Annotated in this window: 54 protein-coding genes, 3 tRNA genes and 3 rRNA genes (2 of these 60 running past the window's edge); 53 read left to right on the top strand and 7 right to left on the bottom strand. The window is 32.3% G+C overall.

The window, feature by feature from the left end:
* The 9 genes from ribD to FVE72_RS09705 all read left to right on the top strand — a co-directional run.
* A protein-coding gene (gene ribD / locus FVE72_RS09745) for a bifunctional diaminohydroxyphosphoribosylaminopyrimidine deaminase/5-amino-6-(5-phosphoribosylamino)uracil reductase RibD (RefSeq protein WP_232049448.1) crosses the window boundary here: on the top strand, positions 1-892 show its 3' portion. Its footprint begins 251 nt before the window's first position; the window shows 892 of its 1,143 coding nt (coding positions 252-1,143); its start codon lies off the left edge, out of view; the stop codon is at positions 890-892.
* A gap of 8 nt (positions 893-900) precedes the next feature.
* Positions 901-1,572 carry a riboflavin synthase gene (gene ribE / locus FVE72_RS09740; RefSeq protein WP_026738179.1) on the top strand — a complete coding sequence of 224 codons (672 nt, stop codon included), beginning with the start codon at positions 901-903 and terminating at the stop codon, positions 1,570-1,572.
* A 23-nt stretch (positions 1,573-1,595) separates the two neighbouring features.
* On the top strand, positions 1,596-2,807 hold the full coding sequence (locus FVE72_RS09735; protein ID WP_026738178.1) for a bifunctional 3,4-dihydroxy-2-butanone-4-phosphate synthase/GTP cyclohydrolase II: 1,212 nt from the start codon (positions 1,596-1,598) through the stop codon (positions 2,805-2,807).
* 303 nt (positions 2,808-3,110) lie between these two features.
* Positions 3,111-5,057, top strand: coding sequence for a DNA mismatch repair endonuclease MutL (gene mutL, locus FVE72_RS09730; protein ID WP_026738177.1), 1,947 nt, complete (start codon positions 3,111-3,113; stop codon positions 5,055-5,057).
* Between the two features lie 112 nt (positions 5,058-5,169).
* Positions 5,170-5,640 (top strand): 23S rRNA (pseudouridine(1915)-N(3))-methyltransferase RlmH, encoded by a 471-nt coding sequence (locus tag FVE72_RS09725; RefSeq protein ID WP_036056211.1) that lies wholly within the window; start codon positions 5,170-5,172, stop codon positions 5,638-5,640.
* A 15-nt stretch (positions 5,641-5,655) separates the two neighbouring features.
* On the top strand, positions 5,656-6,066 hold the full coding sequence (locus FVE72_RS09720) for a hypothetical protein (RefSeq protein WP_006807683.1): 411 nt from the start codon (positions 5,656-5,658) through the stop codon (positions 6,064-6,066).
* A gap of 11 nt (positions 6,067-6,077) precedes the next feature.
* Positions 6,078-6,446 (top strand): DUF1934 family protein, encoded by a 369-nt coding sequence (locus tag FVE72_RS09715; protein ID WP_026738175.1) that lies wholly within the window; start codon positions 6,078-6,080, stop codon positions 6,444-6,446.
* 16 nt (positions 6,447-6,462) lie between these two features.
* Positions 6,463-7,944, top strand: a complete 1,482-nt coding sequence (gene lysS, locus FVE72_RS09710) for a lysine--tRNA ligase (protein ID WP_026738174.1) — start codon at positions 6,463-6,465, stop codon at positions 7,942-7,944.
* Between the two features lie 203 nt (positions 7,945-8,147).
* Positions 8,148-9,113: an aldo/keto reductase gene (locus FVE72_RS09705; protein ID WP_026738173.1), complete on the top strand. Its 966-nt coding sequence runs from the start codon at positions 8,148-8,150 to the stop codon at positions 9,111-9,113.
* Between the two features lie 67 nt (positions 9,114-9,180).
* On the opposite strand, the gene FVE72_RS09700 is transcribed toward FVE72_RS09705, so the two are convergent.
* Positions 9,181-9,615, bottom strand: a complete 435-nt coding sequence (locus FVE72_RS09700; protein WP_026738172.1) for a MarR family winged helix-turn-helix transcriptional regulator — start codon at positions 9,613-9,615, stop codon at positions 9,181-9,183.
* Between the two features lie 134 nt (positions 9,616-9,749).
* Here FVE72_RS09700 and FVE72_RS09695 point away from each other — a divergent pair, with 134 nt between their 5' ends.
* Together FVE72_RS09695 and FVE72_RS09690 are read left to right on the top strand one after the other, a co-directional pair.
* Complete coding sequence (locus tag FVE72_RS09695) at positions 9,750-10,163, top strand: SRPBCC family protein (RefSeq protein ID WP_006807693.1); 414 nt, start codon at positions 9,750-9,752, stop codon at positions 10,161-10,163.
* A 16-nt stretch (positions 10,164-10,179) separates the two neighbouring features.
* The gene (locus tag FVE72_RS09690; protein WP_146966572.1) at positions 10,180-10,605 is read left to right on the top strand and encodes an EVE domain-containing protein; all 426 of its coding nucleotides are present in this window, start codon (positions 10,180-10,182) and stop codon (positions 10,603-10,605) included.
* 48 nt (positions 10,606-10,653) lie between these two features.
* On the opposite strand, the gene FVE72_RS09685 is transcribed toward FVE72_RS09690, so the two are convergent.
* Complete coding sequence (locus tag FVE72_RS09685; protein WP_051411813.1) at positions 10,654-11,337, bottom strand: N-acetylmuramoyl-L-alanine amidase; 684 nt, start codon at positions 11,335-11,337, stop codon at positions 10,654-10,656.
* A gap of 227 nt (positions 11,338-11,564) precedes the next feature.
* Here FVE72_RS09685 and FVE72_RS09680 point away from each other — a divergent pair, with 227 nt between their 5' ends.
* The 10 genes from FVE72_RS09680 to FVE72_RS09635 all read left to right on the top strand — a co-directional run bounded on the left by FVE72_RS09680 (position 11,565) and on the right by FVE72_RS09635 (position 23,473).
* Positions 11,565-15,158, top strand: a complete 3,594-nt coding sequence (locus FVE72_RS09680; RefSeq protein WP_232049447.1) for an LPS-assembly protein LptD — start codon at positions 11,565-11,567, stop codon at positions 15,156-15,158.
* 42 nt (positions 15,159-15,200) lie between these two features.
* Complete coding sequence (thrS, locus tag FVE72_RS09675) at positions 15,201-17,111, top strand: threonine--tRNA ligase (RefSeq protein WP_026738169.1); 1,911 nt, start codon at positions 15,201-15,203, stop codon at positions 17,109-17,111.
* 30 nt (positions 17,112-17,141) lie between these two features.
* A complete protein-coding gene (locus tag FVE72_RS09670) occupies positions 17,142-17,882 on the top strand; it encodes a Bax inhibitor-1/YccA family protein (protein WP_026738168.1) in 741 nt (246 codons plus the stop codon).
* Positions 17,883-17,900: 18 nt separating this feature from the next.
* The gene (locus tag FVE72_RS09665) at positions 17,901-18,290 is read left to right on the top strand and encodes a pyrophosphohydrolase domain-containing protein (protein ID WP_026738167.1); all 390 of its coding nucleotides are present in this window, start codon (positions 17,901-17,903) and stop codon (positions 18,288-18,290) included.
* Between the two features lie 218 nt (positions 18,291-18,508).
* Positions 18,509-20,020 (top strand): 16S ribosomal RNA (locus tag FVE72_RS09660).
* Positions 20,021-20,078: 58 nt separating this feature from the next.
* Positions 20,079-20,155, top strand: a tRNA-Ile gene (locus FVE72_RS09655).
* Between the two features lie 23 nt (positions 20,156-20,178).
* A tRNA-OTHER gene (locus FVE72_RS09650) sits at positions 20,179-20,253 on the top strand.
* 49 nt (positions 20,254-20,302) lie between these two features.
* Positions 20,303-23,219: ribosomal RNA gene (locus tag FVE72_RS09645) — 23S ribosomal RNA — on the top strand.
* Positions 23,220-23,267: 48 nt separating this feature from the next.
* Positions 23,268-23,382: ribosomal RNA gene (rrf, locus tag FVE72_RS09640) — 5S ribosomal RNA — on the top strand.
* The 16S, 23S and 5S rRNA genes sit together here with 3 tRNA genes alongside, the layout of an rRNA operon.
* Positions 23,383-23,396: 14 nt before the next feature.
* Positions 23,397-23,473 (top strand) — tRNA-Asn (locus FVE72_RS09635).
* Positions 23,474-23,591: 118 nt separating this feature from the next.
* Here the strand turns inward: FVE72_RS09635 and FVE72_RS09630 are convergent.
* The 5 genes from FVE72_RS09630 to FVE72_RS09610 all read right to left on the bottom strand — a co-directional run bounded on the left by FVE72_RS09630 (position 23,592) and on the right by FVE72_RS09610 (position 25,486).
* The gene (locus FVE72_RS09630; RefSeq protein WP_146966343.1) at positions 23,592-23,828 is read right to left on the bottom strand and encodes a hypothetical protein; all 237 of its coding nucleotides are present in this window, start codon (positions 23,826-23,828) and stop codon (positions 23,592-23,594) included.
* A gap of 269 nt (positions 23,829-24,097) precedes the next feature.
* Positions 24,098-24,364 (bottom strand): hypothetical protein, encoded by a 267-nt coding sequence (locus FVE72_RS09625; RefSeq protein ID WP_146966569.1) that lies wholly within the window; start codon positions 24,362-24,364, stop codon positions 24,098-24,100.
* Between the two features lie 8 nt (positions 24,365-24,372).
* Positions 24,373-24,720: a transposase gene (locus FVE72_RS09620; protein ID WP_146966324.1), complete on the bottom strand. Its 348-nt coding sequence runs from the start codon at positions 24,718-24,720 to the stop codon at positions 24,373-24,375.
* A gap of 20 nt (positions 24,721-24,740) precedes the next feature.
* Positions 24,741-25,142, bottom strand: a complete 402-nt coding sequence (locus tag FVE72_RS09615; protein ID WP_146966567.1) for a hypothetical protein — start codon at positions 25,140-25,142, stop codon at positions 24,741-24,743.
* Positions 25,143-25,231: 89 nt separating this feature from the next.
* Entirely contained in the window at positions 25,232-25,486 is a 255-nt protein-coding gene (locus FVE72_RS09610) for a cyclase family protein (RefSeq protein ID WP_232049446.1), read from the bottom strand.
* Between the two features lie 171 nt (positions 25,487-25,657).
* On the opposite strand from FVE72_RS09610, the gene kdsB reads away from it, so the two are divergent.
* The 32 genes from kdsB to FVE72_RS09455 all read left to right on the top strand — a co-directional run.
* Positions 25,658-26,401: a 3-deoxy-manno-octulosonate cytidylyltransferase gene (gene kdsB / locus FVE72_RS09605; RefSeq protein WP_026738165.1), complete on the top strand. Its 744-nt coding sequence runs from the start codon at positions 25,658-25,660 to the stop codon at positions 26,399-26,401.
* Positions 26,402-26,446: 45 nt separating this feature from the next.
* Entirely contained in the window at positions 26,447-27,898 is a 1,452-nt protein-coding gene (locus FVE72_RS09600; protein ID WP_026738164.1) for an alpha-amylase, read from the top strand.
* A gap of 36 nt (positions 27,899-27,934) precedes the next feature.
* Positions 27,935-29,083, top strand: coding sequence for a glutamate 5-kinase (proB, locus tag FVE72_RS09595; RefSeq protein WP_026738163.1), 1,149 nt, complete (start codon positions 27,935-27,937; stop codon positions 29,081-29,083).
* A 41-nt stretch (positions 29,084-29,124) separates the two neighbouring features.
* Positions 29,125-29,922 (top strand): hypothetical protein, encoded by a 798-nt coding sequence (locus FVE72_RS09590; RefSeq protein ID WP_026738162.1) that lies wholly within the window; start codon positions 29,125-29,127, stop codon positions 29,920-29,922.
* A 121-nt stretch (positions 29,923-30,043) separates the two neighbouring features.
* Positions 30,044-30,634, top strand: coding sequence for a hypothetical protein (locus FVE72_RS09585; RefSeq protein WP_036056207.1), 591 nt, complete (start codon positions 30,044-30,046; stop codon positions 30,632-30,634).
* Positions 30,635-30,675: 41 nt separating this feature from the next.
* Positions 30,676-31,932, top strand: coding sequence for a glutamate-5-semialdehyde dehydrogenase (locus FVE72_RS09580; RefSeq protein WP_026738160.1), 1,257 nt, complete (start codon positions 30,676-30,678; stop codon positions 31,930-31,932).
* A gap of 61 nt (positions 31,933-31,993) precedes the next feature.
* Complete coding sequence (proC, locus tag FVE72_RS09575) at positions 31,994-32,800, top strand: pyrroline-5-carboxylate reductase (RefSeq protein ID WP_036056205.1); 807 nt, start codon at positions 31,994-31,996, stop codon at positions 32,798-32,800.
* A 308-nt stretch (positions 32,801-33,108) separates the two neighbouring features.
* Positions 33,109-34,146 (top strand): D-xylose ABC transporter substrate-binding protein, encoded by a 1,038-nt coding sequence (gene xylF / locus FVE72_RS09570; protein WP_146966565.1) that lies wholly within the window; start codon positions 33,109-33,111, stop codon positions 34,144-34,146.
* 18 nt (positions 34,147-34,164) lie between these two features.
* Positions 34,165-35,715 (top strand): xylose ABC transporter ATP-binding protein, encoded by a 1,551-nt coding sequence (locus FVE72_RS09565; protein WP_026738158.1) that lies wholly within the window; start codon positions 34,165-34,167, stop codon positions 35,713-35,715.
* The gene (locus FVE72_RS09560; RefSeq protein ID WP_146966563.1) at positions 35,684-36,829 is read left to right on the top strand and encodes a sugar ABC transporter permease; all 1,146 of its coding nucleotides are present in this window, start codon (positions 35,684-35,686) and stop codon (positions 36,827-36,829) included. The genes FVE72_RS09565 and FVE72_RS09560 overlap by 32 nt, the downstream gene beginning before the upstream one ends.
* Before the next feature lie 30 nt (positions 36,830-36,859).
* Positions 36,860-38,182 (top strand): xylose isomerase, encoded by a 1,323-nt coding sequence (xylA, locus tag FVE72_RS09555; RefSeq protein WP_006808250.1) that lies wholly within the window; start codon positions 36,860-36,862, stop codon positions 38,180-38,182.
* A 218-nt stretch (positions 38,183-38,400) separates the two neighbouring features.
* Positions 38,401-39,873: a xylulokinase gene (gene xylB / locus FVE72_RS11310; protein WP_006808223.1), complete on the top strand. Its 1,473-nt coding sequence runs from the start codon at positions 38,401-38,403 to the stop codon at positions 39,871-39,873.
* Positions 39,874-39,885: 12 nt separating this feature from the next.
* Positions 39,886-41,349: a Na+/H+ antiporter NhaC gene (gene nhaC, locus FVE72_RS11305; RefSeq protein WP_006808241.1), complete on the top strand. Its 1,464-nt coding sequence runs from the start codon at positions 39,886-39,888 to the stop codon at positions 41,347-41,349.
* Positions 41,342-42,517, top strand: a complete 1,176-nt coding sequence (locus FVE72_RS09545) for a MalY/PatB family protein (protein ID WP_026738157.1) — start codon at positions 41,342-41,344, stop codon at positions 42,515-42,517. The genes nhaC and FVE72_RS09545 overlap by 8 nt, the downstream gene beginning before the upstream one ends.
* Positions 42,518-42,606: 89 nt before the next feature.
* Complete coding sequence (locus tag FVE72_RS09540; protein WP_036056203.1) at positions 42,607-44,178, top strand: type 2 periplasmic-binding domain-containing protein; 1,572 nt, start codon at positions 42,607-42,609, stop codon at positions 44,176-44,178.
* 142 nt (positions 44,179-44,320) lie between these two features.
* Complete coding sequence (locus FVE72_RS09535) at positions 44,321-45,466, top strand: ROK family transcriptional regulator (protein ID WP_006808251.1); 1,146 nt, start codon at positions 44,321-44,323, stop codon at positions 45,464-45,466.
* Positions 45,467-45,567: 101 nt separating this feature from the next.
* Positions 45,568-45,861 (top strand): hypothetical protein, encoded by a 294-nt coding sequence (locus FVE72_RS09530; protein WP_006808221.1) that lies wholly within the window; start codon positions 45,568-45,570, stop codon positions 45,859-45,861.
* Positions 45,845-46,114 (top strand): type II toxin-antitoxin system RelE family toxin, encoded by a 270-nt coding sequence (locus FVE72_RS09525; RefSeq protein WP_006808266.1) that lies wholly within the window; start codon positions 45,845-45,847, stop codon positions 46,112-46,114. The genes FVE72_RS09530 and FVE72_RS09525 overlap by 17 nt, the downstream gene beginning before the upstream one ends.
* A 125-nt stretch (positions 46,115-46,239) precedes the next feature.
* Positions 46,240-46,644: a prepilin-type N-terminal cleavage/methylation domain-containing protein gene (locus FVE72_RS09520; RefSeq protein ID WP_006808254.1), complete on the top strand. Its 405-nt coding sequence runs from the start codon at positions 46,240-46,242 to the stop codon at positions 46,642-46,644.
* 9 nt (positions 46,645-46,653) lie between these two features.
* The gene (locus FVE72_RS09515; RefSeq protein WP_006808257.1) at positions 46,654-47,106 is read left to right on the top strand and encodes a prepilin peptidase; all 453 of its coding nucleotides are present in this window, start codon (positions 46,654-46,656) and stop codon (positions 47,104-47,106) included.
* A gap of 15 nt (positions 47,107-47,121) precedes the next feature.
* Entirely contained in the window at positions 47,122-47,550 is a 429-nt protein-coding gene (locus FVE72_RS09510; RefSeq protein WP_006808258.1) for a hypothetical protein, read from the top strand.
* 8 nt (positions 47,551-47,558) lie between these two features.
* The gene (locus FVE72_RS09505; protein ID WP_006808226.1) at positions 47,559-48,029 is read left to right on the top strand and encodes a prepilin-type N-terminal cleavage/methylation domain-containing protein; all 471 of its coding nucleotides are present in this window, start codon (positions 47,559-47,561) and stop codon (positions 48,027-48,029) included.
* A gap of 15 nt (positions 48,030-48,044) precedes the next feature.
* Complete coding sequence (locus FVE72_RS09500; RefSeq protein WP_026738155.1) at positions 48,045-48,608, top strand: hypothetical protein; 564 nt, start codon at positions 48,045-48,047, stop codon at positions 48,606-48,608.
* A 22-nt stretch (positions 48,609-48,630) separates the two neighbouring features.
* Complete coding sequence (locus FVE72_RS09495) at positions 48,631-49,806, top strand: hypothetical protein (protein ID WP_146966561.1); 1,176 nt, start codon at positions 48,631-48,633, stop codon at positions 49,804-49,806.
* A gap of 14 nt (positions 49,807-49,820) precedes the next feature.
* Positions 49,821-50,354: a hypothetical protein gene (locus tag FVE72_RS09490; RefSeq protein ID WP_026738154.1), complete on the top strand. Its 534-nt coding sequence runs from the start codon at positions 49,821-49,823 to the stop codon at positions 50,352-50,354.
* Positions 50,355-50,678: 324 nt separating this feature from the next.
* Positions 50,679-51,836: a type II secretion system protein GspD gene (locus tag FVE72_RS09485; protein WP_026738153.1), complete on the top strand. Its 1,158-nt coding sequence runs from the start codon at positions 50,679-50,681 to the stop codon at positions 51,834-51,836.
* Between the two features lie 113 nt (positions 51,837-51,949).
* Positions 51,950-52,948 carry a D-glycero-beta-D-manno-heptose-7-phosphate kinase gene (gene rfaE1, locus FVE72_RS09480; RefSeq protein WP_026738152.1) on the top strand — a complete coding sequence of 333 codons (999 nt, stop codon included), beginning with the start codon at positions 51,950-51,952 and terminating at the stop codon, positions 52,946-52,948.
* Between the two features lie 31 nt (positions 52,949-52,979).
* Complete coding sequence (locus tag FVE72_RS09475) at positions 52,980-53,864, top strand: ROK family protein (protein WP_026738151.1); 885 nt, start codon at positions 52,980-52,982, stop codon at positions 53,862-53,864.
* A 46-nt stretch (positions 53,865-53,910) separates the two neighbouring features.
* Positions 53,911-55,434: an MFS transporter gene (locus FVE72_RS09470; protein ID WP_026738150.1), complete on the top strand. Its 1,524-nt coding sequence runs from the start codon at positions 53,911-53,913 to the stop codon at positions 55,432-55,434.
* 21 nt (positions 55,435-55,455) lie between these two features.
* Positions 55,456-56,502, top strand: a complete 1,047-nt coding sequence (locus FVE72_RS09465; RefSeq protein WP_026738149.1) for a type II secretion system F family protein — start codon at positions 55,456-55,458, stop codon at positions 56,500-56,502.
* Positions 56,503-56,565: 63 nt separating this feature from the next.
* Positions 56,566-57,228 (top strand): O-methyltransferase, encoded by a 663-nt coding sequence (locus tag FVE72_RS09460; protein ID WP_006806374.1) that lies wholly within the window; start codon positions 56,566-56,568, stop codon positions 57,226-57,228.
* 4 nt (positions 57,229-57,232) lie between these two features.
* A protein-coding gene (locus FVE72_RS09455; RefSeq protein ID WP_026738148.1) for an endonuclease/exonuclease/phosphatase family protein crosses the window boundary here: on the top strand, positions 57,233-57,671 show its 5' portion. It continues 311 nt past the right edge of the window; 439 of the gene's 750 nt are visible here — the first part of the coding sequence; it begins with the start codon at positions 57,233-57,235; its stop codon lies beyond the right edge, outside the window.

The following is a 57,671-nucleotide window of genomic DNA, read 5'->3' as shown; positions in this document are numbered from 1 at the left end:
TCTGGAGCCTTGTTCTCATTACGGAAAAACACCTCCCTGTGCTGAAAAGATTATAAAAGCAGGAATAAAAAGGTGTGTTATAGGTTCGGGTGACCCTAATCCAGAAGTTGCAGGAAAAGGAATTGAAATGCTTAAAAATTCAGGGATAGAAGTAACCGAAAATGTTTTGAAAAAAGAATGTGATGAGTTAAATCAAGTCTTTTTTAAGTATATAAAATCAAAAATTCCTTATTTATTTTTAAAATGCGGTATAACTCTGGACGGAAAAATAGCTCTTTCAAACGGTGAGTCTAAATGGATAACTAATGAAAAAGCAAGAGAAAAAGTTCAATATTACAGAAATAAATTTATGGGAATAATGGTAGGGATAAATACAGTTTTATATGATAATCCGAGTTTGACGGCAAGAATAGAAAACGGAGTCGATCCTTTCAGAATAATAATCGATCCGAATTTAAGAATAACTGAAGATTACAATATTATAAAAAATAACAGCGATGGGAAAACTGTAATTGTTACTTCTGTTATAAACAAGAATAGTGATAAAGTCAAAATATTTAAAGAGAGAAAAAAATTAAAATTTATTTTTTTAAAAGGAAAAAATTTTCTTATGAGGGATATTTTGGAGGAAATAGGAAAAGAAGGAATCGACTCGGTATTGCTTGAAGGAGGAGAAAAACTCATATCGAAGGCTTTTTCCGAAAAAGTTATTGATGGAGGAGAAATTTTTATTTCCAATAAAATATTTGGAGACAAAACAGCAAAATCATTCATTTCAGGATTTACAAAAATAAATACTGATGAAGCAATAACTTTGAATAATATAAAATATAATATCTATGATAATAATATAGGAGTAGAGTTTTATTTCAAAAAGTATGATGAAAGTTAGGAGAAAATATGTTTACAGGATTAATAGAAGGACCGGGAGAAGTTATTAATGTTTTGAAAAAGCCTTTAGGAATGGAGATAACGATAAAAGGAAACAATGTAGCTGAAAAAGTTGAGAGAGGCGACAGTATAGCTGTAAACGGAGTGTGTCTTACAGTAACTTCTTTCAGTAAAAATACTTTTACTGCTGACGTAATGTTTGAGACGATAAAAAGGAGCGGACTGAAAAGACTGAAAACAGGAGAAAAAGTAAATCTTGAAAAATCCGTAACATTATCCACATTTCTTGGAGGACATCTTGTTATGGGTGATGTAGACTGTGAAGCTGAAATTTTATCAATTATTTCTAAAGGGATAGCAAAAATTTATGTATTTTATTTAGAAGAAAAAGATAAAAAATACATGCAATATATTGTAGAAAAAGGGAGAATAACGATAGACGGAGCAAGTTTGACAGTAATAGATGTAAATGATGAAAAAAGAACGTTTTCGGTATCATTAATTCCTCATACAATAAAAAATATTATTTTAGGAGGAAAAAAATCAGGAGATTTTGTAAATGTCGAAACGGATTTATTTGGAAAATATGTAGAAAAAATTTTGAAATTTTCTGAATATGAAAAAGAGCAAAATAGAAAATCGAAAATAACACCTGAATTTTTAAGAGAAAACGGTTTTTAACAAAACAAAAAGAGGTGAAAAAAATGGACAGTAAATTTAACACGATAGAAGAAGCATTGGAAGATATAAAGAAAGGGAAAGTTATAGTAATTGTAGATGACGAAGACAGGGAAAATGAAGGAGATCTGTTTTTGCCTGCTCAGTCGGCTACTTATAAGATGATAAATTTTATGATAAATAAAGCAAGAGGATTGATGTGCGTTCCTTTATCCCGAAGAAGAGCGGAAGAACTGGAGCTGGGTCCTATGAACAGAGTAAACACTGATCATCATGAAACAGCTTTTACTACTTCTGTTGATGCTTATGAAGGAACAGTTACAGGAATATCCGTTGCAGACAGATTGAAAACAATTACCGATTTGGGGAATTTGGAGAAAAAAGCAAAAGATTTCAGAAAACCCGGGCATATTTTTCCTTTAATTGCTAAAGAAAAGGGAGTGTTGGAAAGAAAAGGACATACCGAAGCAGCTGTGGATTTATCAAGAATAGCTGGATTTTCAGAAGTAGGTGTAATAATGGAAATCTTAAATGAAGACGGAACTATGGCGAGAAGAGACGAGTTATTTGAATTTTGTACAAAATACAATCTGAAAATAATAACAATAGACGATTTAATATTGTATAGAAAAAATAACGAAAAATTAGTAAAAAAAGAGGCAGAAGTAAACATTTTTACAAAATTCGGAAATTTTGATTTTGTCGGATATAGTGATAAAATTGAAAATAAAGAGTATATAGCAGTTATTAAAGGAGATATAAGAAATAAGGAAAATGTAAGTGTCAGACTTCATTCTGAATGTTTAACCGGGGATGTGTTCGGTTCCAAACGTTGTGATTGTCAGGAGCAGCTTCACAGATCTTTAAAAGAAATAGAAGAAAAAGGAGAAGGATTGCTGATTTATTTAAGACAGGAAGGACGAGGTATCGGAATAATCAACAAACTGAAAGCGTACAAATTGCAAGATGAAGGATATGATACTGTAGAGGCTAATCATCAGTTGGGATTTCAGGAAGATTTAAGAGATTACGCGGTAGCAGCACAAATAATAAAGGATCTCAAGGTAAAGTCGATATCCTTAAAAACAAATAATCCTTTGAAAATAGAAGGATTGAAAAAATACGGGATAAAGGTTGTAGCAAGGGAAGCAATCGAAATAAAATTTAATGAATTTGATAAAAAATATTTGAAAACAAAAAAAGAGAAAATGGGACATATTTTTATTCAAGAATTATAAAAGATTTATCTCTTGACAAAAAATAGAGAATCCACTATACTTTAAATAAGAAAAAGATTAAATTCAGGTGTTCCGTCGCCTTTAAGTGAAGAGACTATAAATTTGAGCTGCCTAAAAGGCGGCTTTTTTAGAAGAATGAGTCGGATTAAATGAAATTATATACAGTAAATGATGATAATATAGAATATCTTAAAAAATTTTAAATTATTGAAAGAAAAAGCAAAATTATATATGAATAAAAAGATTTTTGAGGTATAATCAAAGTGAAAATAGAAAAACAAATATAAGGAGCAGTTCAATATAATGGGATATATAAAAATTTTGGATGAAAGTGTGTCGAATATAATTGCGGCAGGAGAAGTAGTGGAAAATCCGGCATCAATGATAAAAGAAATGATAGAAAATTCTCTTGATGCGAAAGCTACTATTATAAAAATAGAAGTTTTTAAAGGCGGAATGGATGTCAAAATAAATGATAACGGTATAGGAATGGACAAAGACGATACTTTACTTTCTATTGAAAGACATGCTACTTCAAAAATTTCAACAAAAGATGATGTATTTAATTTAAATACTTACGGATTTAGAGGAGAGGCACTGGCATCTATTGCGGCAGTATCCAAACTTACGATAACAACACGTTCGGAGAATAGCTCCACAGGATATAAAATAGCAAGTTATGGAGGAGTAGTCAGAAAATTTGAAGAAGTTTCAAGAAATATAGGAACTGAAATAGAAGTAAGAGACTTATTTTATAATACTCCGGCGAGAAAGAAGTTTTTGAGGAAAGAGTCTACAGAATACAACAAAATAAAGGATATTGTATTAAAAGAAGCACTTGCTAACAGTGATGTTGCTTTTACATTGGAATTTGACGGAAAACAAAGTATAAATACAAGCGGAAAAGGAATAGAAAATGCAATACTTGAGCTTTTCGGAAAATCGGTTTTAAGAAATCTGAAAAAATTTGAATACGGTTATCTCGGTAATGTCGAAATATTGAGAAGCAGTAAAGATTATATATTTACTTATGTAAATAAAAGATATGTAAAGTCCAACACAATAGAAAGAGCGGTTATAGACGGATATTATACAAAACTGATGAAAGGAAAATATCCTTTTGTAATTATATTTTTTGATATTGACCCAAAAGAAATTGATGTAAATGTTCATCCGTCAAAAAAAATTGTAAAATTTTCCAATGATAAAATAGTTTATAAACAGATAAAAGATGCAATAGACGAATATTTTTATCAGAGCGACAGAGAAGGCTGGCAGCCGAATATAGATTTATTGAAAAAAAGTATAAATGTTGAAAATAAAGAGGAAAAAATAAAAGATTTATTTTCGGATGAAGTTATAAAAGGAGAAAGTCAGAAATTTTTCAGTTTTGAAACTCATGACGGAGATTTTTCAGCCGGGAATAAAATTCAGGAAAGAACTTTAGAAGAAATTATAGGCTCGAATGCAGAAAATAACGAAATAAAAGAGAATAAAGAAATTGAAAGTTCAAGGTTATTGCATGACACAGATGATTATATAATTGAAGAAATGAACAAAAATGAAAAAGTTTTTGAAAAATCCGATAAGATAAAGGAAGAATTGGAAATAAAAGAGGAAAGTATACGTGAAACAGGAAATGATTATAAAGTCGGGACATTTGAAAAGCATACAGGGGAGCAATTTACATATGATGTTTTGGGACAAATTTTCGATACATATATTCTTGTCAGAAAAAATAATGAATTGGAAATTTACGATCAGCATATTATCCATGAGAGAATACTTTATGAAGAATTGAAAGAAAAATTTTCGAGTAAAGAGCATAAATCTCAGCATTTGTTACTTCCTCAGAAAATGGAAGTGAGTGAAGTTGAAAAAAGTCTTATTTTTGATAATATTGAAGTATTTAATGAATTCGGTTTTGATATAGACGAATTTTCCAATAACGAGATAGTGTTCAGAGCGGTTCCGGCGTTTGACTTTAGAGACAGTATACAAAATGTATTTTTGAAATTGCTTTCGGATTTGAAAAGTGAGAGCGAAATAAAAGATTTGCGAGAGAATATTATTATTTCCATGTCGTGTAAGGGTGCAGTAAAAGCAGGTCAAAAACTCAATATGAACGAAATGCAGAATATGGTGAGAAGGCTTCACGAAGTAGGAAAATACACTTGTCCTCATGGTCGTCCTATTATAGTAAAGTTGACAAAAGACGACTTGGATAAGATGTTCGGAAGGAAAAAATAAAAATTTTATAAATATTCTATTTTAATGGCAATGTAACAAGTATGTAACAAAATAAAAAATGATGTCAATAAAATAAATACTTGAAAAAGATAATTGACAATAAAGGAAAAATATGATAAAGATTAGTATAATATGTATCGGTAAAATAAAAGATGCTTATATAAAAGAGGGCATTTCGGAATTTTCCAAAAGATTATCGAAATATGTTAATTTGAATATAATTGAATTGGCTGAAGAAGATGATAATAAGGGAATAGAAAATGCAATTATGAAAGAAACTGACAGGATAATCGATACAATTAATAAAAGAAATCAGTCTTATAATATATTACTTGATTTAAAGGGGAAAGCAAAAACATCTGAAGAAATGGCAAGAAATATTGAAAAATTGTCATTGACAAATAGTGAAATAAATTTTATAATAGGCGGTTCAAACGGGGCTAATGATAAATTGAGGGAAATTGTTGATTTCAGATTGAATTTTTCGTCATTTACTTTTCCGCATCAGTTGATGAGATTAATATTGATTGAGCAGATATATAGATGGATTTCAATAAACAAAAATATAAAATATCATAAATAATGGAGGGAGAATCTTATGTACTCTGTTGGTGAAGAATTTGAGAAGTTGATAGACGACGATATAGAGTATTTTACATGTTTAGCAAATATTACAGTTAAAGAGAAGGAATATTTGATTTGCGAAAATGAAGCAGGAGTTAAAAGAGTCTTTTGGTATGATACAAATGAAGAAGATTTGGTTATTTTAGATGAAGACGAAGAAGATGAAGTTTTAGAAATTTGGGAAGAAGAATATTACGGAACCGATAAAGATTATATGTATTGGAATGAAGATTTCGGAGAATACGACAAAGTTGTAAAAGAAGATGAGGATTTATCGGATCTGGATGATGTCGGTATAGATGAAATGGATGATTTGGAAGAAATAGGAAGTTTTGAAGAAGACGAAGAAGATATTGACGAGTTTTTGGACAATTTTCTTGATTAGAGAGTTTTTGTATGAAAATAAAAATAAAAAGTTCCGATTTATACGGACAAAATTATGAACAGAACTTTGAAGTGAAAAATTTTTTAAATTCCGAAAATAAAAAAGAAATTCATTATGAAGATGAATACGGAAAATGTAAAATTTTAAAATTTGACGATTTTGTGGAAATATACCGATACGGGCAAATAAACTCAAAACAGATATTTAAACAGAATAAAAAAACTTTTTTTACTTATTTTACAAAAGAATTTAAAGGAAAATACGAAATTTTCACAAAAATTATAATTATGGAAAATGAGAAAATATATCTTGAATATGATATAATTAACAATAACGAAATCTTTAACAGTATAAAATTGGAAATAACAGAATTAAATTAATAAGAAAGGAAAAGTGATGAGTAATCAAACAAATGAAAGTAACATTATAAGCGAAAAACTTAAAAAAGTTGAAGAATTGAAAGAGGCAGGTGTTGAGCCTTATGGAAGAAAATACGAAAAAATAAACAACATAGAAGAAGTTAATCAATATGATGAAACAAGTGATAAAGCGTTTAAAACCGCAGGAAGAATAGTGGCGTTCAGAAGAATGGGTAAAAACGGATTCGGGCATATTCAGGATCCGACAGGCAAACTTCAGTATTATGTAAAAAAAGATGAAGTAGGAGAAGAACAGTACGAGATATATAAAAAGTTAGGTTTAGGAGATTTTATAGGAATAGAAGGGACTTTATTTAGAACGCAGACAGGAGAATTGACACTGCGAGCAAAATCTTTTGAAGTTTTGTCGAAAAATATAAGACCTCTTCCTGAAAAATTTCATGGGCTTACAAATGTTGAAACAAGATACAGACAAAGATATGTCGATCTTGTAATGAACAGTGAAGTTATGGATACGATGAAAAAGAGATTTCAAATTGTGAGATTTTTCAGAAAATATTTGGAAGAAAAAGGATTTACAGAAGTAGAAACTCCTATGATGCACCCGATAGCAGGAGGAGCTACGGCAAGACCTTTTACTACTCACCATAATGCTTTGGATATGGAGCTATTTTTAAGAGTTGCTCCGGAACTTTATTTAAAAAGACTTCTTGTAGGAGGCTTTGAAAAAGTATTTGAAATAAACAGAAGTTTCAGAAATGAAGGAATATCAATCAAACACAATCCGGAATTTACTATGATGGAACTGTATCAGGCTTATGCTGATTATGTGGATATGATGAATATAACTGAAGATTTAATTTCAAAATTGACTTTTGAGTTGCACGGAACTTATGAAATAGAATATGAAGGCAAAAAAATCAATATGAAAAGCCCTTGGAGAAGGGTAAAAATGAAAGATATAGTAAAAGAAGTTACAGGATTTGACTTTGATACTGTTACAAGTGATGAAGATGCCGTTGCCAAAGCAAAAGAGTTACAAATACCTTTGGAAAAAGACAGAACATATACAAAATACGGTATATTGAATCTTATTTTTGAGGAAAAAGTAGAATCCACACTTATAAATCCTACTTTTATTATAGAATATCCGAAAGAAATTTCTCCTCTTTCAAAAAATAAAAAAGGAGAAACAGACTGGGTAGACAGATTTGAATTGTTTATATCAGGAAGAGAATTTGCCAATGCTTATTCGGAATTAAATGATCCGAGAGATCAGAAAGAAAGATTTGAAGAACAGGTAAAAATGAAAGAAGCGGGAGATGACGAAGCTCAAAATATGGATTTGGATTATATTAGAGCATTGGAATACGGAATGCCGCCTGCAGGAGGTCTCGGAATAGGAATTGACAGGCTTGTAATGCTTATGACAAATTCGGCATCTATAAGAGATGTTATACTATTCCCTACATTGAGAAAAGAAGATATAGAATTATAAAAATAAAGGACAATGAGTCAAATGATTAGAAAATTAATTTTTAGTTGTTTGACTTTTTGTTTTGAAAAAGCTTTAATAAACGGCAGATTGGATGCAAAAAAAGGGTTGGAAAAGTTAAATTAATAAAAATATAAGGATGAATAAAGTAAAAAGGTATATAGTAAAAAATATGATATTTAGGCTATAGAGGAGATGGATTTAAAATGAAAAAAACGAATATTCAGGAAATGCAAGTTCCGAAAGTGGCATTAGGAACATGGTCATGGGGATTCGGAGGAATTGCAGGAGGAGATACGATTTTTGGGAATCAGCTAGGGAAAGAAGAACTGAAACCTGTATTTGACAGAGCGATGGAATTGGGGTTGACTTTATGGGATACAGCCACAGTTTATGCAAGCGGTGCTTCCGAGACTATTTTGGGAGAATTTGTAAAAGACAGAAAAGATGCTATAATCTCGACTAAATTTACTCCGCAACTTGCTGAAGGAAGAGGAAATGATGCAATTTTTGAATTTTTGAATGAAAGTCTGAAAAGATTGGGCAAAGAAGTTATTGATATTTACTGGCTTCATAATACGGTAGATATGGAGAAATGGGTTCCTAAATTAGTTGATTTACTGAAATCAGGAAAAGTAAAAAAAGTCGGAGTCTCCAATCATAATTTAGAGCAAATTAAATATGTCGATAAAATTCTGAAAGAATCGGGATATAAATTACATGCAATACAAAATCATTACAGTTTATTGTACAGAACTGTTGAGACTTCAGGAATACTGGATTATTGTAAAGAAAATGAAATTGCCGTATTTTCTTATATGGTTCTTGAACAGGGAGCACTATCTGGAAAATACACTAAAGATAATCCGTTACCTTCGGGAACGAGAAGAGGGGAAGCATTTCCGCCGGAAATATTAGGGAAATTAGAGCCGTTATTTTATGAAATGAAAATTCTCGGAGGAAAATATCAGGCTACAGTGCCTGAAATTGCAACGGCTTGGGCAATAGCGAAAGGAACTATACCTATAATAGGAGTTACGAAAGTAGCACAGGTAGATGATGCTTCGAGGGCGGCAAATGTAGAATTAAGTGCCGAAGACATAGAATTACTTGACAGGGTTGCAACAGATACGGGAGTTACGATAAAAGGAGAATGGGAAAGCTCCATGTAAAATATTAACTGTAGAAATTAAAAAGTCTGTCCTAATAAAAAATTTTTTTAAGACAGGCTTTCTAAATTTAAAGTTTTTTTAGAAAATTTTTAAAAATATTTTCTTCAGTGTTCAAAACACCGAAAAATTTTTCATCAATATTTTCAACAATCGGAACAGACTTTTCCACAGTTTTTCTCCCTTTTAAAGTTAAAAAAACCGATTTTGCTCTTGTATCTTTACAGTGAACTTTTCTTTTTATAAAATCATTTTTCTCAAGTAAATTCAGTATTTGTGAAATAGTCATGACATCTATTCCTGAAATTTTGGAAATCATAATTTGAGTAACTTCTTTCTCTTTTTCAGAAAGATAAGAAAGCGATGTTAAAACTACAAACTGCGGATGAGTTATATTCAGTTTTTTCAGCTCATTTTTTATTATTGTATGCCATTTGTTATAAGTTCTCATAAATAAAAGTCCTGTAGAATCTTCCGAATCATTTTTATACTTAGAGGGAAACAACTGTATCACTTCCTTTTTATTTTCTATTTTATAAAAAATTTCACAGAAAAGCAAGGATATAGAATAAAAAATATTGACTTTTTAAAAAAATATAAGTATACTTATAATATATAAAATATGAAAAGAGGTAAGTTATGGAATTCAGCTTTAAAATTAAAGTTAATGCAAAAAAAGAAGAAGTTTGGAAATATTATTCCGACATTGAAAAATGGTATATTTGGGAAGAAGATTTGAAAAATATTTCTTTAAACGGAAAATTTCAGACAGGAACTGAGGGAATAATGGAACTTGAAAAAATGCCACCTATGAAATATATTTTAACTTCGGTAAAAGAAAATGCGGAATTTTGGGATAAAACTGAAACTCCTTTAGGTGATATATATTTCGGGCATGAAATTTTTGAAGATAAGGGTGGATTCGTAGAAATAAAACACACGGTAAGATTGGAAAGTGAAGAAATAAATGAAGAAAATATAAAATTTTTAAAACAAATATTTTCCGATGTACCCCATTCTATGCTACTTTTGAAAAAAGCAATAGAAAAATAAAAAATAGGAGAAAATAATGAAATATTGGTTAGGTGTAGTATCAAAAGAACATGTTTTAAGAGGAGTTGAAGGAGGGTTTTGTCAAGTGTGTCACGGTAAAGCAGTTCCTTTGAAAAGAATGAAAAAAGGCGATTATCTGATCTATTACAGTCCTAAAATAAGCATGGATTCAGATATAAAATGTCAGGAAATAACTGCAATAGGAAAAATAAAAGACGAGAGAATATATAAATTTCAAATGAGTGAAAATTTTGTTCCTTACAGGAGAAATGTGAAATTTTTAAAATTAAAAGGAAAGTGCAGTATAAATGAACTTAGAGAACATCACGAATGGTTAAAATATTCAAAACAGTTAAGATATGGACATTTTCAAGTGTCAGAAGAGTTTTTCAAATTTATTTGCAGTTTTTTTATCTGTGATAGTGTTATAGAAGTCGGATAAATAAAATATAGGGGTTCACTTGAATATATCTGTGAACCCTTTATAAATTTATCTTTCTCTTAAATATTTTTCTATTCCGTTTACCATTCCTCTTACCATTTTTTCCTGATATTCTTTTGAAGCCATTTTTCTGTCCTCATCAGGATTTGACATAAATCCCATTTCTATCAATGTATTAGGCACTGTTGACCAGTTTGTTCCTGTCAAGTCGTCACGATATGCAATTCCTCTGTTTTTAGCACCTGTAGCTTTTACAAATTCCGATAAAATGTCTTTTGAAAGTTTATCGCTTGTTTTTTGAACTTTTTGAGTATAAGGATTTTTAGATGACGAAGTCAAAACTGAAACACCTGTAAGGTTTCTGTTTGAAGAGCCGTCGGCGTGAAGTCTTATATATGCTGCACATCCGGCTTTATTAGTCATAAGAGATCTTTCTTTATTGCTTATATTTACATTATGAGTTTCTCTTGTCATAAGGACTTTATAACCTTTACTTTTAAAAGCATCTCTTAACTTAAGTCCTACTTCCAACGTAAGTTCGTATTCGTTTTTTCTTGTAGCAACTCCGGCAGTTCCGTCGGCAACTTTTACTTTTTTCTTTGAAGAACCGGGAGCTATTTCTTCAAGTCCTCTATTTCCTTTTCCCTGATGTCCCGGATCAATACAGATTAAAGTCTGTCCCGGTTTAACTTCCGCTCCGAATGTAGTAAATACTACTGTAAAAACTGATATTAAAGTTGTTATTTTTAAAACATATTTAAACACAATTTTTCTCCTCTCGTAAATTTTTTAAAAAATACATTTGTTAATTAAGTTTATCACATTAGATATTGATTAGTCAATTTGTCATTATGTCAAATTTGTGGTATAATTTATTTCAAAATTAAACTTTAAAAATAAAGGTTGATAATATGAAAAACAATAAATACAAATTATTGTTTCTTTTCCTTTTCTGTCTGTTGTTTTCAGCTAATTTAAGTGCCGAAGAAACAGTGATAGAAATGGAAACTGAAAAATCAATAATAGATATAGAAAAAGAAGCTATTGAGGCTACTGACGGAGTTATATTGAAATATGGAGATATTACAATAAGGGCTGACAGTGTAAAAAAATTAGGCGGCAAAAATGTTCTTTTCGCATACGGGAATGTTGTTTTTACTCAAGGAACACAAACTGTAAAAGCAAATGAGCTTGTTTTTGATATGGATACAAAAAAAGCTAAAATTTTATCTTCTGAAAGTTATGATACGAAATTGAAATTGCGTTTCGGAGGAGAACAGACATTAAGTGAGACTAATAAAATAACTATAAAAAACGGTTGGTTTACAACGAGTCCGTATGAAGAGCCGAATTACAAAGTGAATGCCGAAGAACTTCTGATTTATCCTAACAGAAAAATTGTTGCAAAAAAAATCGGAGTGGAAGCAGGAGGAAAAACATGGTTTAAATTCCCTTACTATGTTGCTTCGTTAAAACCTGAAAGTCAAAGAGCGACTCTTTTCCCGTATATAGGTTCTGACAGTGAAAGAGGACTCTTCGGAATTTGGGGATTTGATTATGATAAAGGTAAATACGCTCAAGGATTTGTAGATTTTGAGCTGAGTGCAAAGAAAAAATTAGCATTAAAAGTTTCCAATGACTATACTTTGTGGCCCGGAAGTTCAGGGAATGTATTTGTAAGAAGATTTGTCGTTCCTATAGGAAATCACATAAGAGAGTGGGATTTTGAATGGAATCATAATATAGTCAACACTCCTAAAAAAGAAAAAAGTGAAAGAAGATTTTATGATTTAGGATACGGTTTGTGGAATTTCAATTATAAAAATATAACTACGAATCTTGTAAGAGCAGCTGACGGAGTTCTGTTAAAAGACGATTATACTTCTTACGTGGATACTTATAAAAAAATAGGATTTTATGATTTCAAGATAAATCAGGAATTGGGACAAAACGGAGAGTTTAATCTTGATTATTACTGGACACAAAATCCTGATGCATTGAGAGAACTTACAAAGATAAACGATTTTATAGTTGACAGAGATGAAATCGATCCGAGAAAAACTGATGTGGATTTGTACAAAACTTTGAAATATACAAACGGAAACAGTGATGTTGCTATAAAAATTGATAATGAAAAATTTACGGATATAAATCCAGGATATATCGGAGATTTGAATTCATTCAGAAATAAAAAGAATTATTCGATAGATTTTAAGGGGCCTAAAATAAAGTTTGAATATTTGGATTCTAACAAGGATGAATTTCAGGAAATACTTAATTTAAAAGAAAGAGACGATGCTGATAATGTTTCTCTTGAAGACTCGAAAAGATGGGTTCAGACTACAGCTTATGATCACAGAAAAGAGGCTGTTTTGACACTGGGAAATTATTACCCTTTCAGACAAAATGAATTTTTCGGCTACAAGCCGAAAACTTTATCACAATATCTGACCAATAATTTTTATTTCGGTGTAGAAACAAAACATTCGGACATTAAGAAAAAAGAATATGAGTATGATTTTACAAGAGATAATCCGGCATTTAATAATCTGTTTTTAGATTCAACAACTGATGATAACAGCAGAATTTACAAAGTGTATGAAGATACTGACAAAATAAAAAGAGCAAAAAAAATAATTTATGAAAAATACCGTTCTCAAAAAGTTAATATAGGTAATGATAAAATTGAATTACCTATAAGAAATTCTTATTTGGCATTTAATTTCGGCTTTGAGAATAGAGATTATTCGGAAGTGTATGTGCCGGAATTTTCTAAAGGCAGAAAAATAGAGGACGCAGATTCAAAAACCGGATATAAAATATTGAGAGATGCTGCAGGAAATGAAGTAAAGCAACGACCGTCGATGAATATAAGCACCCTCAATACAAAACTGTTTACAACGATTTTTGATAATACGGCAAAAATTAATAATAAATATGACATTAAAGTGACAAATGAAGCTAATTTTACTTTGCAGAAAGTAAATGCAAGCGGAGCAATGTATAACGGAAACGATATAATTGACATTCCAACTAACACACTGGGAATAAATAATAATTTCAATTTTTATCTAGGAAATATGACATTTAATTATAATTTCACAAATTTTCATAATAGACATTTTTCAGGAAATTGGTTGAAAAGTCAGTATGTCAGAAACTATTTTAAATTTGACATTGCCAACAAAAGATTTTTAAGTTTTGATTTTATAAGTGACGATGAATACGAATTTGAAGATTTTAAATCTGAAAGAAGTTTGAGCAGAGAAGTTCAATATGGTTATTTATCTGATGAGGGAAACAGTTTTCTTTATAAATACACGGACAAAAACAGACAATATTTCCCTTATAATGAAGATATGGGCTGGAACCGTAAAGATAATAAAGAATCTGTAAGGGACAGAATGTTCTCCATAAATTATAACGAATGGGGAATAGACTACACAAATATAAAAAGTAAAATCAATGATATTTTCGGTACAAGTCCGAATTTCGGAGAACCCGGTTTAAAACTGCAAAAAGAAACTCATAAAATCGGATTTGTTTACGATACATCGAAAATGAAAAATAAAAAATTTGAATCGGACCATTATTTCAGAGTGAGTTACGGCTTCGGTAAAAAAACATACAGAGATTTGAATAATACACCTCTTACGATTTCCGATGACAGATATTCTTCAGGAAGTGATTATACAACTGTCAGTTTACTTTACAGATATGAAAATAATGTGAAACCTAAATACGAAGGAAGAGATTCCGAAGGAAACATAGTTAAGGAATCCAATCAGAAAGATTTTTCTGTCGAAAATGCAAATAAAAATGTTATTGATAACGTTGAAATTAAAAGTGACGACAGATTATTTCTGAATAGTGAAGAAGAACAGGCATACAAAAGTTACGTTGAAGAGGAAACTTATAAACAGAACAAATTTAATTTGAATGATTTTAACTCGAAATTACAGGATTTGAGAAAAATGAAAAAATATTTTCAAATAGGTCTGGATATGGAAATAGACGGATCAAATTCAATGCGACAGACTGATTTAAAAGGATTTAACAGATTAAATGATCTTACTTTCAAAGTTGAGGCGGGATATTTGGAAAAATTCTTTGTCAGATATGCTTTTGTAATGGAAAAACCGGACAGAATTTACAGAAACGATCCTAACCGTTACAGCCAATACAATTTTAGAAGACATGATTTTGAAACTAAATATATGTTCGGTCCGGACCCTGACAAACCTTGGTGGATAGGAGCAAAAGTACAATATGTTCAGGACGGAGCACCTAAATCTTCGGATCCGGAAATATTTGAAAGTTCATCTGCTGCAAGAAGAGTTAATAAAATAACTCTCGGTATGGCAACTATAAGCCATAGATTTGAAAATCTTGAATGGGAAATAGGGGCAGGCATGAAGTGGGATAAACCGAATAATAAAAAACTTGGATATTACCCTGTTGTAACTTTAAAATTCGGAATTGTAACGTTCCCTGAAAAAAATGTTCAGTTAAATTATACTAAAGGATCGGCTTCTTTCGGAGCAGGGTTCTAAAACTTAAAATTGTGAATTTAATAAAATAAAGGAGTATATAAAATGTTAGAAATGTTATTACCTGACGGAAATGTCAGAAAAATCGAACAACCTATGACTGTTGCGGAATTTGCAAAAACTATAAGTCTTAGTCTGGGGAAAGAAACTGTAGGAGCAATAATAGACGGGGTACAGGTGGATCCGTCTTATCTTATCGAAAAGTCGGGGAGTATAAAAATTGTAACTTCGACAAGTGAAGAAGGAGTGGCAATAATCAGACACAGTGCAGCACATATTATGGCACAAGCTGTTCAAAGACTGTTTCCCGGAACGAAAGTTACTATAGGGCCTGTTATTGAAAACGGATTCTTTTATGACTTTGATCCTGAAAAGCCTTTCACTGAAGAAGATTTGGCAAAAATCGAAGAAGAAATGAAAAAAATTGTAAAAGAAAATTATGAATTTAAAAGAAATGAAATGAGTGCCGAAGATGCAAAAAAACTGTTTACTGAAATGGGAGAAAATTATAAAGTAGAAATAATAGAGGACTTGGGAGTAGACAAAGTCAGCATATATCAGCAGGGAGAATTTGTAGATTTATGCAGAGGAACACATATACCGTCTACAGGATATTTGAAGGCTTTTAAACTGATGTCTACTGCAGGAGCATACTGGAGAGGAAATTCCGATAATAAAATGCTCCAAAGAATTTACGGAGTGGCGTTCGGCAACAAAAAAGAACTTGAAGATTATTTGACAATGCTTGAAGAAGCTGAAAGAAGAGATCACAGAAAATTAGGTAAACAAATGGACTTATTCTTTCTTGATGAACACGGACCGGGCTTTCCGTTTTTTATGCCTAAAGGTATGGAACTTATGAACAAATTACAGGAAATATGGAGAAAAGAGCATAAAAAAAGAAAATACGAAGAAATAAGAACTCCTGTTATGCTTGATAAGGAATTATGGGAAATTTCAGGACATTGGTTTAATTATAGAGAAAATATGTATACTTCGGAAATTGATGAAAAAGTATACGCTATAAAACCTATGAACTGCCCGGGATCTATAATCGCTTATAAAAATAATCTTCACTCTTATAAAGACCTGCCTTTAAAATACGGAGAAATGGGACTTGTTCACAGACATGAGTTTAGCGGGGCTTTGCATGGTTTAATGAGAGTAAGAGCGTTTACGCAGGATGATGCACACGTATTCTGTACGAAGGAACAGATAGAAGAACAAATTATAGAAATAATAGATTTATATGACAAGTTTTATACATTATTCGGTTTCGACTATAATATAGAACTTTCCACAAAGCCTGAAAAAGCTATAGGTTCAGATGAGATATGGGCGGTAGCCGAAGCTGATTTGGCATCTGCACTTGAGAAAAAAGGAATAAAATATAAATTGAATCCCGGAGATGGAGCATTTTACGGACCTAAAATAGATTTTAAAATGAGAGATTCCATAGGAAGGATATGGCAGTGCGGAACAATACAGCTTGACTTCAATCTTCCTGCAAGATTTGAAATGAGTTATATAGGAGCTGACGGAGAGAAACATGAGCCTGTTATGATACATAGAGCAATGTACGGAAGCATGGAAAGATTCATAGGAATATTGATAGAACATTATGCAGGAGCATTTCCTACTTGGCTTGCACCGATTCAGGCAAGAATCCTGACAATCTCCAAAGAACAGGTATCTTTTGCTGAAAAATTATACGAACAACTTCAGGAGGCAGGAATCAGAGTTGATATAGATACAAGAGATGAAAAAATAGGATATAAAATAAGAGAAGCAAACGGAGATCAGAAAATACCTGTGCAGCTGATAATAGGTAAAAATGAAGTTGAAAATAATGAAGTAAATGTAAGAAAATTCGGATCTCAGGACAGTCAAAATATTTCAGTGAAAGAAATAATCAATGTATTACTTGAAGAGTCGAAAGTGCCGTTTAAAAATTAAATTAAAAATAAAAATTAAGAGGTGATTCAAATGAATTATGATGATTTTGAAAATGAAGTATACGGAAATAATAATTCTCAAATGACTTATGAAAAACTTGAGAAATTAGTTGCTTCAAAAGTATTGGGAAGTATAGGATGGATGATAATAGGACTTGCTATAACAGGAATTGTAGGATTTATTACTATTTATTCATTATTAACAGGAAGTTTGAGCTTTCAAACTATACATAGTATATATATACCTGCGACAATTATAGAACTTGTACTCGTTTTTGCTTTTACTGCAATCAGTTTTAAAGCAAAAGTGGGAACTTTAAGATTTGTATTTATACTATATTCTGCATTGAACGGTTTTACCCTTTCTATACTGGGTATTATTTATACTGAAGGCAGTTTAATATTTGCTTTTATAGGAACTTTAGTATTATTTATAGTATTGGGATTATACGGTTATTTTACTAAAGAAGATTTATCAAAATACGGTACAATATTAAAAGTCGGACTTATTGCACTTATAATAATGTCGTTAATTAATATGTTTATGGCAAGTGATCAGCTTATGTGGATTTCGTCCATATTGGGAGTTATAATATTTATAATATTTATTGCTTATGACATTAACAGAATAAAAAACAGTATTATTTCTTATGCAGTCTATGAAGATGCTTCAATTCTTGAAAGAATAGAAATAACAGGAGCATTAAGTTTATATCTTGATTTTATAAATTTATTTATCTATATTTTAAGAATAATGGGAAGAAGAAAATAAATACACAAGGAGAAAAAATTGAAAAAACAGATAAAGTCAGTCGAAGAATTTCACAGAATTTATAAGTTAGGAAATTCTGAAAATCCTATAGGAAAGTTGGAAAACGGGAAAGAAAATTTGAGATTTGAATTAATGAAAGAAGAAAATGAGGAATATCTTGAAGCTGCAAAAAACGGAGATATAGTTGAAGTCGCCGATGCCTTAGGAGATATGATGTACATACTTTGCGGGACAATAATAGAACATGGAATGCAGCATATAATAGAAGAAGTTTTTGATGAAATTCACAGAAGCAATTTAAGTAAATTAGACGAAAACGGTAATCCGATTTACAGAGAAGACGGAAAAGTAATAAAAGGACCAAATTATTTTCCGCCTGACATAAAAAAAATAATCAAAAAAAATTAAGTATACCAAAGCCTTTTAAAACAAAGGTTATAGAAAGAAAAAACAAAATAAAAATAAAAAAAGTAAAAAAACCGCTTGACAAAGGGTAATAAATTTGGTAATATAATTTTTGTCAATTACGGGAGTGTAGTTGGCGAGGACAATGAAAACATGAGAAGAAGAAGCAAAGATGTGAAAAGATGAAATAATGGTGAAATAAAGGAAATATAGAGATATATTGAATGAAGAGTTTGATCCTGGCTCAGGATGAACGCTGACAGAATGCTTAACACATGCAAGTCGATGGGGAAGAATTAACTTGTTAATTTGGTAACCATGGCGGACGGGTGAGTAACGCGTAAAGAACTTACCTTTCAGACTGGGATAACAGAGGGAAACTTCTGATAAGACCGGATATAATTAATTGATTGCATGAGAGATTAATGAAAAGAGATGCTGAAAGAGAGCTTTGCGTCCTATTAGCTAGTTGGTAAGGTAATGGCTTACCAAGGCGATGATAGGTAGCCGGCCTGAGAGGGTGGACGGCCACAAGGGGACTGAGATACGGCCCTTACTCTTACGGGAGGCAGCAGTGGGGAATATTGGACAATGGAGGAGACTCTGATCCAGCAATTCTGTGTGCACGAAGAAGGTTTTCGGATTGTAAAGTGCTTTCAGTGGGGAAGAAGGAAGTGACGGTACCCACAGAAGAAGCGACGGCTAAATACGTGCCAGCAGCCGCGGTAATACGTATGTCGCGAGCGTTATCCGGAATTATTGGGCATAAAGGGCATCTAGGCGGACGATCAAGTCAGGGGTGAAAACTTGCGGCTCAACTGTAAGCTTGCCTTTGAAACTGATTGTCTAGAGTATTGGAAAGGTGGGCGGAACTACACGAGTAGAGGTGAAATTCGTAGATATGTGTAGGAATGCCGATGATGAAGATAGCTCACTGGACGATAACTGACGCTGAAGTGCGAAAGCTAGGGGAGCGAACAGGATTAGATACCCTGGTAGTCCTAGCTGTAAACGATGATCACTGGGTGTGGGCAGGAAGACTGTCTGTGCCGAAGCAAATGCGATAAGTGATCCGCCTGGGGAGTACGACCGCAAGGTTGAAACTCAAAGGAATTGACGGGGACCCGCACAAGCGGTGGAGCATGTGGTTTAATTCGACGCAACGCGAGGAACCTTACCAGATCTTGACATCCTACGAACATGTATGAGGATACATGGTGCCTTCGGGAACGTAGAGACAGGTGGTGCATGGCTGTCGACAGCTCGTGTCGTGAGATGTTGGGTTAAGTCCCGCAACGAGCGCAACCCTTATCGTTAGTTACCATCATTAAGTTGGGGACTCTAGCGAGACTGCCTGCGAAGAGCAGGAGGAAGGTGGGGATGACGTCAAGTCATCATGCCCCTTATGATCTGGGCTACACACGTGCTACAATGGGCAGTACAAAGAGGAGCGAGATAGTGATATGGAGCGAATCTTGAAAGCTGTTCTAAGTTCGGATTGAAGTCTGCAACTCGACTTCATGAAGTTGGAATCGCTAGTAATCGCAAATCAGCAATGTTGCGGTGAATACGTTCTCGGGTCTTGTACACACCGCCCGTCACACCACGAGAGTTGTTTGCACCTGAAGTTACTGGTCTAACTTAGGAGGAAGGTACCTAAGGTGTGAATAGTGATTGGGGTGAAGTCGTAACAAGGTATCCGTACCGGAAGGTGCGGATGGATCACCTCCTTTCTAAGGAGAAAAGAAAACATCTTTCTTCTTCTTGTGTTTAAAAGCTTTAAGGGATTGAGGGCGTGTAGCTCAGGTGGTTAGAGCACTGTGCTGATAACGCAGGGGTCACTGGTTCGAGTCCAGTCATGCCCACCAAGGTTTTTTAAAGGTGATTGTATGGGGATATAGCTCAGTTGGGAGAGCGCTGCCCTGCAAGGCAGAGGTCAGCGGTTCGAACCCGCTTATCTCCACCAAGAGTGAAAAAAGACAATGAGAAATGAATAGTAGGTAAAAGAGTTACAATGAAAAGCGAAATAAGGGCACACGGAGGATGCCAGGCAACTAAAGCCGAAGAAGGACGTGATAAGCTGCGAAAAGCTATGTTAAGGTGCAAGTAACCGCAATAGACATAGATATCCGAATGGGAGAACCTGTATACTGGGAGTATACACGAGAGAGGTAAGTCCGTGAACTGAAACATCTAAGTAGCGGGAGGAAAAGAAAGTAAAAACGATTCTCTAAGTAGCGGCGAGCGAACGGGGAAGAGCCTAAACCATGTATGTGTAGAAGTTGGCGACGTTGCATATATGGGGTAGAGGGATATAGAATGAACAGATAGCCATAAAGTTTAAGTTATGTTGTATGAAGCGGAATTAGTTGGGAAGCTAAACCGAAGAAGGTGACAGTCCTGTATAGTGTAAGTATGATATAATGATAGATATAATCCCGAGTAGCATCGAACACGAGGAATTTGGTGTGAATCAGCGTGGACCAAATCACGTAAGGCTAAATACTTTAGTTGACCGATAGAGGAGAGTACCGTGAGGGAAAGGTGAAAAGAACCCTGAGCAAGGGAGTGAAAAAGAATTTGAAACCGTGTGCTTACAAGCGGTAGGAGCACAGAAATGTGTGACTGCGTGGATTTTGGTTAATCATCCTGCGAGTTATGATATGTGGCGAGGTTAAGTAAGCGGAGCCGAAGGGAAACCGAGTCTTAATAGGGCGACAAGTCGCATATCATAGACGCGAAACCTAGTGATCTAGGCCTGTCCAGGTTGAAGCTGGGGTAAGACTCAGTGGAGGACCGAACTCACCGCCGTTGAAAAGTTGGGAGATGAGATAGGTTTAGGGGTGAAAAGCCAATCGAACTAGGAGATAGCTCGTTCTCTCCGAAATGCATTTAGGTGCAGCCTTAATTTAGATATGTGGGGGTAGAGCACTGTATGATCTAGGGGGCATATAGCTTACCGAAATCAAGCAAACTACGAATACCATATATTGATGATTAGGAGTGAGTCTATGGATGACAAGGTCCATGGACGAGAGGGAAACAACCCAGACCACCGGCTAAGGTCCCAAATTATGTCTAAGTGGGAAAGGAGGTGGATATTCATAGACAACCAGGAGGTTGGCTTAGAAGCAGCCATACCTTAAAAGAGTGCGTAATAGCTCACTGGTCGAGAGTATCTGCGCCGAAGATATAACGGGCTAAGACATAAACCGAAGCTGTGGAATTAGAGTAATCTAATTGGTAGGAGAGCGTTCTGTAGGCCGAAGAAGGTGTACTGGAAGGTATATTGGAGGTATCGGAGTGAGAATGCAGGGAAGGAGTAGTGAGAAGGATGGGTGAGAATCCATCCGGCCGGAAGTCCAAGGTTTCCAGGGGAAGGTTTGTCCGCCCTGGGGGAGTCGGGACCTAAGCAGAGGCTAAGGAGCGTATGCGAATGGAAAATAGGTTAATATTCCTATACCACTATAATCGTTATTAGAGAAGGAGTGACGCAGGAAGGTATGTAAGAAGACTGACGGAATAGTCTTTCTAAGGGAGTAGCATGAATATATAGGCAAATCCGTATATTTAAATGTGAGACCTGATGGGTAAGTACCATATGGTATAAGTTACAGATCCTACACTGCCGAGAAAAACTTCTATCGAGAGAAGTAGTGCCCGTACTGAAAACCGACACAGGTGGACAGAGTGAGAAACTTAAGGCCGACAGGATAACTCTAGCTAAGGAACTCTGCAAAATAGCCCCGTAACTTCGGGAGAAGGGGTACCTAATATACTTGAGTGGAGAGACACCACGAGGGGAAATAGGTCGCAGTGAAGAGTCCCAAGCAACTGTTTACCAAAAACACAGGTCTATGCTAAGCTGAAAGGCGACGTATATGGGCTGACACCTGCCCAGTGCCGGAAGGTTAAGAGGAGGATTGAGAGATTCGAATTGAAGCCCCGGTGAACGGCGGCCGTAACTATAACGGTCCTAAGGTAGCGAAATTCCTTGTCGGGTAAGTTCCGACCTGCACGAATGGTGAAATGATTTGGGAGCTGTCTTGGCTGGAGACCTGGTGAAGTTGTAATGTCGGTGAAGATACCGATTACCTGCAGTAGGACGGAAAGACCCCGTGGAGCTTTACTGTAGCTTGGCATTGGGTTTTGGCAATGTGTGTATAGGATAGTTGGGAGACTGAGAAGATAAGGCGTCAGTTTTATCAGAGTCGTCGTTGGAATACCAACCATATGTTGTTGAAATTCTAATCATATATTTGTAGTATATGAGACAGTGCTGGTGGGCAGTTTGACTGGGGCGGTCGCCTCCAAAAGAGTAACGGAGGCGTTCAAAGGTTCCCTCAGGTTGGATGGAAATCAACCGGAGAGTGCAAACGCAAAAGGAGCTTGACTGCGAGACTGACGGGTCGAGCAGGTACGAAAGTAGGAGTTAGTGATCCGGCGGTGCTGAATGGAAAGGCCGTCGCTCAACGGATAAAAGCTACCCCGGGATAACAGGCTGATACTTCCCAAGAGTCCATATCGACGGAAGTGTTTGGCACCTCGATGTCGGCTCGTCTCATCCTGGGGCTGGAGAAGGTCCCAAGGGTTGGGCTGTTCGCCCATTAAAGAGGCACGCGAGCTGGGTTCAGAACGTCGTGAGACAGTTCGGTCCCTATCCACTGCAGGCGTTAGAATATTGAAGAGATCTGTCCTTAGTACGAGAGGACCGGGATGGACAAACCTCTGATGTACCGGTTGTTACGCCAGTAGCATGGCCGGGTAGTCACGTTTGGAAGGGATAATCGCTGAAAGCATCTAAGTGAGAAGCCCACTTTAAGATGAGTATTCTTTTAAGTAACCATCGAGAACAGGTGGTGATAGGGCTGGAGGTGTAAGTACAGTAATGTATTTAGCTGACCGGTACTAATATTACGTTAGCTTTTTATTTAACTTCTTTTACTACTACTATTTATTTCTCATTGTCTTTATATTCAGTTTGGTGATCTTAGCAACAGGGATACACCCGGTTACATTTCGAACCCGGCAGTTAAGTCTGTTTACGCCTAAAATACTTAGATTTACTTCTAGGGAAAATCGGTAATCGCCAAACTTTTTCTTTTTTGCGTCTCCGTAGCTCAGTCGGTTAGAGCATTTGGCTGTTAACCAAAGGGTCGTTGGTTCGAATCCATCCGGGGACGCCATTTTTTTTGTTTGTTTATAACATATACAAAATATATTATTACCTTCTATATATTATATTTGATCCTAAATTTCCGAAGAATTATACATATGAAAAAAGGACATAGAATTAGTCTTTTTCTATAATAATTCTTCAGGAAATTTAATATCCATATATTTAAATATTTCTTTCTGTTTCTTTGTTACTTCTCCCAATTTAAGTTTTTCATTACCTCTTTCATAACTTTCTATCAAGTCCAATTCATCAAGAAGTTCCTGTGTTGTGTATTTCTTATATAATTCTTTTTCACTCATCTTATTTTTTATATACGATAGCATTACTAATGACACGAATGTTACAAATATTTTTCCATCCATTGTAGGTTTTGATGATACTCTTAATCTTCTTGCATCAAGTCGGTCTTTTATATTATGAAATGCTTTCTCTGCTACATCTTTTGTCTATATATACTTAATATTTCTCTTGCTTCAAGATTTTCATTACTTATCAAACTGAAATAACCATATTTTTTCATATGTTTTTCTATAATATCATCTTTTGCTACAGCAATTATATTTTCTTTTCAACTTTAATATCGAAATATTTCCTATAGTCTTCGACTCTTTTTCATTTTCTACATTATTTTCTATATCTGTTTTAATTTAATCAGGTATTCTGTAAAATCTTTATCTTCTTTTAAAGCTTTTTCATCATCAAAAAACACATACAAGTAAAGATACTTCTTATTTTCCTTGTCTGTATCGTCCCACATAAGTATTTCTTTTTTACCATATATATTATATTCAGCTATATAATTAGTAAATTTCTTAATATCTTTTACTTTTTCTATTCTTTCTTTTATTATTTTTGATGATGACTTTGTTCCTACAATAAATTTAAATTTATTATTCATGAGTTCATCTATATTGTTTTACTGTAGAATCCTCTATCCATCACTAATTTAGGTTTCTTAACTCCTATATACTGAACATCTTTTATTAATCTTCTAACTGTTGACACATCAACAATGTTTCCTGGTAAAACTCTATAGTAAAAAGGCAATCTTGACTTTTCTCCATACAAAATTGCAAGATTGATTTGTGCTAATGTATCATTTTCCTTATTATATCCGTATCTCATTTGATTAATAGCTTTTGAATAAGATGATATGCTTGTTGTATCATAAGCCCAATACTCATCTTCTTTCAACTGTTCAGCCTGTAATTTAAAGAAATTGTTTTTTCCGCTTTCATTTATTTCTGAAAACATTTCACTTATTCTTTGAGAAGTTAGTTCACTTCTGTTAAATGTTTTATGAATTTTACTCCATTTTTCATATCTTGATATAGGACTATCTTTTCTAATATCAGATATTGTGCAACAGATAAAATTTCTTTGTACAAATCAGGAAAACATTCTTTAAGATTAGAAGTCAGTCCCAATTTTTTAGCAATAAGATTTAAAAGCAGATTAGCACCATAAAATTTACGCTTATCATTTTGAGCTTTATTTTCTTCCAATTTCTTTTTTTGAGTGGAAGTAGGTACAATTTGTCCAGTAAGAGGGTCCTTAATACCGATTAATTTTCTTTTAGATTTAGATTTTTTTTCAGATTTATCCCAATAGTTAATAGATTCATAAACATAAGTTTTATTGTATTTTTTATTATATAGAAAAACTAAAGAAGCCATAAGATTATCACCTATGTATAATTATACATAGAAATAAAGAAAAAGTCAAGAAAAAAATGTAGAAAAAAGCAATAAAATTAATCTTTTTTCTACTTCATATGTTTATTTCTTCGGAAATTTAGGATATGAGTTCCGAACTGTCCCGGAAATTTATGCGTCTGAATATTCAGATTCATTTCGGGAAAGTCTATAATAGTATTATTAAGCTCCAGAACTCCTTCAGGCATTCCTTGCCAATAAGGGCTGTCATTTGTAATTTCGTGAGTAAGATCAACCCATTTGTGATTTTTCAAAACTTTCAGCAGTTCCCATAAATTGTTTTCCACATTTATCACACCTTTCATTTAAAATAAATTTATTTACAACTTTATAATATATCATTTGTAACTAAAATAAAAATATAAAATATATATCGGATATGTTTACAAAATAAATTTTTGAAAATATATATTTTAATATAATCGGATAAATGATATAATTTATAAAAAGAATTAATTTAACCGAGGAGACAGATTATGAAAATACTTGGAGTGATTCCTGCAAGATATGCGTCTACGAGATTTGAAGGGAAGCCTTTAAAAGAAATAAACGGCAGTCCTATGATAGAATGGGTATATAAAAGGGCTGAAAATTCAGATATTGATAAACTGGTCGTTGCAACTGATGATGAGAGAATATTCAATGCGGTAAAAAGTTTCGGCGGGAATGCAGTTATGACATCGACAGAACATGAAAACGGCACATCAAGAATAATAGAAGTTATAAATGATCCCGAATACAGTGATTTTGATTTTGTTATAAACATACAGGGAGATGAGCCTCTTATAGATATTAAGTCTGTTAATTTAATTGCCGATAATTACAGAGAGGAAAAATCCGAAATAGTAACTTTGAAAAAAGAGTTTAAAGAAAAAGAGGAGATAAAAAATCCGAATATTGTAAAAGTAATAACAGATTTTAATGATAATGCGATATATTTCAGCAGATCGGTAATCCCTTATGAAAGAAATGAAATAAAAGATTTTAAATATTATAAACATATAGGAATTTACGGTTATACTTCAAAATTTTTAAAGGAACTGAAAAATCTGAAAAGCGGAATTTTGGAAAAAATTGAGTCTTTGGAGCAGTTGAGATTTATAGAAAACGGGTATAAAATAAAAGTGCTTGAAACGACTTCCGAAGTAATAGGTGTGGATACAGAAGAAGATTTGAAAGAAGTTATAGAATATATAAATAAGAATAATATAACTTTATGAGAGTTTATTGTGAGGACTCATTGCCGTACTCATTAAGGAGGATATATGGAAAACGGAGTAATGATACAATATTTTGAATGGAATTTACCTGATGACGGAAAACATTGGGAAAGACTGAAAAATGATGCAAAACATTTGAGTGAAATAGGAGTTTCGGCAGTATGGATACCGCCGGCATATAAAGGGACTTCTTCGGTAGATGTAGGATATGGAGCCTATGATTTATGGGATCTGGGAGAGTTCGATCAGAAAGGAACTGTGAGAACAAAATACGGGACGAAGCAGGAACTGACAGAAGCCATAGAAGAACTCCATAAATACGGTATTAATGTATATCTGGATGCTGTTCTGAATCATAAAGCGGGAGCCGACGAAACTGAAAGATTTCTCGCTGTGGAAGTTGCTTCGGATAACAGAAATGAAGAAGTATCCGAGCCTTATGAAATCGAAGGCTGGACAAAGTTTACTTTTCCCGGAAGAAACGATAAATATTCTGCTTTCAAATGGAATTACAATCTTTTTACAGGTGTAGATTTTAATAATGAAAATAAAAAAAATGCCATTTACAAAATAGTCGGAGAAAATAAAGACTGGGCAAAAAGTGTAGATTCGGAAATGGGAAATTATGATTATTTGATGAATGCAGACATTAATTATGCTCACCCCGAAGTGAAAAAAGAAGTTATAAACTGGGGAAAATGGGTTGTAAACGAACTCAAGCTTGACGGTTTCCGAATGGATGCCGTAAAGCATATAAGCGAGGAATTTATAAAAGAATTCCTTAATGAAGTAAGAAATGCATACGGAGAAAATTTTTATTCGGTAGGAGAATATTGGAAAGACGACTTGGAAGTGTTAAAAGAATACTTGGAAAGTCTTGAATACAAGACCGATTTGTTTGATGTGGGACTTCATTTTAATTTTCATGAAGCATCAATAAAAGCAAAAGAATTTGATTTGAACACAATTCTCGATAATACTATAATGGTGTCGGATTCGATGCAGGCTGTGTCTTTTGTGGATAATCACGACTCTCAAAAAGGAAGTGCATTGGAATCTCAAATAGAAAGCTGGTTCAAGCCTCATGCTTATGCGATAATATTACTGTCGGAACACGGATATCCGTGTCTGTTTTACGGTGACTATTACGGAGTGGGAGGAAATGAAAGCGAACACAGATGGATAATAGATCAGTTACTTTATACAAGAAGAAACTTTGCCTACGGTTCTCAAGTCAACTATTTTGATTCTCCGAATGTTATTGCAATTTACAGAACAGGAAGAGAAAATGATATAAATACAGGATGTATAGCCGTTTTATCCAACAGTGATGAAGAAGGAGAAAAAGTCATAGAAGCGGGACAAAATCGTACAGGTCAGGCTTGGAAAGAGATTACGGGAAGCGGTTTTGAGAATGTTGTAATTGATGAGAACGGATTCGGTACATTTAAAGTTCAGGCAGGGAAAATATCGGTTTGGGTGCCTGAAACTGAATAAAATTAAGAAATAAAAAGTAAGGAAAGCAAGAAAAATATGAAAAGTAAAGAAAATAAAAGAGAAGAAATTTTAAAAAATATACAAAAAGTTGTAGTTAAAGTAGGAACGTCGACTTTGACTAAAGAGGACGGCAATCTGAATGTAGAAAAAATTAAAAAAATAGTTTTGGAATTAAGCAATTTATCCGACAAGGGTTATGATATAGTTCTTGTAACATCGGGAGCTATAGGTGCAGGAATGGGGAAACTCAATATGACCGAGCGACCTAAAACGTTGCATGAAAAACAGACACTTGCCTCGGTTGGGCAAGTAGCACTTACTCATTTATATCAAATGCTTTTTCATGAGTATAATAAAACGATAGGGCAGCTTTTGCTTACAAAAGGGGATTTTTCAGACAGAAGAAGATATCTCAATGCGAGAAATGTGTGCAATACACTTCTGAAAAATAAAATAATCCCTGTTATAAACGAAAATGATGCCGTTGTTTCCGATGAAATAAAAGTCGGAGATAATGACACTCTTTCAGCACTGGTAGCGGGACTTATAGATGCCGATTTACTTATTATCCTGTCGGATGTTCAGGGACTTTACAATAAAAATCCTCAAAAGTACAGAGATGCGGCATTAATGGAAATAGTCGGAGATATAAATGAGGATATTAAAAATATGGCAGGCGGAGAAGGCTCCAAATTCGGAACGGGAGGAATGATTACTAAAATAATCGCCGCCGAAATGGCTACGAAAATAGGTACTCATCTTGTAATTGCGAGCGGAGAAAATCCTCAAAATATAACAAAAATAGTGGAAAAAGAAAATGTAGGAACACTTTTTGTGAAAAAACATAAAAAAATAAGCTCGAAAAAATACTGGCTTGCATACGGGACTAATAAAAAAGGGATTTTAACAATAGATGAAGGTGCGGAAAGTGCTTTATATAAAGGAAAAAGCCTATTACCTGTAGGGATAAAGTCGGTAGAAGGAGCATTTAATAAAGGTGCTGTCGTGAAAATAGAAAATATGAAAAAAGAAGTTATCGCAATGGGAATCTCGAACTATTCTTCAGAAGAAATAAATCTGATAAAAGGGCAGCACAGCGAAGATATAGAAAACATATTAGGACATAAATATGCCGACGAAGCAGTGCATATTGACAATGTTGCAAAAATAAACAAAATAGTGTAAAATTATATTACAATAAAAATTTATAATAGGAGTGAGAAAATATGGAAAATTATGGAAAACCTAAAAAAACGGTAGGAATGAAACTTTACCCAAAAACACTGACAATATTAAACTTTTTATTATTTATCTTTTTTATGCTCGGGTTGACAAAAGAATTTATAAATAATTTTGAAAGAATATATGAAAGAAACGGAATATCTTCAGTGTTTTTTCTTATAGGGTTTGATTTGGTGCTTTTACTTATAGCATTGGGAATACCTTATATAATGATAAAATTGTATCCGAAAATATATTATTATGAAGACGGATTTACAGTGGGAAAAAACAAAGAAAAAGTTTTATATGAAAAAGTTGATTATTTTTTTATACCCAATCAACATCCTGCTCTTTATGCGATGAATAGATTTACTACAATATGGTATAAAAATAATGATAATAAATGGAAATTTATATCAGCTATGGGATATCCGAAAAAAGGATTTGATTTGTTTCAGGAAGATTTTGTGAAAATAAATTATCCGAAAGCTATGAAGGAAATAGAAAACGGAGGAACTGTCGAGTTTCTGTTTAATAATCCTAAAAAACTGATACCGGCTTTAGGCAAGAAAAAATTTATTGAGAAAAAATTGAATCAGGCTATGAAAATAAAAGTTTCAAAAGAAAATATAGTTTTTGATAATGAAGTTTATGAATGGGATAAATATAAAATAACGACAAATTTAGGAACAATCGTTGTAAAAGATAAGGATGATAAAGCAATATTGGCTTTGCCGAGCAGAGCATTGATTCATAAAGTGAATCTGCTGGTAGCTATAATTGACAAACTGGGAAATAATTAATCAGGATAGTGCTTTTAATAGAAAAACAGTATTCATATAAATTTATAGTTTATGAAAGAGCATGGATAACGGAAGTATGAGGGCAATAAGCCCTCATCTGAACGTTTTAAGGAGTAAAAATATGCAAAAATTTATGACATTCAAAAAAGATGAAAATAAACTGTTAACACTGCTGGGAGGAATGGCAGGTTTTACAGTTTCTACATTTATTCTTTTTTTGATAGCACGAAACGGCGGAGCGACATTATATGTATGTTTATTTGCTTTGGCCGGACCCTTGTTGGGAGTTCTGGGGGCAAATTATTTAAAAAGAGAAACAAAATCCGATAAAGAAGACATTTGGGATAAGAATTTTGACACGGGAAAAGCACAGAAAAGTAAGTTCAGTCCTGATAGTAATTATGAATTAACGGGTTTCGGCACAGTAACGGTATTTGTTTTTGCTTATCTGTCAATATATTTGTCCGAGGTGTTAAATTTAACGAAATTTTTTCAGGAGCAAAATCCCGACAGAAAGTTTTCCGAACTTTTTATGCTTGTGGCGGGAAATATTTTTAATGATTCAGAGTTCGGAGGATTTTTAATAAGTTACTGGCTCGGATTGACGTATCTTGTCATATGTATAATTATAGGTACGATTGTCGGATTTTTCATAAGGAAGAAAAAGGAACAGGAAGAAAAAGAGAAAAGAAATAAAAGTAAATTTCAATAGTTACAAAAAGCTGACTGCTGAACTGACTGAAAGGAGAAAATGTGAATTATATAGAAGAAATGGGGAAAAAAGCCAAAGAGGCTTCAAAAAAGCTTTTGGTTTTGGATACTGAAACGAAAAACAGGGCTTTAACAATGATAGCCGAAGAATTGATTAATAAAAAAGAAAAAATAAAAAAAGCAAATAAAAGGGACTTGGAAAAAGGGAAAAAAGACAGGCTTTCTTTTGCTCTGCTTGACAGGCTTGAACTGACTGACGCAAGAATAGAAGCAATGGCTCAAAGTTTAAGAGAAATAGCGGCTTTTACAGATCCTGTAGGAGAAATAGTAACAGGCTGGAAACATAAAAACGGTATGACTATTGAGAAAAAAAGAGTGCCTTTAGGAGTGCTGGGAATTATATATGAATCAAGACCCAATGTAACAGTGGATTCGGCAGGACTTGGGATAAAATCTTCCAATGCGGTTATTTTAAGAGGGTCTGCCAGTGCTATAAATTCAAATATTTACTTGAGCAGATTGTTTAATGAAATCGGGACAAAAGGGGGATTACCTGAAAATTCAGTTCAGCTGATAGAAGATACCGACAGAGAGCTTGTAAACAGTATGGTTAAAATGAACAAATATATAGATGTTCTAATTCCCAGAGGAGGAAAGGGACTGAAAAAGTTTATCATCGAAAATGCAACGATTCCTGTAATTGAAACAGGAGCAGGAGTTTGCCATGTGTTTGTCGATGAAAGTGCAAAAATTAATATTGCTTTGTCTGTTATTGAAAATGCAAAAACTCAAAGACCGAGTACATGTAACTCAATAGAAACGGTGCTGATCCATAAAAATATTGCGGAGAAAATACTGCCCGATTTAACGGAAATGCTTTTAAAAGATGGAGTAGAATTAAGATACAGTAAAGAGGCCCTTGATATCGTAGGCAATAAAGCAGAAATAAAACTTGCGAACGAAGATGATTGCGGGGCGGAGTATCTTGATATGATAATGTCGCTGAAATTAGTAAATGATGTAAATGAAGCTGTAGAATATATAAATGAACATAGTACACAACATTCGGACTCGATAATAACCGAATCCATAGAAAATGCCGAGAAATTTTTAAATGAAGTGGACTCGGCTGCGGTTTATCTCAATGCTTCCACAAGATTTTCCGATGGAGGAGAATTCGGCTTCGGAGGAGAAATAGGCATTTCCACACAAAAGCTTCACGCAAGAGGACCTATGGGAGTGAGAGAACTCACAACAACAAAATATGTCGTAAGAGGAAATGGTCAAATCAGAAAATAAAGTGTCGATTTTGGAAAGATTGTAAACGAAGTAATTTTTTTGTAAAATAGAAAGGGAAATAATGAAAATAGGATTTATAGGTACAGGAAACATGGGGAGTGCCATAATAAACGGATTAGTCGTATCAAAATTTGTTTCGGAAAAAGAAATAAATATATTTGATTTGAATGATGAAAAAGCTAAAAAAATATACGAAAAGTATAGTATAAACATTTTGCAGAATGAAACTGAAATAGTTGAAAACAGTGATATAATAATTTTAGCTGTAAAGCCGGATGTTTACAGTGGTGTTTTGGGAAAAATAAAAGATAAAATGAAAAAAGATAAAATAATATTGACTATTGCTGCAGGAGTGAGTATCAGTGATGTGGAAAATATAATCGGAAAAGATAAAAAAATAGTGAGAACTATGCCGAATACACCTGCACAGGTAATGGAAGGAATGACTGCAATAGCATTTAATAAAAATATAAATTCCGAAGAAAAAGAAATGATATTCCGATTGCTGAACAGTTTTGGAGAAAATATCGAAATAGAAGAAAAACTTATGCACGTCTTTACTGCTATAAGCGGATCGCTCCCTGCATATGTGTATATGTTTGCAGAAGCCCTTTCTGACGGCGGAGTTTTGGAAGGGATGCCGAGAGAAAAAACATATAAAATAATAGCTCAGGCTATAAAAGGATCGGCAGAAATGATGCTCAAAACAGGAAAACATCCTGGAATCCTGAAGGATGAGGTAACTTCTCCCGGGGGAACGACTATAGAAGCTCTGAAAGTTTTGGAAAACGGTAATTTCAGAGGTACCTTGATAAATGCTGTGAGCAAATGCACTGAAAAATCAAAAAAGATGGGCAATAACAAATAAAAATAACAAATCCGAATTTCAATAATCGGAAATAATTTTAAATGAGAGCAGATTGTATTAATGCTCTCATTTTTTATTAGATTTGAATATAGTATGAAATGTCGCATATTTATTAATAAATCAAATTTATTAATAAGATAGTTCATTAAAATAATATTTTTATATAAAATATTCTGATTCTATAATTATTAAATAAATTCATTAAAATAAATTTGGTTTTATGTGTTGACAAATGAAAAAATCAAGGTAATATATATTGAAAATAGTTTTTAAAATGATTTTAAAAATAAAAAAACGGAGGTAGTATTATGAAAAAGATATTATTATTAATGGGATTATTTACTTTGTTTTTAGTGTCGTGCGGAGGAAATAACGGAGGAGATTCTAAAGCGGGAACAGACGGAGCTAAAAAGAAAAAAATAAAAATAGGTATGTCCATTGATGATTTGAGATTGGAAAGATGGCAAAAGGACAGAGATTTATTTAAAAAAATGGCTGAAAGTCTTGGAGCGGAAGTAGTAGTAATATCTGCAAACGGAGATTCTCAAAAACAGCTTACAGATTCTGAAAATTTACTTTCTCAAGGAATAGATGTACTGGTTGTAATTCCTAATAACGGACAGGTTATGGCACCGATAGTTGATCAGGCTCATAAAGCGGGAGTAAAAGTGTTGGCTTATGACAGACTTATTACCGATTCCGATGTAGATTTTTATATATCGTTTGATAATGTAAAAGTCGGAGAGCTTCAGGCTCAAATAATAGTAGAAAAAGCACCTAAAGGAAATTATTTCCTAATGGGAGGCTCGCCTACAGACAACAATGCGAGAATGTTCAGAGAAGGACAAATGAAAGTATTGAAACCTCTTATTGATAAAGGTGATATAAAAGTAGTAGGAGATCAATGGGTAAAAGACTGGCTTCCTGAAGAAGCATTGAAAATTATGGAAAATGCTTTGACTGCCAATCATAATGACATAACTGCAGTAGTAGCTTCCAATGACAGTACGGCAGGCGGAGCAATACAGGCTTTAAATGCTCAGGGACTTGCAGGGAAAGTACCTATTTCAGGACAGGATGCCGATTTGGCTGCGATAAAAAGAATAGTAGCAGGAACACAAACTATGACAGTTTACAAACCTATAAAAACTCTTGCTGAAAAAGCCGCAGAAATAGCCATTAAATTGGGCAACGGAGAAACAATCGAGTCAAACGGAGAAGTAAATAACGGTAAAATAAATGTAAAATCTTATTTATTGGATCCTATTTCAGTAACTAATGCAAATATAAAAGAAACTGTAATTAAAGACGGATTCCAAAGTGAAAGTGATGTTTACGGAAAATAATTTTAGCGGGGTCGAATAATGGATAGCAGAGAAATTCTTGATATGAGGCATATAACTAAAGATTTTTCGGGAGTAAAGGCACTGGATGATATTGCTATAAAGGTTAGAAAAGGTCATGTTCATGCTCTTTGCGGAGAAAATGGAGCCGGAAAATCGACATTGATGAAAGTATTAAGCGGAATTTACCCTTACGGAACATATGACGGTGAAATTTATTTTGACGGAATAATCTTGAAAAATAGAGGTATAAAAGATTCCGAAGAAAAAGGGATCTCAATAATACATCAGGAACTTAATCTTGTTGATGAACTTTCTATTATGGAAAATATATTTCTCGGAAATTTTATAACGAAAAACGGAATTGTGGATTATTATAAAATGTATCAGGAAACAGGAAATATATTGAAAGAGCTTAAAATGGATGTAGCTCCCGATATATTAGTAAAAGAATTGGGAATAGGACATAAACAGCTGGTAGAAATAGCAAAAGCACTGTCAAAAAAATCAAAACTGATTATATTTGATGAGCCTACAGCTTCATTAACGGAAAAAGAAACCGATATATTGCTGAATATTATAAAAGAACTCAAAGAAAAAGGCGTAACGTCAATATATATAAGTCATAAACTTGAAGAAGTGATGAAAATATCCGATGAAATAACAGTAATAAGAGACGGAAAATTTATAGAATGCAGAAAAACTTCCGAATGTACTAAAAATGATATTGTAAAAGCAATGGTCGGAAGAGAATTAAGCAGTTTCTATCCTGAAAAAAATAATAAAATCGGAGATGTAATCTTTGAAATAAAAAATTATAACGTATTTGACAATTCAGGAAAACAAAAAGTAAAAGATATAAATTTGACACTGAAAAAAGGAGAAATTCTCGGTATATCGGGATTAATAGGTTCAGGAAGAACCGAGTTGATTTCAAGTATTTTCGGTACTTATGAAGGTTACCGGAAAGGTGAGTGTTATTTCAAAGGTGAAAAAATAAATATAAAATCAACTAAAGAAGCCTTGAAAATGGGTATATCTATGGTTCCTGAAGATAGAAAAAAAGACGGAATAATAGCCGATATGTCTGTTGAAAAAAATATGACTTTATCAAATTTAGATAATTATACGAAAAAACTAAATTACGTAGATGTTTACAATGAAGATAAGGACGTGAAAAAATATATTGAAATCTTGAAAATAAAAACTTCCGGAACAGATCTCGAAATAAAAAATTTGAGCGGAGGAAACCAGCAGAAAGTAGTACTTGCTAAAAATTTAATGGTTAATCCGAAAATAATAATTCTCGATGAGCCTACAAGAGGTGTAGATGTAGGAGCGAAATATGAGATATATAAAAACATAGTCGAACTTGCAGAACAGGGTATAAGCATAATAATGGTTTCGTCAGAATTGCCTGAAATATTGGGAATAAGTGATAGAATTGTCGTAATGCATGAAGGTGAAGTAAAGGGAGAATTTATCAATAAAAATATTACACAGGAAATGATAATGGAAACTGCTATCGGAGGAGATAAAAATGAGTTTGGTAACGAAATTAAAGAAAGCTAAAAATTCAAATACATTTATTATATTTTTAGCACTTTTAGTAATATGGGCAGTATTTATATCTGTAACAGGGGGAAATTTTATAAATTCCAGAAATATATCAAATTTGTTAAGACAGATGTCAATAACGGGAATATTGTCAATAGGAATGATATTTATAATTATTTCAGGAGAAATAGATTTGTCCGTAGGCTCACAAATGGCTTTGCTCGGAGGGATAGCGGCAATTATGGATGTTAATTTGAAAATGCCTTTTATTTTAACAATAATTGTAACATTAATTCTGGGTTTTGCTTTCGGAATATGGAATGGATACTGGACAGCTAATAAAGGTGTTCCTTCGTTTATAGTTACATTGTCGGGAATGCTTGTATTCAGAGGAGTATTGATAGGAATAACAGGCGGAAAAACAATTTCTCCTATAAGCAAATCATTTGAAATATTGGGGCAAAGCTATATTCCTAAAAGTTTGAGCTATATAATCGTGATTATTTATATAGGATATATGATTTATTCAAAATATAGCGAAAGAAAAGCGAAAACTGTAAACGGTATAGAAGTTCCGACACTTAGAGAAGATTTGACAGGGATAATAATAAGCGGAATATTAATGTTTTTAGGTGTTATAATTTTAAACAGTTATGAAGGAATACCGACTCCTGTTTTACTAATGGGTCTTTTAATTGCAGTATTTTCATTTGTATCCAATAAAACAGCTTACGGAAGAATAGTATATGCTATCGGAGGAAATATAAATGCAGTCAAGTATTCGGGAATAGATACAAAAAAAATAAAAATGATTATTTATATAGTAAACGGATTTTTAGTATCAATTGCAGGGCTTGTTTTAACGTCAAGATTGGGAGCAGGTTCGGTTTCTGCGGGAACAAATGCCGAACTGGATACAATAGCCGCCTGTGTAATAGGAGGAGCCAGTCTGTCAGGAGGAAAAGGAAAAGTAACCGGAGCTATATTGGGAGCTTTGATAATGGCGAGTCTTGATAACGGAATGAGCATGTTAAACGTAGAGCCGTCATGGCAATATGTAGTAAAAGGATTAATATTGTTATTTGCGGTATTGTTTGATGTACAGTCACAAAAAAATAAAAAAAATTAAAATTACTAACGAAAGGAACGGTATAAATTTATGAAAGAGTTTTTTCCTGAAATAAAAGAAATAAAATATGAAGGGGCTGAATCAAAAAATGATTTGGCATTTAAATACTACAATAAAGATGAAGTATTAGGCGGAAAAACAATGAAAGAGCATTTGAGATTTGCAATGAGTTACTGGCATACATTGAAAGCTCAGGGAGTGGACATGTTCGGCGGAGAAACAATGGACAGAGAGTGGAATAAATATGAAAATGTATTGGAAAGAGCAAAAGCAAGAGCAAATGCAGGATTTGAATTTATGCAGAAACTCGGTTTGGAATATTTCTGTTTCCATGACAGAGATATAATAGATGAAAGTATGATGCTCGCAGACAGTAACAAACTTCTTGATGAAATAGTAGATCACATAGAAGAACTTATGAAAAAAACAGGGAGAAAATTATTATGGGGGACAACTAATGCTTTCAGTCATCCGAGATTTGTTCATGGAGCTTCTACTTCTCCCAATGCTGATGTATTTGCGTATGCTGCAGCTCAAGTAAAGAAAGCTATGGACATAACTAACAGATTGGGCGGAGAAAATTACGTATTATGGGGAGGAAGAGAAGGATATGAAACATTACTGAATACTAACTCTGAATTGGAATATGATAATTTTGCAAGATTTTTGAAAATGGTAGTAGATTATAAAGAAAAAATAGGATTTAAAGGGCAACTTCTTATAGAGCCTAAACCGAAAGAACCTACAAAACATCAATATGACTTTGATACTGCTACAGTTTTGGCATTTTTAAGAAAATATAATCTTGATAAATATTATAAAGTAAATATAGAGGCAAACCATGCAACTTTAGCAGGACATACATTCCAACATGAGTTAAATCTGGCGAGAATAAACGGTGTTTTAGGCTCGATAGATGCCAATCAGGGAGATATGCTTTTAGGATGGGATACAGATCAATTCCCGACAAATATATATGATACGACTTTAGCAATGTATGAAGTAGTTAAAAATAAAGGACTCGGTTCAGGAGGACTTAATTTTGATGCAAAAGTAAGAAGAGGTTCTTTTGAGGATAAAGATTTATTCTTAGCTTATATCGCAGGAATGGATACTTTTGCCAAAGGACTCAAAATAGCATATAGATTATATGAAGATAAAGTATTTGAAGATTTTATTGATAAAAGATACGAAAGCTATAAAACAGGTATCGGAAAAGATATAATTGATGGAAAAGTGGGATTTGAAGAACTGTCCAAATATGCCGAAACTTTAACAGAAGTAAAAAATAATTCAGGTAGACAGGAAATGCTGGAAAGTAAGTTGAATCAGTATATATTTGAGGTGAAATAGTTTTATCTACTTTTTTGAAAAAAAGTAGCAAAAAACTGACCGACCAAAATTTTACTAACTCGAAATAACTTCATTTCACTATAAAAACAACAAACTCGCTACGCTCAGACAGTTGTTTTTATAACGTTGCATTCGTATTTCTCAAAGTAAAATTTTAATGTCGGAGAAGTGAATTTTTAAAAAGGAAGATAATGATAAAATGTATTAAGGAGGATTGTATGCTGTATTTAGGAATAGACTTGGGAACTTCAGGAATGAAAATTATTGTTATAAATGAAAAAGGCGAAATAAAAGTATCCGCTTCAAAAGAATATGAAGTTAATTATTCAAATAACGGCTGGTCGGATCAAAATCCTGAAGATTGGGTAAAAGCAATGAAAGAGGGAATAAAAGAAATTTCTCAAAAAATAAATATTAATGAAGTAAAAGGTATAGGAATATCGGGACAAATGCATGGACTTGTTATTTTAGATGAAAATAAAAAAGTTCTGTATCCCGTTATACTTTGGAATGATCAGAGAACAGTTGAAGAATCAGATTATCTGAATAACGAAATAGGAATTGAAAAACTTGTAAAATGTACTTCAAATATTTCTTTTACGGGATTTACTGCCTCTAAACTTTTATGGATTAGAAAAAATGAACCTGAAATATTTTCCAAGATAAAGTATATAATGCTTCCTAAAGATTATTTAGGGTATGTATTGACAGAAGAAATATTTACTGATGTGTCCGATGCTTCGGGAACATTGTTTTTTGACGTAAAAAACAGAAAGTGGTCGGAAGAAATGACAGAAATATTAGGGATAAAAGAAGAATCTTTGCCTAAATCTTTTGAATCCTATGAGATAATAGGAAAATTGACTGAAAATATAAAAGATGAATTTGGAATAACTGAAGACATTCCTGTGGTAGCAGGTGGTGGAGATAATGCCTGTGGAGCAGTAGGAGCAGGAGTAATAAATGAAGATAAAATATTGATTTCGTTAGGTACTTCGGGAGTAGTTTTTATTCCTCAGGAAAAATGGAAACTTCCTGAAAAAAACAGTATGCACACATTTTGTGATGCCAACGGGAAATATCATTTTATGGGAGTAATATTATCAGCAGCTTCATGTTTGAAATGGTGGGTGGAAGAAATACAGGACGGAAATTATACAGTATTGTTGGATGAAGCGTTAAAATCACCAATAGGAAGTAATAATTTGTTCTTCTTACCTTATCTTACAGGGGAAAGAACACCTCATTCGGATCCTTATGCGAGAGGAAGTTTTATCGGATTGAATGCATCGCATACAAGAGGAGATATGACAAGAGCGGTTTTAGAAGGTGTAGTGTTTGCTTTGTATGATTCATATAAACTTGCAGATAATCTTAATCCCGACACAATAAGAATAATAGGCGGCGGAGCAAAATCTGAATTGATTAGAAAAATTATTACTGATCTGTTTAATATAAAATCCGAAGTTTTAACGGTACAGGAAGGACCATCATACGGAGCAGCATTACTGGCTATGTTTGGTGTAGAAAAAATAGAAAACAGAAACGGAAAATTAAGAGAATTAATTAAAATTACGGATATTTTAGAACCGAATTCAGAAAATCACAAAGAATATAAAAGAAGATATGAAGTGTATAAAGGTTTATACAGTTCATTAAAAGATGAATATAAAAAAATAAATAGTTTGTAAACGGAGGAAAAAATGAAAAGAAAAGTAAGCTTTATAGAAGCGGTAATGCCTATAATATTTATGATACTACTTTTAGGAATAGGATACGGAATATACGGACTTCGTGCGGAAATACTGATGCTTATATCTGCAAGTCTGGCAAGTATTATAGCTGTAAAAAATGGATACACATGGGATGATATAATGAATTCCATAGTAAATAAATTATCAAAAACAATGCCTGCAATTTTGATTTTAATAATTGTAGGACTTTTAATCGGGAGCTGGATGATAGGCGGAACAATACCGATGATGATATATTACGGATTAAAAATAATAAGTCCTAAATTTATAATAATTACATCTTTTCTTGTTACAGCATTTGTTTCAATTTGTACGGGAACTTCATGGGGATCTGCAGGAACAGTAGGAGTAGCACTTATGGGTGTGGCAGCAGGTATAGGAGCACCATTACCTGTTGTTGCCGGAGCTGTAGTTTCAGGAGCGTATTTTGGAGATAAAATGTCACCGTTGTCTGATACTACAAATTTAGCTCCTATTGCAGCGGGAACGACTCTATACGAGCATATAGGACATATGGTTTGGACTACAGGACCTGCATTTATTTTGGCTTCAATAGTATATACATTAATAGGATTTAACATTTCTTCCGGAAATGCTGTTACACCTGAAAAAGTAACGATAATATTAGATACATTAAACAGTATATTTAATTGGAATTTGTTAGTCTTATTACCTCCTGTAATAGTTTTATTCGGATCAATAAAGAAAAAGCCGACAATTCCTGTTATGCTAATATCAAGTGCAATTGCATTGTTTAATGCCGTAGTTTTTCAACACTTTACATTGCAACAGGCTTTTGAGGCTACCATAGACGGGTTTAATATTTCAATGGTTTCAGGATTAAATACTGAAAATATCATTGCGGATATACCGAGACTATTAAACAGAGGAGGAATGAATTCTATGCTCGGAACAGTATTAATCGCATTTTGTGCATACGGATTTGCAGGAGCGATAGCGGTTACGGATTCATTAGATATAGTTTTGAAAAAACTGTTAAAAAATGTAAAGTCTACAGGAGGATTAATACTGTCTACATTGATTTCATGTTTTGTTGCGGTATGTGTTACTTCTAACGGACAATTATCAATACTTATTCCGGGAGAAATGTTTAAGAACAAATATCTTTCAAAAAAATTACATCCTAAAAATTTATCAAGAACATTGGAAGATGGAGCTACAGTTATAGAGCCGTTAGTTCCTTGGACAGCTGCAGGAGTTTATATGGCGACAACTTTAGGAGTAAAAACATTAGAATATTTGCCGTGGGCGATTTTATGTTATTCAGGATGTATTTTTGCAATAATTTGGGGGTATTCAGGTAAATTTATAGCAAAACTTGATGAAAAAGATAAAATTTATCAGGAATATTTAGAAGAAGAAAAAAATAAAGGAGGTATAGAAAATGAGTAATTTTGACAGAATAATAGACAGATACGGTACAAATTCAGCAAAATGGGATAGTTTTATTCAAGGAAAAAAAGGAGAATATTTGCATATGGCAGTTGCCGATATGGATTTTCGCTCTCCCGAAGAAATGATAAATAAAATGAACGAGATAGTAAATCACGGAGTTTTTGGATATACAATTTTACCTGAAAGCTATTATCAGTCAGTAATAAACTGGTTTTCAAAAAAGCATAACTGGGAAATAGATAAAGATTGGATAGTATATTCACCGAGAATAGGAATAAGTATAAGCTTAATTATACAAAATATTACAGAAGTCGGGGATGGAATAATACTTCAAACACCTGCTTATCCGATGTTAAATGATGTTATAGTTAAAAACAAAAGAAAAATTATAAGAAATCCTCTAATTTTAAAAAACGGAAAATATGAAATGAATTTATCTAAATTAGAAGAGAAAATAGATAAAAATACAAAAATATTTCTTTTGTGCAATCCCCATAATCCCACAGGAAAAGTGTTTTTGAGAGAAGAATTGGAGGAAATTGTTGAATTTTGTAAAAAACATAATTTGATATTGATTTCGGATGAAATCCATTGTGATTTGGTATTTTCGCCTTATAAGCATATTCCTATAACAAGTATATCTAAAGATGCAGAAAATTTAGGAATAGTTTGTAATTCTATAACTAAAACTTTTAATGTTCCGGGAGTAATAGCATCAAATTTAATAATTCCGAATAAACAAATTAGGGAACAGGTTTCAGAAATACTGGATAAAGCCATAATACACAATCCTAATATTTTTGGAGCGGGAATAACTGAAGAAGCTTATAATAAATGTGAGTATTGGGTAGAAGAGGTTATGAATTATATAAAAAAGAACAAAGAGTATCTTGAAAAATATATATCGGAAAAAATTCCTCAATTGGAAGTAATAAAATCTGAAGGAACATATTTAGTATGGGTAGATTATAGAAAATTAAATATTCCAGAAGAAGAATTAAATAGAATTTTATTGGAAAAAGCGAAACTAAAAATTTATACAGGAAGTCATTTCGGTGAAGAGGGAAAAGGCTTTATAAGAGTAAATTTAGCAACCCCAAAGAAAAATATTGAAGAATTTTTGAATAGATTTTATAATGTTCTGAAAGAGGAAAAACTGATATAATTTTATACAGAAAAATATTGACAAAATATAAATATAGGATAAAATTTAATAGTAATAATTTTTAAAAATATAGAGTGGAGGAAAATATAATGTCTGAAAAAATTATATTTAAAAAGATTTTATTTATTTTAATAGTTGTGCTCTTTTTTTCCTGTGAAAAAGAAAAATTCAAAATGAATGAAAATAAGAATTTGAAGGGATATTTAATTACTGAAAAAGAAACAGAATTGTCTATATTTGCAATGGATTCGGGAAAAGCTTTAAATACTGAATGGCCGATATTCAAAAAAGCAACAGAAATGACAAATATCCGTTTAAAAAACGTTGCATCACAAAATCAGACAAATCAAACTGAAGCATATAATTTACTTGTATCTTCGGGTCAATTACCCGACATTGTATCATATATGGATACGGCAGTACTGGAAAGACTCGGAATGGAGGGCGGGCTTGTTCCGTTGGAAGATTTAATAGAAAAATATGCTCCAAATATCAAAAAATTCTGGGAACAAAATCCGAGATATAAAAAAGATGCGATTGCTGCAGACGGTCATATCTATGTTATTCCGAATTATTATGATTATTTTAATTCTATGCCGTCAACAGGGTATTTTATAAGAAAAGACTGGCTGAAAAAATTGAATTTAAAAGAACCAGAAACTACCGAAGAATTATATAATGTACTTACCGCATTCAGAGATAAAGATCCTAACGGTAATGGAAAAAAAGATGAAATCCCTTTTTTCTTTCGTTCAGAGTCTCCGAAAGATACGATAAGATTATTGGTTGATGTATTTAAAGCAAGAACATTCTGGTATGAAGATTCTGCAGGAAAAATAAAATTCGGGGCTGTACAGCCTGAATTTAGAGAGGCGATAAAAAACATTGCCCAATGGTATAAAGAGGGACTTATAGATAAGGAAATTTTTACAAGAGGATTAGTTTCAAGAGATTATATGTTATCTAACAACATAGGAGGTTATACTAATGACTGGTTCGGAAGTACGGCTTCCTATAATGAAAAATTAGGAAAGAATATTCCCGACTTTGATTTAGCTTTTATTGCTCCGCCAAAATATAAAAATAATAATCAGACTTATCAGGCAAGAACGACTGAGTACGGTGCATGGGGTATAAGTTCAAAATCAAAAAAAGTAATAGAAGCTATTAAATATTTTGATTTCTGGTACAGTGAAGAAGGACGACGATTATGGAATTACGGAATAGAGGGAAGTGAATGGGTATTGAAAGACGGAAAACCTTTATTTACTGATAAAGTTTTAAATAATACGGAGGGGAAAACTGCTTTACAGGTACTTAAAGAAACAGGAGCACAGTTTAGGCTGGGAGTTGCTCAGGATGCAGAATATGAGAGACAATGGTATCCTAAAGAGGCTGTTGAAGCAATAGATACATATATTAAAAACAATTATGTTCATGAGTTATTACCATCCTTAAAATATACAAAAGAAGAAGCAGAAGATTTTTCCAAAATAAATACACAATTAAATGCTTATGTAGAAGAAATGTCTCAAAAATGGATTATGGGAGTGTCAGATGTTGATAAAGACTGGGAGGAATATATAAAAAGAATAGAACAGATAGGATTAAAAAAAGCAGAGCAAATACAGCAGAAAGCTTATGATCGATTTATGAAATAAATTTTATATTTTAGAGAGAATTACATAAACGATTAATTCTCTCTTTTTATATTTAATAATTTCAAGGCAAATTATTTTTAATAAGGAAAATATGATATAATACACAATATAAAAAATATTCTTAATTATGTAGGAGAAAAATATGGAGTTGGTACCAAATAACTATCATAAAAAAATTTTAAGTTATATATATTCTCAAAAGAAAGTTACAAAAGTTCAGCTATCAAAGTACATTGATGTTACAATACCTACAGTAACTCTCTATTTGAATGAATTAGTAAAAATAGGACTCATAAAAGAAAGTGGAGTAATTAATTCGGAGTCAGGCAGAAAGCCGGTTATATTTGAAATAAATCCGGAAAATATTTATACTGTCGGAATAGAAATAAGACAGGAAAGTCTGACACTGATAATACTTAATTTAAATTTATGTACGATATACAAATTACAGGAAAAGTATAATATAAATAATCTCGAAGAAGAGCTGAAAAATATTATTTATAAATCGATTGTGCATAGTAAAATAACTATAGATCAGATATTGGGTATAGGTATTGCATTTCCTGGAATTGTCAACGACAGAAAACTGAAACTGGAAGAATCTCCTATAGTAAATATAAAGGATTATTCTCTTGAAGGATTAAAAGAAACTTTTAAAATGCCGATCTATATAGGAAATGAAGCTGATTATGCTGCATATGCCGAAAATCTTATAGGAAGCTCGAAACAATACAGAAATTCCATTTATTTGTCTATTTATGAAGGAATCGGCGGGGGAATAATTATGGAAAATTCCATTTATTCGGGAAGTCTTCAACATGCAGGAGAAATAGGGCATATGGTTATTGATTATAAAGGAAGGCAGTGTGAGTGCGGAAGAAAAGGCTGCTGGGATAAATATGTATCATCAAAAATAATAGATAAACTGATTAAAGAAAATAATTTAAAAGGTTTGGATGAATTAATAGACATTTATGAGAAAAAAAGTAATAACAATATTTTTAACCAAATGAACGAATACTTTGATTATCTCGCTACAGGAATAATGAATCTTTTTCTGATTTTTGATTTGGACTGTGTTATTGTCGGCGGAATTTGGGCACCTTACGAAAATAAAATAAAACCGATTTTAATAGAGAAAATTAAAAAAGAAAACTGTAAATTGGGCAAAAATTCCGAAAAGATTATATTTCCGAAACTTTTAACTAAAGCTTCAGCTATAGGAGCAGGGATTATTCCATTTTCAAACATCTATGATTTTAATTTGATTTTGAGAGGGATGGAGTAAGCATACCTTATACATAATACATACTTGACATAAAGTGTGTGTGTTGTGTATAATGAAATTGTAATAGAAAAAGATGTAAAAAATTGATAGGAGTTGATAAAATGGCTAAGGAAGTTTATCGTGAAGGAATGTTAAGAAAAAATATTACAATAAATTCAGATGATTTTTACATTGTAGACAGATTTGCCAAAAAAATCGGAATTAGTTTTTCTGAATTGGTCAGAAAAGCAGCTGTAAATTATGTTAAAGAACAGGAAGAACTTGATTTATCTGCTTTTTTACGTGCTCATTGTTCTACTGTTCCTGAAGATGAAGAGTATGAAATTGTTGAAGCAATGAAAAATAAAGATAAAAAAGATAAAGGAAAGGAGATTAAGATTGAAGATCTCCTATAAAGTAAAGTATTTAAAAAAAGCAGAAAAATTTATGAAAAAAAACAAAGATTTCGGGAAAAAGTTTTTTAAAAATTTTTCCGAATTATCAGAAGACTTTTATAACAATTTTCAAAATTTTGATATAGAATATTACAGGTCTATACCGAATTCATTTAGAATGAGAATAGGTAAATATAGAGCCTTATTTACTGTCGAAGATGAAATAAGAATTATTGAAGTTATTGAGATTAATAGTCGTGGAGATATTTACTAAGATAAAGGATAAGGGTTCAATCCCTTGTTTTTTTGTAGCATTAGATTATTATTAAAAAATGTTTGACAAAATTTAAAAAATAAGGTATAAATAATTAGTAAAAAATTAAAATGAGGGAGGGTTATATGGAAAAGAAAAAATATAATCAAAAAAAGTCCATGAAAAAAGGTTTTACATTAATTGAGGTTATACTTGTAGTGGCAATTATAACTATTATTTCAGCTATTGCAGTGCCACAAGTGGGAAAATATCTGAATAAAGCAAACAGAAGTAAAGTAATAGGAGCTGTTGCCGAATTGAATAATTCTTCTACTTCATGGAGCATAGATCATGGGGGAGACAGTCCGAAAAATCTGCAGGATGTACTGACGGAACAGGGAAATTTACAAAAACTGGGAATAGGAATGAATACTTCGGGAAATTTTAAAATAGGAAATATAAAGGGGACAATGATTTATGATAAAGGAGAAGTTTACGCGAAAATAGATGCCGACAGTAAGGCTTTTCCGGGAGAAGAGATAAGGAAATAAATTATGTATGTGACTTTATTAAATATAATAGAATATGTAAGTCTGGCATACATTTTTATTATTGATATAAAAAGAAAAATTATTCCCGAAAGAGGATTTCTGATACTTTTGGCAATGGGTTTTTTGAAAGCTTTGTATTTTAACTATTTAACTGAATGGTATTTGGGAATTTGTGCATTTTCCATGCCTTTGCTTTTTCTTTATATTGTTGAAGATTATGTAAAAAAAGAATTGATAGGCTTTGGAGATATAAAGCTGATGATGGCTGTAGGAGGACTTTTGAGATATGAAAATATCTCGGAAACAGTGAGATTCTATATTTTTTTGTATATTTTAGGAGGAATATTTTCGATTTTTCTTTCAGCATATCTTAAAATTAGAAAGAAAAAGACAGAGTATATAGCTTTCGGACCTTTTATAATAATGACATACATCGTATTCGGTTATTTGAATATAATTTAGTTTTACGGGGGAAAAATGAAAAGAAGAAATAAGGGGGAAACGCTTGTCGAAAGTCTGATATCCATGTTTTTTGTAATAACAGTTCTTGTTCCTGTTTCGGATATATTTCTGAAAACTTTCAAGGTAAATATAAAAACTGATATAAAAAACAGCATAAACAACGAAAATAAAAATATAATAGAAATACTTAAAACGAAAAAATATGATGAAATTATTAATTTTAAAGGGAAACATAGTATTTCCGATCTAAACGGTTTTTACAATGTTTTTGGAATAGAAGAGAGGTATAAGGTTCTGAACGGAAAATTGGCAGATGACAAGTCTAAAGAAATAGAAATAAAGCAAACGGAAAATTTTTATATAAATGAAAAAGGGGACAAAGAATATATACTCGAAATAAGTGCAGGAAATATAAAGGATTACTATTTTCCCAACCTGAAATAAGGAGAAAAATGAAAAAATATAATAAAAATAAAGGATATCTGCTTTTGGAAATATTAATATGTATGTTTTTATTTTCAGTTTTAGTATTTGTAATATCTGTATTTTTAAAAAGAGTTGTTTTAATAGAAAAAGAAAAGAAAGAAAATCAGTTAATGTATGAAAATGTCTATTTTATAAGTGATAAAATAATAGAAGATATTAAAAACAGGGATATGGAAGCTTTTGGATATGAAGGAAATACAGATAATATTCATATAAAGAATGAAGAGATTATTATGAAAAAAGACGGTAAATTTTATAAACTTGAATACAGTAAAGGAAAATTGTATGTTTCAGACGGAGATGATATAACAAATTTAGGGACAAAATCAATTATCGGACAGTACGATAATGTTGAATTTAAAAGAATAGATGATCTGCTGGTTATAAATTTGAAGTATAAAAAAAATAATGAAGTAAAAGTTCTGAATTTACTTTGAAAAGAGGTCTTATAAATGGGGGAAATCAGGGAGAATATGAAAAAAGGGGTAAGTCTTATTTATGTTTTGATTGTATTGTCAATGCTTTCGGTATTTTCATTGGCGTTTATATATTTTGTAAAAGAAAAAGCCGATATTGTTTCGTTAAAAAGCAGAAAAGAAAGTTCGGTTTCAGAAAATTATCTTATAAATAAAGAACGCCAAAATTCCTTGAAAATATTGACAAAAGGTATAGAGAACATCGGTGTTTCAGTATTTCCTGAAGATGAAAATCAGTATTTCAATTCAAAAATGGAGATAAATCCTGCAGGAAATAAAGAAATCGAAAGAATTGTATTTTCGGGAAAAAATATCGGAAGCATAGGAGGATTTCAAATTGAAAAAATAACAGACAGCAGCGGAAACGAGTATAGCTTACCCCTTGATAAAAACACTGTATACAATGATTTGGAAGCTGTGTACTTTAAAGATATGCTAGGAGGAAAAATACTGTTTGTTGAAAAGCTGACTTTTAAAAGGATTAATCCGACACTTGTAGAAGTCAAATCCGATGAAGGAAGGTTTTCATATGATAAATAAAAGGGCGGAGGAATAAAAATATATGATTGAGAATATAAAAATATATATGAGAAGCAACTCGAAAATATATGTCTGTATTGATGAGGAAGTATTTTATCATGAAAATGAAAGTTTGGAAGAAGTTCTGGAAGTTTTAAAAGAAGAATATGAATTTACGGGGAATAAAAATCCTTTGAAGTTTATTCTGCATTTTTCTTATTTTACATTCAATGATAAGGAATTAAACGTAAAAGAGGATATAAGTACAAATGAAGAAAATAGAAAAATATTGAAGAATATTTATAATAAAGACTTTTTGGATGATTTTGTAAGAAAAAATATTAATTCTGAAAATAAAAAACTGTATTTGAATCATTTAGAAAATAAATTTATAAATGTATATTTATCGAGAAAGAAAACATCCGAACTGAAAAGAGTTTGCGGAAAATTCGGCTTTGAAATTTTGTCAATTAAAATAGATTTTGTTTCAGTTTATAATTTTTATAAAGAAGAAAATATCGAGATAATACAAATAGGCGAAGAAAAAAGTTTAAGATTTCTAATAGAAGATTCAAAAATAAAAGAGATTGAAAAACTTGACTTGGTGATGGAAGATATTTCGGATATCGATAATTTTGATTTCGGAAATATGGAAGTTTTCACTGTCGATGAGGAAAATGTAAAAATCGTATTTCAAGGCTCGGACCTTTACAGTGAGCCGGATTTTGCCAAGAAAAACGAAATTATAAGTATGGAAAGTATAAAAAATGTAAAAATGAAAGACATCATAATTTTAGGGATTTTGGCAATATCTTATTTTCTTTTGTGCGGATTTATTCCTCTCGAAAAGGAAATTAAAAAAAATGAAAAAATAAAAGAAGAAACAAAAAATCTTGAAAAAGAATATTTGAATAAAAAAAATGATAAAATACCCGATTATTCCAAAGAGCTTCAAACGTTGAATGAGATAGACAGCTCTCTTAAAAGAAAAGAGTATTTTTCGGTAATAAAATTTTTGATTGAAAACAGTGAATACGGAATAGATTATACAAAAATCGGATATGAAAATAAGAAATGGCTTATACAGGGAGAAATGCAGGATTTCGGTAACTTTGAAAAATTTGAAAAAAATATACTGAACAAATACAGTAAAGCCGAACTCGGTTATATAAAGGACAATGATACTGTGACAGTTTTTGAATATAATATTTTAGAATGAAAAACGGGGTAAAAATGAGTAAATTGAATTTAAAAAATATAATTATTATTTTACTTGTAACTTTAATGTTTTTAGGACTTAACAATAAATATACAAAATACAGAAGGGTTTTAAAGGATAGGGAAATACTTGCGGAAAATAAAAAACAGCTGGAAAGTAAAATAGATGAAATAATTTCCGAACAGGAAAAAAAGAGAAAAGAGATAAAATCCGACTATGATCAGATACAGGTACTTACAGGGAAATTGGCTGCATTGTCTATGAAAAATGAATCGGATTTCAAAAAAATGATATATGTTTTTGCCAAAGAGAGCAATCTTAAAATGAAAGAAATATCAAAATCGGAAAAAATATGGGAAAGAAACGGATATAAACTGAAATATATACATTTTACATTATATGGAGGACTTAGCGATTTCGGTAAATTTTTGTATTATGTTAATAAAAGTAAAAGTTTTATTGATACTTCAAAAATGTATATTGAGCTAACAGGAGATGCTTTTAAGATTTCTTTGGGATTCATAGAGAAAGAGAAAATAGTGCTTTAAATTGAAAATTACTTTTTTAAGAAAAAGTAGTAAAAAATATTTCATCTTCCTTTTTTCAAAAAAGGAAGCGAAAAATTATTCGACTAAAATTTTACTTCGAGAAATACGAATGTAACGTCATAAAAACAACTGTTTGAGCGAGGATTTTAATCCGAAGCGAGTTTGTTGTTTTTATAGTGGAATGAAGTTATTTCGAGTTAGTAAAATTTTAATGTCGGAAAAAACCCCGCATTTTCGGAGTCGACATAGTCGCGTAGAACCGCGGGTAGCGGGAGTATGAGGGCGGCAATGAGCCCTCATAAAAAATTATTGTGAGGAGAAAAAATGACAAAAATAATAAAAAACAGGTTTATAAATATTCTGTTTACGGTTTTTTATTTTGTGACGGGAATTTATATTTTCCCGGCAAAAATAACTGATTATGTAAATAAAGAAGATGCTAAAAAGGCAAATAAAATATTTATATATAAAGATAACAGAGAAAATATAAATCTTAATCAGGAAATAAACAAAACAACAAATCAGAAAGAGAATAACGGAGTAAATTCCGGAACTACAGGAGTTAACGGAAATAATCAAAATGTTCAAAATCAGAAAAAAGACGAAAAAATAGAAGAAATAAATCTTGAATACAGAGATGTCAAGGAAGTGTCTGAAAAACTGAACGGTTTTAATAATTTAAAGCTCGTAGGAATTGATAATAAAATTATAATAAGCGGTGAAATGAAAGAAATAGAACAAATAAGAAAAATAATAAAATCCCTTGACAGACCGAAAGATCAGATAATTATAAAAGGAACTATAATAGATACGAGTTCAAATCTGTTTGAGAAACTGGGAGTGGACTGGAATATCAATTCCAATAATCCCGAGCCTGCAAAATCAAATCTTGTGGCAAAGTTTTTAAACGGAGAAATAACCATAGGTTCAATATTTGCAAGTGGAGGAAAGTTTCTGGGAATTGATTTTAACCTGTTGAGAGAAAACGGAGATATAAAAATAGAAGCCATGCCGACTTTGCTCATTATGGAAGATGAAGAAGGAGAACTGAAAGTTACTGAGGAAGTTCTTGTCGGTGAAAAGAAAACAACAAAAAACAATACTGATTATACAGAGCCTATTTTTTCAGAAGCGGGAATAGTTTTTAAAATTTTGCCTGAAATCAGAAAGATAAGCGGAGAAAAGAAAATTTTGCTGAAAATAGATACAGAAATCAGTAATTTCAAACTTACTTCCAATTACAGTTCAGGTTCCGGAGCAAAACAGAAAAATCAGACTAAAACAATAATAACTTTGAATAATGGCGGATCAACATTTATAGGAGGACTAAAACAGAATGTAACAAAAGAAACAATAAAAAAAGTTCCGTTTTTTTCGAATATTCCTATAATAGGACCTTTATTTAAGTATAAAAGAAATAATAAAGAAGTGAGAGATATTTATATTGAAATAGAAGCAGTGATACAGGAGATGGGAAATTAAGGAAGTTTCATCCTATTGCAATAATTTTAATTTTAGATTAATGAAATAGTCTGATTTATGTAGTATAATAATAGAAATATAAATTATAATAAATATTGAAAAGAGGATAATTTATGATTTCTGTTGAAAGACTGGAAGAAATATTAAATAGATTTGACAAAGTGAAAATTGCAGTTGTTGGAGATATGATGCTAGACGAATATTTAATAGGAAAAGTGAACAGAATTTCTCCTGAAGCACCTGTACCTGTTGTAAATATTGAAGAGGAAAGATTTGTTCTGGGAGGAGCTTCTAACGTTGCAAATAACTTGAGAAGTCTTGACGGGAAAGTTTCTGTTTACGGTGTTATAGGTAAAGATGATAACGGAGAGAAATTTTTAAAGGAACTTTCTCTAAAAGAAATAGATTCTTCGACTATTGTAAAAGATGAAACAAGACCGACGATAATAAAAAGCAGAGTTTTATCTCAGGGGCAGCAGCTTCTAAGGCTTGATTGGGAAAAGGATACTGATATTTCAAAAGATATGCAGGATAAAATTATAAAAAATCTTGAGGAAAATATAGAAAAAATAGATGCGATACTACTATCCGATTATAATAAAGGAGTATTGACAAAATATCTTTCGGAAAAAATAATAAATATTGCAAAAAAACATAATAAAAAAATTGTAGTGGACCCTAAGCCTCAAAATTTCAAAAATTATAAAGGGGCAACTTCCATGACACCTAACAGGAAAGAGATACTTGACTATTTCGGGATGAAAAAGTTTGAAAGTGAAGAAGAAATTGCTCAAAAAATGAAAGAATTGAAAGAGGAACTGGAACTTGAAAATGTTGTGCTGACAAGAAGTGAAGAAGGGATTTCTCTGTTTGAAAAAGAACATAAAAGAATCCCTACTGTTGCAAGGGAAGTTTATGATGTGACCGGAGCGGGGGACACTTTTATATCAACGTTTTTATTGGCTGTAAGTGCCGGAGCCGATTTATATGAAGCCGGAGTGATTGCAAATATGGCTTCGGGGATTGTTGTCGGGAAAATCGGAACTGCAACTGCCACAAGAAAAGAAATAATAGAATTTTATCACAATAAAATGGAAAAAGAAAATTATTAAAATAAAATATTGATAAGGATGTGAGTGAAAGATGGCAGTAATTGCAGCAGTAGAAGCAGGGGGAACAAAGTTTATTTGCGGTTTGGGGACTGAAGAAGGAAAAATTATAGAAAAAATCAATATTCCTACTACAAATCCTGAGGAAACAATGAAGAGAGTTATCAAATATTTTAAGGATAAAAAATTCGATGTTATGGGTGTAGGAAGTTTCGGGCCGATAGATCCTGTAAAAGGCTCGAAAACATACGGGTACATAACAAAAACTCCGAAACCTTACTGGAGTGATTATAATATGATAGGAGAGTTAAAGAAACATTATGATGTTCCTATGGAATTTGACACCGATGTAAACGGAGCTGCCCTTGCAGAATCATGGTGGGGAGCAGGCACAGGATTGAAAAACCTCGTTTACATAACAGTGGGGACAGGAATAGGAGCAGGAGCCGTAGTGAACGGTACAATGCTTCAGGGACTTACTCATCCTGAAATGGGACATATATTTTTAAAAAGACATCCTGAAGATAAATTTGAAGGAAGATGTCCTTTTCATAAAGACTGCCTTGAAGGAATGGCTGCAGGGCCTGCTATTGAAGACAGATGGGGGAAAAAAGGGCAGGAACTTATGGATAAAGATGAAGTTTGGGAACTGGAAGCTTATTATCTTGCTCAGGCTTTAGTAAATTATATATTGATTTTATCTCCGCAAAGAATAATTATGGGAGGCGGGGTAATGAAACAGCAGCAATTATTTCCTCTTATAAGAAAGAATGTTCAGAAATTTTTAAATAATTATGTTTATAAAAAAGAAATTTTGGAAGAAATAGAGAAATATATTGTATATCCGGGCTTAGGAGATGATGCAGGATTTATAGGCTCTATAGCATTAGGGAAAATCGCTTTGGATTCATTGAAATAAATAGACTGTTTATATTCAATATTCAATTTAGGAGGAAAATTCAGCAGTGAACACAAAGCATAAAATAATAAGACAGAAAATAAATAATACGAAGAAATATTCAATATTCGAGGCGGTATTTTATAACGGATTCTATGTAGGGATGCAGGGCTTCGTTATGTTAAGTCTGGCTATATATTTTAATTTCAGTCCGTTTTTTATATCTATAGTATCGGTATTGCCGACAGCAGGGTTTTTCTTGCAAATTTTCACAAAATCCGTGAACAGGTTTTTAGGACACAGAAGAAAAACTTTAATGATGTCCACTGTAATATCAAGATTGGCAGTCTGTGTGTTGCCTTTTGCAGTGTTGCTTGATATAAGGCAGCCTGTACTGTATTTTATGATAATGTTCATTTACGCATTATTTTCGCCTTTTGTAAATAATGTATGGACAGCTACAATGGTTGAAATTATTGATAAAAAGGATAGAGGAAAATATTTCGGAATAAGAAACTTTTTTTCTTCTCTGTCGACAGTAATTTATATTTTATTTTACGGATATTTGCTGTCAATGGAAGATAAGAAAACGGCAATGTTTCTTTTGACTTCTTCTATGGCTGTATCGGCGATAGTGTCAACAATATTTATGCACTTTCATTACATTCCCCGTTTAGGAGAAAAAATACAGAAAGTAAGTATAAAGTCTGCATTGAAAAATAAGAATTTTGTTATTTACCTTAAGTTTGCAGCAGTCTGGCTTTTTACGTGGGAGCTTTTAAAACCTCTTTTCGAGTATTACAGAATAAAAGTTCTAGGTGTTGATATTATTTTTATATCCCAAATGGGAGTTTTAACTGCTATACTGTCGAGCGGATTGTACGTCCTTTACGGGAAGCTGTCTGACAAATACGGAAATAAAACAATGCTCAGAATGGGAATATTTTTTACGACGTATTATGTGTTGATTTATTTTTCAATGACTGACGATAATAAAATATCCATGTTATTTACAGCGGCTATAGTAGATGCCATAGGATTTACAGCGATTACCTTGAGCCTTTTGAATCTGCTTATGGAAATTGCCGAAGAGCCTGCCGACGCTTATGTAGGAGCTTATGCAATAGTTTCTGGACTGGTAGCGGTTTCAGCAGGGATTTTCGGAGGAGTTTTGGGAACGTACGTAAATAACGGAGTTATTTATATTTTCGGAGAAACTTTCCATACAATAAGAATAGCTTTTATGATAGGATTTATATTAAGGCTATACTGTCTGCTTCAGCTGACAAGGGTGGATTCTTTTGAAAAAACTTTTGTTTATAACGGGGGTATTCCAATAAAGAATATATTTTCCAAAAGGATATTTTCTGTAGGTTCCAACTATATAAAAACGTTCAGAGATAAAATGAACGGACACGATCACGAAGAAGACAAGAAGTCGGAAGATAATCTGTATAATGATGAAAATAATGAAATAAATGATAATAATGATGTTTCAGATAAAAATGAGAATACTGTAAACAATGAGCAGAATATAAAAGAAAATAAAGAAGAAACTCAAAATAAAGAAAACGAAGAAAAAACGGTATAAAAATCAAAAGGGGGGATTAATATGACCGGTTTTTTGAGTAAAAAAAAGTTGCACAAAGTGAAAGACAAAGAATTGCTTTCGTTTACGAAAAATATGTATTATCTGTTAAAAGGAAAAGTAAATTTAATAGATTCTCTTGAAATAATTTCTATGAATTATGAAGGAGAATTTAGGGAAAAAATAATACAGACAAAGAAACTTGTGGAGAAAGGAAAGCCTTTAAATACAGCTTTTGAAAAAGTAGTAAAAGACAGAGAATTTTTAGAATTAATAAAAATAGGAGAGCAGACGGGTAATCTTGAAACCGTTTTCAAAAATTTATCCGAAAAATACGAATTTAAAGAAAAAATCAGAAAAGATATAACAGGCTTAAGCGTGTACCCGTTGACAGTTATTGTTACAGCCGTTGTAATTGTCGTAATACTTTTAAAATTCGTAGTTCCTAAATTTGTTATGATTTATTCCGATACAGGACAGAAACTTCCTTTGATGACAAGAATTACGGTTAAAATAAGTGCTCTTCTTGATAAATACGGATTATTTTTATTGATTTTATCAATTTTTTTTATTTGGACGGCTGTTTATCTGAAAAAGAAAAATGAAGAAAAATTCGAGCAGCTAATACTGAATACTTTTTTGTTGGGTAATCTTTACAGAGAAATGTGCATTTTGAACTTTACAAGAAGTATGTATTCTCTTACGAGTGCTGATATTTCTTTTCTTGAGTCTCTTAAAATGTGCACAAATTCAAACAGTTTGTTATTAAACGGAGAAGTGAAGAAAATTATTACAAAAGTGGAAAAAGGAGAAAATATAAAGAAGTCTTTTTACAATTTGAGATTTTTCAATCGGGAATATATAACTTTCCTTAATATAGGAGAAAAGACGGGAGTAATATCCGACGCTTTTCATAATCTGTATGAAATATATTATGAGAAAGTGAGAGAAAAAATACAGTTGTTTCTTAAAATTTTTGAGCCGCTGTCGATAATATTTATAGCAATGATAATAGGAATAATAATGCTTTCGGTAATGCTGCCTATATTTAAAATGGGAGAGGCACTGTAAAAATTTTTAAAGAAAAGAGAAAGATAATAAAAAGATAAAAATAAAAGGAATGTGTTAAAAATTATGTTGGAAAATTTTATTGAATCCTCAAAATACAGTCAAAATCTGTTTCAGACAGAAGACGAAAAGATAGTCGGGATAGAAAAGGAAAGTCTTGAAAATAATGTGCCGATAATAACAAAAGAGGTACTTAATTTTATGATTTTTACTGCAAAGGGGATAAAAGCACGGAATATACTTGAGATAGGAACTGCTACAGGATATTCGGGAATATTTCTTGGAAAAATTGCAAATGAAAACGGTGGAACTTTTACAAGTATTGAAATAGATGAAAAAAGATACAATAAAGCAGTTGAAAATTTTGAAAAAGTCGGAATTTTGGATAAAAACAGACTTATATTAGGTGATGCACTGGAAAAAATACCTGAAATTGCACAGATTGAAGAAAACAGTAAAAGAGAAACTTTTGATTTTATATTCATTGATGCGGCAAAGGGTCAATATATGAAGTTTTTTGAGATGTGTTATGATCTATTAAATGAGAACGGCATTATATTTATTGATAATATAATGTTCAGAGGTCTTGTAACATCTGAGGAAAAAGATATTCCGAAAAGATATAAAACAATAGTAAATCGATTAAAACAGTTTATAGAAAAACTGAATTATGAATATGACTTCGTTTTACTGCCTTTCGGCGACGGAGTAGGATTGGTTAGGAAGTAGTATCATGAAATTTCTTTTATACAATATAAGATACGGAACAGGTAAATATTTGAAACAGCCGTTAAAACATATTAGGGGATATTTGGGACATTCGTTAAGTCATGTTTCCCGAATAGGTGAATTTATAAAAGGATATAATCCTGATATAGTAGGATTGGTAGAGGTGGATTTGGGATCTTTCAGAACCGAAGAAAAAAATCAGGCTGAACTGCTCGGAAAAATAACGGGAAATCATTGTGTTTTTCAGTATAAATATCAGAAAAATTCACGATACATGAAAGTACCTATGGTAAGAAAGCAGGGAAATGCTCTTTTATCAAAAACAGAGATTAAATCGAAAAAATTTCATTATCTGAACAACGGGATGAAAAAACTTGTTATGGAAATTGAAACGAATTCTGTTACTGTTTTTCTTGTCCATCTAGCATTGGGAGGAAAAACGA

The organism is Pseudoleptotrichia goodfellowii, assembly GCF_007990505.1.
Classification (GTDB): domain Bacteria; phylum Fusobacteriota; class Fusobacteriia; order Fusobacteriales; family Leptotrichiaceae; genus Pseudoleptotrichia; species Pseudoleptotrichia goodfellowii.
The sequence above is the reverse complement of the archived record's forward strand: the minus strand, read 5'-3'. Positions and strand labels throughout refer to the sequence as shown.

What these genes read in the sequence shown, in the direction of transcription:
- ribE (WP_026738179.1), top strand. Translation starts at nt 901, where the DNA reads ATGTTTACAGGATTAATAGAAGGACCGGGAGAAGTTATTAATGTTTTG.
- FVE72_RS09735 (WP_026738178.1), top strand. Translation starts at nt 1,596, where the DNA reads ATGGACAGTAAATTTAACACGATAGAAGAAGCATTGGAAGATATAAAG.
- mutL (WP_026738177.1), top strand. Translation starts at nt 3,111, where the DNA reads ATGGGATATATAAAAATTTTGGATGAAAGTGTGTCGAATATAATTGCG.
- FVE72_RS09725 (WP_036056211.1), top strand. Translation starts at nt 5,170, where the DNA reads ATGATAAAGATTAGTATAATATGTATCGGTAAAATAAAAGATGCTTAT.
- FVE72_RS09720 (WP_006807683.1), top strand. Translation starts at nt 5,656, where the DNA reads ATGTACTCTGTTGGTGAAGAATTTGAGAAGTTGATAGACGACGATATA.
- FVE72_RS09715 (WP_026738175.1), top strand. Translation starts at nt 6,078, where the DNA reads ATGAAAATAAAAATAAAAAGTTCCGATTTATACGGACAAAATTATGAA.
- lysS (WP_026738174.1), top strand. Translation starts at nt 6,463, where the DNA reads ATGAGTAATCAAACAAATGAAAGTAACATTATAAGCGAAAAACTTAAA.
- FVE72_RS09705 (WP_026738173.1), top strand. Translation starts at nt 8,148, where the DNA reads ATGAAAAAAACGAATATTCAGGAAATGCAAGTTCCGAAAGTGGCATTA.
- FVE72_RS09695 (WP_006807693.1), top strand. Translation starts at nt 9,750, where the DNA reads ATGGAATTCAGCTTTAAAATTAAAGTTAATGCAAAAAAAGAAGAAGTT.
- FVE72_RS09690 (WP_146966572.1), top strand. Translation starts at nt 10,180, where the DNA reads ATGAAATATTGGTTAGGTGTAGTATCAAAAGAACATGTTTTAAGAGGA.
- thrS (WP_026738169.1), top strand. Translation starts at nt 15,201, where the DNA reads ATGTTAGAAATGTTATTACCTGACGGAAATGTCAGAAAAATCGAACAA.
- FVE72_RS09670 (WP_026738168.1), top strand. Translation starts at nt 17,142, where the DNA reads ATGAATTATGATGATTTTGAAAATGAAGTATACGGAAATAATAATTCT.
- FVE72_RS09630 (WP_146966343.1), bottom strand. Translation starts at nt 23,828, where the DNA reads ATGGATGGAAAAATATTTGTAACATTCGTGTCATTAGTAATGCTATCG.
- FVE72_RS09625 (WP_146966569.1), bottom strand. Translation starts at nt 24,364, where the DNA reads ATGAATAATAAATTTAAATTTATTGTAGGAACAAAGTCATCATCAAAA.
- FVE72_RS09620 (WP_146966324.1), bottom strand. Translation starts at nt 24,720, where the DNA reads ATGTTTTCAGAAATAAATGAAAGCGGAAAAAACAATTTCTTTAAATTA.
- FVE72_RS09615 (WP_146966567.1), bottom strand. Translation starts at nt 25,142, where the DNA reads ATGGCTTCTTTAGTTTTTCTATATAATAAAAAATACAATAAAACTTAT.
- FVE72_RS09610 (WP_232049446.1), bottom strand. Translation starts at nt 25,486, where the DNA reads ATGAAAGGTGTGATAAATGTGGAAAACAATTTATGGGAACTGCTGAAA.
- kdsB (WP_026738165.1), top strand. Translation starts at nt 25,658, where the DNA reads ATGAAAATACTTGGAGTGATTCCTGCAAGATATGCGTCTACGAGATTT.
- FVE72_RS09600 (WP_026738164.1), top strand. Translation starts at nt 26,447, where the DNA reads ATGGAAAACGGAGTAATGATACAATATTTTGAATGGAATTTACCTGAT.
- proB (WP_026738163.1), top strand. Translation starts at nt 27,935, where the DNA reads ATGAAAAGTAAAGAAAATAAAAGAGAAGAAATTTTAAAAAATATACAA.
- FVE72_RS09590 (WP_026738162.1), top strand. Translation starts at nt 29,125, where the DNA reads ATGGAAAATTATGGAAAACCTAAAAAAACGGTAGGAATGAAACTTTAC.
- FVE72_RS09585 (WP_036056207.1), top strand. Translation starts at nt 30,044, where the DNA reads ATGCAAAAATTTATGACATTCAAAAAAGATGAAAATAAACTGTTAACA.
- proC (WP_036056205.1), top strand. Translation starts at nt 31,994, where the DNA reads ATGAAAATAGGATTTATAGGTACAGGAAACATGGGGAGTGCCATAATA.
- xylF (WP_146966565.1), top strand. Translation starts at nt 33,109, where the DNA reads ATGAAAAAGATATTATTATTAATGGGATTATTTACTTTGTTTTTAGTG.
- FVE72_RS09565 (WP_026738158.1), top strand. Translation starts at nt 34,165, where the DNA reads ATGGATAGCAGAGAAATTCTTGATATGAGGCATATAACTAAAGATTTT.
- FVE72_RS09560 (WP_146966563.1), top strand. Translation starts at nt 35,684, where the DNA reads ATGAGTTTGGTAACGAAATTAAAGAAAGCTAAAAATTCAAATACATTT.
- xylA (WP_006808250.1), top strand. Translation starts at nt 36,860, where the DNA reads ATGAAAGAGTTTTTTCCTGAAATAAAAGAAATAAAATATGAAGGGGCT.
- xylB (WP_006808223.1), top strand. Translation starts at nt 38,401, where the DNA reads ATGCTGTATTTAGGAATAGACTTGGGAACTTCAGGAATGAAAATTATT.
- nhaC (WP_006808241.1), top strand. Translation starts at nt 39,886, where the DNA reads ATGAAAAGAAAAGTAAGCTTTATAGAAGCGGTAATGCCTATAATATTT.
- FVE72_RS09545 (WP_026738157.1), top strand. Translation starts at nt 41,342, where the DNA reads ATGAGTAATTTTGACAGAATAATAGACAGATACGGTACAAATTCAGCA.
- FVE72_RS09540 (WP_036056203.1), top strand. Translation starts at nt 42,607, where the DNA reads ATGTCTGAAAAAATTATATTTAAAAAGATTTTATTTATTTTAATAGTT.
- FVE72_RS09535 (WP_006808251.1), top strand. Translation starts at nt 44,321, where the DNA reads ATGGAGTTGGTACCAAATAACTATCATAAAAAAATTTTAAGTTATATA.
- FVE72_RS09530 (WP_006808221.1), top strand. Translation starts at nt 45,568, where the DNA reads ATGGCTAAGGAAGTTTATCGTGAAGGAATGTTAAGAAAAAATATTACA.
- FVE72_RS09520 (WP_006808254.1), top strand. Translation starts at nt 46,240, where the DNA reads ATGGAAAAGAAAAAATATAATCAAAAAAAGTCCATGAAAAAAGGTTTT.
- FVE72_RS09510 (WP_006808258.1), top strand. Translation starts at nt 47,122, where the DNA reads ATGAAAAGAAGAAATAAGGGGGAAACGCTTGTCGAAAGTCTGATATCC.
- FVE72_RS09505 (WP_006808226.1), top strand. Translation starts at nt 47,559, where the DNA reads ATGAAAAAATATAATAAAAATAAAGGATATCTGCTTTTGGAAATATTA.
- FVE72_RS09500 (WP_026738155.1), top strand. Translation starts at nt 48,045, where the DNA reads ATGGGGGAAATCAGGGAGAATATGAAAAAAGGGGTAAGTCTTATTTAT.
- FVE72_RS09495 (WP_146966561.1), top strand. Translation starts at nt 48,631, where the DNA reads ATGATTGAGAATATAAAAATATATATGAGAAGCAACTCGAAAATATAT.
- FVE72_RS09490 (WP_026738154.1), top strand. Translation starts at nt 49,821, where the DNA reads ATGAGTAAATTGAATTTAAAAAATATAATTATTATTTTACTTGTAACT.
- FVE72_RS09485 (WP_026738153.1), top strand. Translation starts at nt 50,679, where the DNA reads ATGACAAAAATAATAAAAAACAGGTTTATAAATATTCTGTTTACGGTT.
- rfaE1 (WP_026738152.1), top strand. Translation starts at nt 51,950, where the DNA reads ATGATTTCTGTTGAAAGACTGGAAGAAATATTAAATAGATTTGACAAA.
- FVE72_RS09475 (WP_026738151.1), top strand. Translation starts at nt 52,980, where the DNA reads ATGGCAGTAATTGCAGCAGTAGAAGCAGGGGGAACAAAGTTTATTTGC.
- FVE72_RS09465 (WP_026738149.1), top strand. Translation starts at nt 55,456, where the DNA reads ATGACCGGTTTTTTGAGTAAAAAAAAGTTGCACAAAGTGAAAGACAAA.
- FVE72_RS09460 (WP_006806374.1), top strand. Translation starts at nt 56,566, where the DNA reads ATGTTGGAAAATTTTATTGAATCCTCAAAATACAGTCAAAATCTGTTT.